The sequence below is a fragment of the Paenibacillus sp. E222 genome, assembly GCF_013401555.1.
In the GTDB taxonomy this organism is placed as follows: Bacteria; Bacillota; Bacilli; order Paenibacillales; family Paenibacillaceae; genus Paenibacillus.
Window position 1 is genome coordinate 1730142 of sequence record NZ_CP058552.1, and the last position, 57671, is coordinate 1787812.

A 57671-nucleotide genomic window follows, 5' to 3' on the forward strand; every position below is an offset into this window, starting at 1 on the left:
GATCGGGCTCTGGTAGAGCTGAATGTAGCTGTGCTTCATTCGTTCAAGAAGGCAGGCGTCAGCATTGTGGATCATCACACGGCGGCAGCGCAATTTGCTCTGTTTGAGCAGCGAGAAGAGAAGGCCGGGCGTGAACTGACAGGTGATTGGGTCTGGCTGATTCCGCCGGTGTCTCCGGCAACGACGCATATTTTCCACAGTTCCTATCGCAATGAGATTGTGAAGCCTAACTTTTTCTATGGAGATCATTCCTACACACTGGATACAGAGAAAACGGAAGCTGAACGGATGGACGGGGGAAAACAACAACCTGAGGGGGATCATCAGCCCCAGCCTGAGAATTCACCAATGAAATGCCCGTTTGCACACTGAGGTGCGAGCGGTTTTTTTTTTTGCTGTTTTTTCATCAAAGCACAGGCTCTAAAATAGGAAATAAAGCTGAATATTCTTTCTCTATATGGAAATTAATTGAACTTCTATAATGAGGGTCATGACTTAGTATAGGAGGGTTAGCTATGGGCTATATTGAATCGCTTCGAGAAATGGTTGGCAATGCACCGGTTATTCTGGTGAGACCGAGTATTTTGATTTTGAATAAATCGGGTAAAATTTTGTTGGTTCGACATGTGGATCATACCTGGGGAGTACCGGGTGGATTTATGGAGTTGGGCGAATCGGTGGAAGAGTCGGCGAGACGAGAGGTCAAAGAAGAAATTGGAATACAGATCAAGAAACTTGAGCTATACGGCGTCTTTTCGGGGAAAGAGTTATATACGAAATTAAGAAACGGACATGAATATTATAATGTGGTCATTGGTTATATTTGCACGGAGTTTGAAGGCGAGCTGAAGCCCGATGGAGTGGAAGTTCTAGAAGCAAAGTTTTACAAGCCGACGGAATTGCCTGAGAACACAGACCCTTATTTGAAAAGTAAAATCGAAGATAATGCACTACATATCGCAGCGCTATTGGGTAAAAAATGATTGGAGGCTGCCCACTGATGTGGGCAGTCTTGTGCGTCTACACTCGTTTCGATCTGTAACGGCTGCGCATCACAGCCTGAACGGCAATGGCAGCAGCAATCAGAAGCAGATTGAACACAAACACGGTATACAGCGATCCACGCTCTACAAGCAGAGCAGCCACCAGAGGGGATACGATGGAACCGATCTCTGCCGCAGAGACAATTTTGCCTATGACGGAGCTCCTACCCTCGTCCGGGATATGATCCCCGATATGAGCAAAGAACGAATCCATGTAACATGCACCGCCTACGCCGCCGATCAGCATGCCCACGTAAACCAGCACATACGAAGATGTGCTCAGAAAAACGACCACTTCGATGCCAATCATCAGCATGCCAAACATGCAGAGCAGCAGACGATCACCCATCCGATCAGACAGGTAACCGGCTACCGGAGCAGCCGCGAGTGTAGAGATACCAACGACGGTAAAGGCAAGACTGATCGCAAACGGGTCCCAGTGCATGATATGAGCCGCATACAACGCAAAATAAGTCAGAAACACGGCATAAGCGCTCATCTCCAGGAAATGAACCGTACCGTAGCCAATCAGTTGCTGCCGCCGGGTAAGTCCGGTGGACGGTTCAGGAGTGATTGGGCTAAGAGTAGTGTTTACTGGAGAAACTGTATAGTCGGCAGGCGTTTGCGTTGGTTTAGCATCCGTTGGAGACTTGCTTAAGTCGTGGCCGTCCGCCACATTTTCAGATACAGGATTGGGCTTTGCTGCTGTCTTCATCCCCATTGCTGCAACCACAGCCATCAGGCAGCACACGGTAACGAGTAAAAAAGGCACCGATAAAGGCCAATGCAATGAGGTCCAACCGCTGATGACTGGACCCAGCACCATGCCCCCGCCTTCACTGCTGCTGATATAACCGTTGTACAGCCCCCGGTTGTCGACGTTCCCCTCATCCCCAATGATGGAACGTACGACGACCGTAAGTCCGGTAGAAGCGAGCCCTTGCAGCAGCCGCAGCAGGCCGAATACTAACGCGGCAGAAGATACCGCGAAACCGCCCATACAAACAGCGAGCAGCAGCAGCATGGCAATAAGTGCCCGCTTGCCCCCAATTTTCCGATAGAGTGCCGCAGCGGGCACCCCGCCAATCACTTTGCCCACATAAAAGAGTGCAAAAATAACCCCCATCATCCAGCCGGACAGGCCGAATTCCTCAATAAACAGAGGGAACAGAGGCAGGATCATGAAACCGCCCATCTGACTCAGAAAACAAATGATCATCAGCAAAGGCAGGTTACGGCGGATATCCACCAACAGGCCTCCTCTCACATGACTTGATCCGAAATCCTCATGAAATCGCTCTACATGGATGCGTAGATATCGACATATACCCGTAATGTATGCTGTATTTGTGAGAATAAGAAGAAATAACACATGGCGTTTACATCAAAACCATTGCGGATATAGCTGAATCATATATAATAGATGGGATTTGTAATGAAGCATGCATGAAAAGAAGTGTACAGGCTCAACGTATACCTCAAGTTTAAAGGGGGCGAAATGAAGCATGTCAGAACAACAACCGATTATCCGGTTCGACCGGGTGACCCAGCAATACGATCAGGATGAAGCCGTATTGAAGGAAGTCAGCTTCGAGATTGAGCGGGGTAAATTTTATACGCTACTCGGCCCGTCAGGCTGCGGGAAAACAACGATATTGCGCCTGATCGCCGGCTTTGCGGAGCCGACACAGGGCAGTATTTATTTTAACGGTGCACTGATTAACCAAGTGCCGGCTCACCAGCGGCAGGTGAATACCGTATTTCAGGATTACGCGTTATTTCCACATTTGAACGTATTTGAGAACGTAGCTTTTGGTTTGCGGATCAAAAAAATGAAAACCGCTGAAATTCGCGGCAAAGTGCTGGAAGCACTCAAGTTCGTCAATCTCTCCGGTTATGAAAACCGTGAAATTGGCGAAATGTCCGGCGGACAACGGCAGCGTGTCGCCATTGCGCGGGCGATTGTGAATGAACCCGAGATTTTGCTACTGGACGAGCCGCTCTCGGCGCTCGATCTGAAGCTGCGGACTGAAATGCAGTATGAGCTGCGTGAGCTGCAACAGCGATTGGGCATTACGTTTATTTTTGTCACGCATGATCAGGAAGAAGCCTTGGCGATGTCGGATGAGATCTTTGTCCTGAACGACGGCGTCATTCAACAGAGCGGAACACCGAATGATATCTATGATGAGCCGATTAACCGTTTTGTGGCCGACTTTATTGGTGAATCGAACATTGTATCCGGCAAAATGAAGCAGGACTTTGTGGTGGAATTCGCTGGTGCAGAGTACGAGTGTGTCGATCAGGGTTTGCAGCGGGACGAGCCTGTGGAGATTGTGATTCGTCCAGAGGATATGGAGATTACAACCGAGGAACAGGGCAAGATGCAGGTCAACGTGGACTCTCAGCTGTTCCGTGGGGTGCACTACGAGATATCGACCTACGATGATGCGGGTAATGAGTGGTTGGTGCATTCCACGAAGAAAGCCGTCGTAGGCGCTCGGATTGGACTGTATTTTGACCCGGAAGCCATTCACGTCATGCGCTTTAACGAGACGGAAGAAGAGTTCGATAAACGTCTGGAAGCCTACCAAGAGGCCGTTCATGCAGACTAAGGCGAGTACACGCAATGCGTATCTGATTCCATATGTATTATGGATGGTGTTGTTTGTAGTTGCTCCGGTTCTGCTGGTGGTGTATTACTCGTTCTTCGATGTGGAGGGCCATTTCACGTTGGGTAACTACGCTCGGTTCTTTACACCTGTGTACATGCAGATGACCCTGAGCTCGTTCTGGTATGCATTTCTGATCACAGTGTTCTCGCTGTTGGTCTCGTATCCGACGGCGTATTTACTGACTCGTACGAAGCACAAGCAGCTGTGGCTGCTGCTTATTATTTTGCCAAGCTGGATCAATCTGTTGTTAAAAGCGTACGCCTTTATCGGCCTGTTCGGCACGTATGGCTTGACCAATTCCCTGCTTGAAGTGGTGGGCATTGGCACACAACAGATTTTGTTCACCGATTTTAGCTTTATCTTTGTCTCGGTGTACATCTTCATTCCGTTTATGATCCTGCCGATCTTCAACGCGCTGGAAGAGATGAATCCGTCGCTGATCTATGCAGCACGGGATCTCGGGGCATCGTCATGGCTGACGTTCCGCCGGGTTATCTTCCCGTTGACGCTCAGCGGAGTGAAATCCGGCTGTCAGGCCGTATTTATTCCGGCGCTATCCTTGTTCATGATTACCCGCCTTATTGCGGGGAACCGGGTAATTACGCTGGGAACAGCGATTGAGCAGCATTTTCTCGTCACCCAGGACTGGGGGATGGGTTCGACCATTGCCGTCTTTTTGATTATTGCGATGGCGATCATTATGTTCCTGACCGGATCAGGCAAGAAGGAGGTGCGTAATGGGAAGAAACGGAAAGCTGTCTAACGTCTATCTGGCCGTTGTATTCGCCATCCTGTACGCACCGATTGCGTATCTGATCTTCTATTCCTTCAACAGTGGCGGTCATATGCGCGGCTTCGAAGGATTTACATTGGAATGGTACAGGGAAGTATTTGCCGATACCCGGCTGCTGATCATTGTACTCAATACGTTTATTATTGCGCTCTTGTCCTCGGCGATCTCGACGATGCTTGGTGTGGCAGGGGCACTGGCGATCTATCATGTGCGGCGCAAACGGACCAAGAATACGCTGTTGTCACTCAATAACGTGCTGATCGTTAGTCCGGATGTCATCATCGGTGCGTCCTTTCTGATTCTGTTCACCATGATTGGCATCAAGCTCGGATTCACTTCGGTATTATTGTCACATATCGCATTCAGCGTGCCGATTGTCGTCATTATGGTACTGCCAAAGCTTCAGGAGATGAGCCCGACCTTAATGGATGCGGCACGTGATCTGGGTGCTGGATCATGGCAGATCCTGACTCGTGTGGTGCTTCCATACGTTAAACCAGGCATTTTTGCCGGATTCTTCATGGCTTTGACGTACTCGCTGGATGACTTCGCGGTAACATTCTTTGTCACGGGTAACGGATACTCCACGCTCTCTGTGGAGATTTACTCTAGAGCAAGGCAGGGCGTGTCACTGTCCATCAATGCGCTGTCGACCCTGCTGTTCCTGCTGACAGTGCTGCTGGTGGTTGGGTATTACTTCATTAACCGCCGTGCCGCGCGTACGCCTGCGGGAAGGGGGCTGCGTCCATGAAGCAACTGGTTCGGACATTTGCAATTGTATTTGTGGCTGCCTTTGCCTTGATGATTCTCGCTTCGTATCTGAACAAGAGTCAGGGATATTCCGGCGGCAACACGCTGACGATCTACAACTGGGGCGATTATATCGAACCCGATTTGCTGAAGGAATTTGAGCAAGAGACTGGCATCAAGGTGATCTACCAGACGTTTGATTCGAACGAAGCGATGTTAACCAAGATTGAGCAGGGCGGAACGACGTTTGATGTAGCGATTCCTTCCGAGTATGCGATTAGCAAAATGAAAGAGGAAAACCTGCTCATTCCGCTGGATCACAGCAAGCTGCCCAATCTGAGCAACATCGACTCCCGGTTCATGGACCTGTCCTTTGATGAGGGCAACAAGTACTCCATCCCTTACTTCTGGGGAACGGTGGGTATTGTGTACAATCCTGAACTGGTCGATGGGTTAACATTTGAGAGCTGGAACGACCTGTGGGACCCACGTTTGAAAAATCAAATCCTGCTGCTCGACGGTGCCCGTGAAGTCATCGGCATGGGGCTGAACAGCCTCGGGTATTCGTTGAACGATACGAACGAAGAGCATCTGCAGGAAGCTTTGAAGAAACTGTCCACCCTGACGCCTAACGTCAGAGCGATTGTCGGAGACGAGATCAAAATGCTGCTGGCAAACGGGGAAGCGGCGGTCGGACTCGTATGGTCCGGTGATGCGTCAGAAATTATGGATGAGAACGACAAGCTGGATTACGTGGTTCCGGAGGAAGGCTCAAACCTTTGGTTCGATAACATGGTTATTCCGAAGACTGCCAGTAATATTGAAGGCGCTCATCAGTTTATCAACTTCATGCTGGACCCGGATCATGCGGCTCGTAATGCTGAATATGTCGGGTACTCTACACCGAACGCCAAGGCATTGAAGCTGCTGCCAGAGGATATTTCCGAGGATGAGCGATTCTATCCAGATGAGACACTGACGGGTAAACTTGAGGTCTACGATAATCTGGGCAAAAAAATGCTCTCGCATTATAACGATTTGTTCCTCGAATTTAAAATGCATAGCAAGTAAGCGGTACGGCAAGGAAGGTGTTTGTCAAAATGCCAGATAGATGGCTATATTTTGAACGGATAGTCTGCCAACAAGTACCTGCAAAGAGTCCCGAAAGGGACTGTTCTTTCGCTCAAAGCGCTAACGAATCTACCGCACCTTATTGGGCTGATTTCCGAGGGTTACGAATGCTAACGAACTTCAGCGAAGCTATTCTTTATAAAAATGGTGTTTAAACGGTAATAAGCCGCGGCTTAGACAGAATAGCGTCTCTCTAATTCGTTAAAACTTCAATCAGCATAAATCACCGCCAATAGCGTGTGTAAAGATCGTTAGAATAAATAGGGGTGCAGCTCGTCATTTCAATTGAATGACGAGCTGCACCCCTATATTTTTACCCTGCCTCAGAGCAAATAGCTCAGGTAGGTTGTCTTATCCTTGTTTGCACGTTAACGGAGGGGACAGAACAAACGAAGGAAGCGAAGCGTTCGCCTAAAAGCTTTCTGAAAGAAAGCTACTTCGAAAGCATACGCTTATCCCCGGATTTTCCCATTCTGGATGGGATTCAAAAAAAATCTGGGGATAACAGCGATCCGAAGTTGTTCTGTCACCGCAGTGATCAAGTGGAACGATTAGAAAATAACTACATGCGCTTTTTGCGACCCACAATGATCCATGCCCCGCCCATAATCAGCACAATGGCCACGAACGGCTGGACAAAGGACAGGCTGTTCAGCATCGTGCCAATCGACATCACGGAGAAGAATAACAATGAGATAACCGTCAGAATGTTGATCGGAATCAGCAACCATTTGTTACGGCCACCGAACCAATACAGTTCAAACAAACCTACTGCTACCGCAAGAATGAAGCCAGGCCACATCGTGCTCCAGTTACCGAAGAGCATGGCGATCTGGCTGACAATACCTGCCGTAAGCAAGATGCCACCGGGCACCAGCAATCCAATCCCTCGTCCAATCATGGAGAAATACAGCCAGTGGAAGAATAGCCCCAGTGGAATTACAAATAGGGTGGGCCAGAACGTGGCGAAGATTGTACCCGGACCAAGTGAACCTCCCTGGTTCAAAATCAGGTACACGCCGAGCAAAATAAGCACAGGCGCAAGGATGGTGCGTTTAGCCATGATATCTCTCCTTTTCAATACAAGATCAATTCCCGAACAATCATGGAGTATGTATTCTCGTTATTCACAGCATACCATGAACCGCAAACGGGTATCCTCGGTCTTTGGAGTTAAAGTGAACCTAGACTTTAGTCTAGGTTCAAAACATGTAATCCATATTCCCCTTAGAAGGATTGAAGTCGTAATTATTCAGCCACGGGCTGCATGGGCTGCTTGAGGCTCAAACGGTATTGCCCGGGCGTCTGTCCGGTCCACTTTTTGAAGGCATTCTGAAACGCGCTTTGCTCCGAAAAATGTAAGGCATACGCAATATCCCCCACGGAATAGGTTCCTTTCTGCAAATATCGCAATGCCATTTCCTTGCGTACCTGAACAGATATCTCATGAAACGTTGTATCTTCTTCACGCAATCTGCTCTGAAGTGTGCGAATGCTCACGCCCAGATACTCTGCGGTGTGTTGTAATGTGGGAAAGAAGGTTGGTAGGCTCTCCATCATCCACCGACTTACTTTGTCAGAGAATGATTGAGATGAATGAAGCTCATCTTTGCTTTCCTGAGCCATGGTTTCAAAGACCTTCAGCATTCTTGCATCCGAATATAATACGGGCTGATCCAGAATGTCTTTGTGCATTCGCAGGAGTGTACGGGTAGCCTCGAATCGCGGCTCTATTCCGAACATGCCAACATAAGGAGACAGATCGCCTGAAGCAGCAGGGGCTTGATGACTAAACTGTACCTCTTTTAACTCCACCCGGCGATTCGCTAGTTTGCTGATCAAATACACCATCGAGACAGACATATCTTCCACACAATGACGGGACATCTGCTTCTCCGAATGTTGCAAAGACAATTGAAGGATCAAATCCGTTCCGGCTACTTCCCAATCGAGATTAAATCCACTATATAGAATGATGTTATATCGTTGATAAGCAGCGAGTGCATCTCCAATCGTCTTGGAATGCATCATGACGTAACCGGGAAGTCCCAGGTCCGCGAAGTCCAGCAGTTGTCCCTGGTTCAATCCAAAATACAGATCATCCGAGTATCTCGCAGCATACTGCATAATACGTTCTAACTCTTCAACTGGAATACGGGCTTCCGGATTCTGCATCATAGCAGGATCTAAGCTGACGTACTCGAAAAACGCTTCGGATTCGTACCCTTTGTTCACCAGCGTCTTCATAATCGGATACAACATGGAAATGGACACACCGTGATTATGGTTGTTCATGCTACCCCCTTTTGCGCGAATCAGCAATGTTTCGGCGCCGTTGATCATTTGTTTATGTATGCGTTCATTCTATGCTTGTGATATGCCAGCTTCTTCAGCCTTCATGAATATGATTATACAGGAGGAACAGATGTATGAAATCAAATATTCTGGTGATTAATGGCCATCCTGATCCGCAAAGTTACTGCAAAGCACTATCGGAAGCCTATGTACAAGGAGCACGGAAATCAGGCAGTTCTGTGGAACTGATCGACCTGAGCCATATTCAGTTTAATCTCAATCTTCAGTACGGCTACCGTCAGCGGACAGAATTGGAACCTGATTTGGTGAGAGCTCAGGAATTGATTCGATGGGCGGACCATCTGGTGTTTGTATATCCGACATGGTGGGGTGTGATGCCCGCTATTTTGAAAGGGTTTATTGATCGGGTATTTTTGCCTGGCTTCGCGATGAAAGATCGGGAGAACTCGCCTCTGTGGGACAAATTGCTGAAAGGAAGGTCTGCCCATATCATTGTGACCATGGACACACCACGCTTGTACAATCGATTCATTTACAGACATGCAGGGCACCGGGTCATGAAATCCAATGTTCTCAAATTCTGCGGGATCTCCCCAGTACGTGTAACTGAGGTTAGTCCAATTAAAGGCTCCACTGAGGCATTCCGTCTGAAATGGCTGAATAAAATGATGGAGATGGGCATGAAGCAGGGTGGCAGAAACATAGCCCGTGATTGTCAGTCAGTGAATTCCAACCAACAAGTTTAGCGCAAGCTTTAGCAGCCATGTAGTTAGTTATGTAAAGAAGCCCACTCCGCGAAGAGTGGGCCTTTTTATATTATAAGAACAGGGCAATCCCTTATTTCACCGCATCCGAATGCTTCTTGCCCCAGCTGTTCACGCCATCATCTTCGATAATCGAGATGACTGCATCGGCGATGTCTGGATCTGTCATTAACTTTTCCTGGATACGGAACTTGATATCATCTGCATCGGCAAGACTCAGTCCTTTGGTCAGTTCAATCAGACCCTCGACGTGGTAATAACGACCTTCCTGAATAATGCGCATCATCTGGATATCTGCAACATGAGTGTCCGCCAGAATGGTCTGGGATACTTTATCCTCAACATCCTGTGGTGCTGCTACACCAATCAGTCCGATCATATTGTCATAACCGACACGGAAAGCGACAGCGATCATCAGGCATCCAATGATCGTCGTCACGATTCCATCGAGCAATGCAAAATTGGTCAGTGCAATGACGACGACAGAGACCAGTGCAAGTGTAGCACCGAGTACCGCTACAATATCTTCGTAAAATACAAGCCGTGTTGGCGGTGCGGCGCGTCCTACATTTTTGATCGCAGCAGGGAACAGGGCCAGGCCTGACGCCTTGGGCGCGCGTGCTTCGTGTAGAATCTCTTTCATCGCTTTGATCAAAATGGCTCCATCGATCACAATGTTAAGCACCAGCACGCCGATGTTAATCCAGATACCGCCAGAATGAGCAGCCGGATGCAGTAGTAGATGAATCCCTTCATGAATCGTTTCATACGCCATAATGGTAACAACGATAACGGCAATCATACAGAAAATGTTGATGACTCGCCCGAATCCGGTCGGAAAGCGGCGTGTAGGTTTTTTCTCGGACAACACACTCCCGACAAAGACAAACCCTTGGTTGATGGCATCGGCCAAAGAGTGCATCGCCGAGGCGAACATGGCGCCACTGCCACTGAATAGAAAGGCTCCTCCTTTGCACAGTGCAAGTACAGCATTTCCTGCCATCGCTACGGCCGAGGATGTGTTTCCCTTTTTGACGAGAGACATTAAGCTCTCAGACTTTGGTTGTTCAGCCACTTCGAATGTTCCTCCCAGAAAGATGTGATAGGTGTAGAAAGAGTATTCCTTAATTACAGCTTGGTCATTTCCACTAAATGTTATTATAGCTTGCTTTACAACTCCCAGCATTATGCAAAAAAGGTCATATCACTAAAAACACCCGTGCGAGTTCGCACGAGTGTCTGGTTATTTTAATATAAGGTGTTATATCAATCGATCAATCAAATTTCCAGCATGACAGGCTCAGGTTACCATACTGATAGGCTTTAAACAGGAGCGATGCCTTCTTGTTCTGATCTCCCGCACCCATGGCGAGCAGCAATGGTACAAAATGCTCTGGCGTAGGCACGGCTGCTTGGGCTGATGGTGCCAGTTTATCATATGCGAAGAGGGACGTCGTATCCCAGCTTACCAGCTTGTCTTGCAGCCAGTTGTCAAACGCCATCGCCCAAGGGTCAACGCCTGCGCTTTCCCAGTTTAACTGACGCAGGTTGTGTACCGTTCCTCCACTGCCAATGACGAGAACATCCTGCTCACGCAAAGTAGCCAGCGCTTGTCCTACCTGATATTGCTGTTCATTGGAAAGATAACGATTCACGGATAAAGCAACGACCGGAACGTCCGCATTCGGATAGAGTAGACGGAGGACGACCCATGCACCGTGGTCCAAACCACGAACGGAGTCACTTTCTACCGGAATACCAGCATCTGCGAACAGGCGCTGGATTTCCGCTGTTGTCTCTTCGCGTCCCTGAGCAGGATATTTGATCTGATACAGCTCGGGCTGGAAGCCGCCGAAATCATAGATGGTCTCGTAATTGGCTACTGAAGAAACCAATTGAGTTGTAGATTCCCAGTGAGCAGAGAACAATACGATCGCTTTGGGTTTCGGCAGTTCCTGTCCAAGTTGTTGCAGAAACTCAGTGTAGGCATTTTCCTCCAGTGCGAGTGATGGTGCACCGTGAGCGATAAACAGGGATGGCATCATTATGAATTCAGTCCTTTCGGGTCTTCGGCAGTCAGCTTGGCATCCGTCCGAAGCCATTGTTGAAATTGTTGATATAAGTCGGGGGTGACTTGGTGTCCACCGTGATATGGAACGTACGTAACGTTAGTGGTCTGTTCACGGAAAAAGCTGGCGTTATCTTCGCCAAGTTGCAGCGGGAAGAGATGATCCTGATCGCCATGCGATATAAATACTGATAACTCCAAGTTGGGCTGTATCTTGTATTCGTCTTTTACAAATTGCGGAATGTAACCACTCATGGCTACAATTCCCTTGATTGCATCACCCATGATCAGCGAAAGCGTCATCGCCATAATGGCTCCTTGACTGAATCCGGCGATGTAACGCCGTGCGGGATCAATGGCATATTTGGCGGAAAGGTCAACCATTAGCTGCTGCAGTCCCTGAACAGAGGCGTCGAACAACTCACGGACGGGATTGCCAATGCTTTTAATTTGAAAATAGGCGTAGCCGCTCCCCTGAACAATAGGCCCACGTACGGCGACGATAATAAAATCGGACTGAAGAGGCTCCATTAAACGAAGCATATCCTGTTCATCCGAACCCATACCATGCAGGGCAAAGATAACGGGATATTGTTGTTCTGTATTGTAATCGGAAGGAAGCCGAACCTCGTAAGTCATTGAATAATTCAATGCAAACACCACCTGATAAGAAATAGGTATAATCAAAATAAAGTTCACTAATATGAAATTAATATTCTTATATATGAACAAAATTTATCATGATTCCATTGTAGGGTCAATATTTTTTTTGTATTATGAAAATATGTTCCGTATACGAATTCTATAATGCTCGATAACGATGTATCAGGCGGATCGCCAAAGGAATCCACATATTACTCCCAAGGACGTGATAATTATGGTCAGCGGAATCGTACCTATTCTGAGGATATTTGATGAAGACAAGGCTAAAGAGTTCTACCTGGAATATCTAGGTTTTCGATTGGATTGGGAACATCGGTTTGAGCCAGATTTGCCGCTATATATGCAGGTATCTCTGGACTCCATTCAATTGCATCTATCCGGACATCATGGCGATTGTACACCTGGAGCGGCTTTACGAATAGAAACGGACGCGCTCGATCCATTATGTGAGGAGCTTAATCGGAAAAAGTACAAGCATTCCAGACCTGGCATTACCGACACGCCGTGGAATCTAAGGGAAATGACAGTGATTGATCCATTTGGCAACCGGATTGTTTTTTATGAACCTAACGCAGAATAAGATGAAGTAATGAATATTCAGTTCGGGATATACAGATCGGATATACAGATCAAAAAGGGGGAGATTGCAGCATGGATATTGGTCTAGCCATTCGTACGATCCGCAAACAAAAACAGATCACCATCATGCAATTGTGTGAGGGTACGGGGCTGTCCAAGGGATTTATCAGCAACGTGGAAAATAATAAAACATCACCGTCCATCGCGACACTCGAAAGTATCGCGGATTATCTGGAAGTGCCACTGCCATACTTGCTGCTGTCACCGGAGCAGCGGATGAACGTGGTGCGCAAGGATGAGCGCAAGGAGACGACTGCCGGAAGTGGGCAGATCAAAGTACAGCATCTAACGGCCAAGGGCGCCATGCGCATGTCCATTGTGGAGCTGCCAGCAGGTGCATCGACTGGAGTTAATAAGCACGCCGGAGAAGAGAGCCATCTGGTTCTGCAAGGCCGAATTCGCGCAGAGCAGTGTGAGGATGTAGAGATTCTGGAAGCGGGGGATTCATTCAGCTGGAATGCCGTCGTTCCCCATGAAGTAACCAATATTGGGGAAGAGCCCGCAGTAGTGCTGATCGCCGTATCCAAGGAGCTGGATTTGGACCATTTGTGGAACGCATAAGCAGAGGATCGTGGAATGGAGAAGTAACGCTGCATTAATCATAAGGGTAGAGAATCAGCATGAAGAATCGTATTCGGACACGATGGCAGCTGCTGAATATGTAAAAGGCCGCCCAGAGGTTTCTCGGGCGGCCGGAAGGCGACGGAGTGCATCATTAGAAATGGTTGCTTCCGTCATTCATTGTTCTCTATATATGGTATGACTGATCCTGCTTACTGTGGATTAGTTGTCCAGATGCCTGCGGCTTTAACAAATACACGGTCCGACAGCTTGAGCGTCGCCAAAGCCAGTTCAGCTACGTCTTCTGCTTGCATCATACGGTCTTCGTCACCAACTTTGAGTCCGGCATTGGTTGCCAGCTCCGTGTTCACTGTACTTGGTGTTAACGCAGTAACCCGGATATTGGATTTGCGCACTTCCTGCATCAGGGATTCGGTCATGCCGAGCAGTGCGAATTTGGAAGCACAGTAGGCTGAGCCTGTCGCAAATCCACGCTCGCCTGCGGTGGAGGCGATGTTGATAATGCTGCCGCTGCTTTCCTTAATCATGCTTGGCAGAACAGCACGAGTTACATAGTATGTACCCATGACATTAACATGCAGGATACGTTCCCACTCTTCCGGGTCCATGTCCAGCAGTGTGCCGAAGCTTGCAATGCCTGCATTGTTGATCAGAATGTCGACTGCGCCAAGCTCCATCTCGATTGCAGCTACGGCTGCTTCAGCCTGCGTACGATCGGAAATGTCCGCTATGGCACTGGTTACTTTTACACCATATTCCTGGCTCAGCGATTGCTGGAGAGCCTCCAGATCGGAGGCCGTCCGAGCGATCAGTCCGAGATGTACACCTTCCTTGGCAAGTGCTTCAGCAATGGCACGGCCAATACCTTTACCGGCGCCAGTGATGACGGCCGTTTTATTTTTAAGTTCCATGTGGGTAACTCCTCCTTAGAATTGGACTAGCATTTAATTATACTATATTACCCACAGTTCGAATATTTGCTTCATCATGATTTATGAAGATTGTTTGATTTTGATGCTGCCTGAGGTAGTGCGAGCTTTGATGACATCCCGGCTTACCATGGGGGAATCAGGTATATTTACATCACCAGAAATGGCCTGTGCATCGTAAATGCCGTCAAAATCAGGCGCCGCCTGTATGGAAATATCTCCTGACTGTCCCGATACATCAATAGGACCGGAAACTTCTTGCTCAATCTTCACACTGCCGGAAGTGAACTTAACATTTGCTGCACCGTTCAATTGCGTAATATTGGTATCTCCCGACTGTACACTTCGGGTCACATCGCCATCAATGCCATTCAGCGTGAAACTTCCGGAAGTTTGTTTGACTTCCATATCTCCCGCAATTGCCGCTGCTTTAATGTCTCCTGAAGTTAGATCGAGTTGAATGGTTGGTACGGTAATATCCTGAAGGTGAATGCTTCCAGACGTATTATTAAGGTCCAAGGTATTGGCATGCAGACCCTTCAGATCCAGATCGCTGGAAGAAGAGGTGATATTAACTTCATCCAGCTGATGTCCTTCAGGTAGCGCAACTGTGATCGTTTGCTGCTGATTATTCCAATAAAGGGTGAAAAATTGCAAACGCAAACGCGCTTCCTGGTTTAACGTAAAGGTTCCATCCTTGATCGAAGCCTGTTTAAAACCTTCAATTACGGCCGGATCCCACTTTCCGTCGACTTCAATGTAGCCATTGGAATCCGGACTGACAACGAATTCAATATCTGCGCTTAAGTTGGCATTCATCATGATATTGTGCAGCTCATCATTTTTGAATTCCCAACGTTTGGAGTAAGGTTCTCTCTTGTCTCCGAACTGAACTCCGTAAATGGAGGTTCCGAGCAAACCGATGCCGATACATAGTATGGCTAAAGCGATCCATTTTTTGGTGCTCATGACTAGACATCATCCCCTTTCATCGTCTTTTGATTCCATCTTATATACTGAAGAGTGATTGACTTAAAGGATTTAAACACCGATTTTGTCGCAATGGCGAATAGAATGCCTATACCGAATACTCCAATCGAAACGAACAATTCAGAATACTCGAAATGGCCGAGATATAAGAAATCCACAGCAGCAGCAACCGGGGCTAATACCAGCAGCGATAAACTGGCAATGGTGAGCCATATCGACCACAGAGTCAATCCTAGCGGAATGGCCAATATGATGTTCAGGAAAAAAAGTCCGATGGCTGTGAAGAAGTTGCGTGCAGCTCGATTTCCCTTCTTTTGCTGTGAACGCATTTCTTCGAATGTTGGCGCATAGAACGGATCGGATCCAGGCGTAAGTGCATCATACCGATCACCTAACGCTTCTTTGGCAATCTCGATCGGATGCCCCAGTTCCCGTGCAATCTCTTCTGCCGGTCTTCCTTCTCTTAATCCCATCTCAAAATGCTGTTCATAATCAGCGAGCAATTCGGCCCGTTCCAGCGGGTCCATCGGTCTTAGATGAATCTCCATGGCCTGCATGAATTGTTGTCTATTCATTGGGGGTACCTTCCTCTATAAGATTTGCGACATTGCGCACAAAACTATTCCATTCATTCGTGAGAGTCTTCATATAGTCCCGTCCGGTATCAGACAGTTTGTAATACTTACGTGGTGGGCCTTCACTGGATTCCTGCAGGTAAGTCGTACAATAGCCGTCATTGACCAACCTTCGCAAAAGGGGATACAGCGCACCTTCCGCCACTTCAATATGCTGGGATACAGCCTGAGCCAGTTCGTAGCCGTAACGATCCTGGCGGTTGATCAGCACGAGGACGCATAGTTCCAGCACCCCTTTTTTGAATTGAATATTAACATTCACTTGGGTTCCTCCTTGTTGCTCCCTATCCAATCACTAGTGTGTATTGTTCAGTAGTCGTGAATTCATCATAGCATCCGGTACTGTTTAATGCAAGGTAGTGATTTTAAAATAGTTCCATATCACGATGTCCCGCTAAGTTGGACTCATTTCGTTGTCTCGCTAATTTACCTATAGATCAGCATACGCAAAACCCGAATCGATTACTTCCGTCTGCAGACGGATTCCGATTCGGGTCTATGGGATGAAGATATACGCTGATGGGGGTATCAGCTTCGTTTATTCTTGTGCTTCCAGCACCTTAAGGTCTTTAACGGCAGGGCCTTCAATGACTTTGCCCGCATAATCGTAGCGTGATCCATGGCATGGGCAATCCCATGAACGTTCCCCGGCATTCCATTCCACTTCACAACCTAAATGGGTGCAGGTAGTATCCACCAGAAAGAGTTTGCCAGTCGGGTCCTTGTAGGCGCCAGCACGTTTGCCGTCATGGCGAACAACAGCCCCTTCATCGTTGCCGAGTTCTCCCGTGTTTTTGTGAATAATGCCGACTTTGCCAGAGATCAGTTCCGCGGCTACATTGACATTCTCTACAAGGAAGTTTTTCACACCAGGGTCTACCTTGAATCGTGCAGGATCGAATACAGCAGCGTAAGCGTTGTCGCGTCCGGTAATCCGGTCCGTAAGGATATGCCCAGCCATCGTTCCTGTGGTCATGCCCCATTTGGCAAAGCCGGTAGCCACATAGACACGTTCATGTCGTCCAGTAATTGGCCCAATGTAAGGGACCTTATCGATGGAGATCAGATCCTGGGCTGACCAGCGGAAAGGGATGCTGCGAATGCCAAATGTATCGGCTGCATAGCGCTCCAAATTTTCATAATGACCGACCGTGCAGATGCCCTGTCCGGTTTTGTGATTTTCCCCTCCAAAGAGGATGTGTTCCTTCTCTTTATGAATGACGGTACGCAGGGATCGATAGGGTTCATCGTCAGAGATGTACATGCCACCTGTGAAAGGTTTCTGAGGTTCAACAACAACAGCATAGGAACGCTCAGCGTGAAGCCGTGAAAAATAAAATCCAGGGTCATAGACCGGGAAATGGGAGGCCACAACGACATGTTCGGCCGTTACGGATGGACCATTCTCATGTGTACGCACATGCAGTGAGGCGTCTTCCTCCACATCGGTTACCGTTGTATGTTCGAAGATGCGGACACCTTGTTTGACTGCGGATTCCAGCAGGTAATGCAAATAACGGAGCGGGTCAAAGCGAGCCTGTCCCGGCATTTTAATCCCTGCCCTGGACGGAACAGGGATGGGAAGGGGATCAACCCATTGACCAGGAATATTCAGCTTGCCATAGGCAGTCAGCTCGATCTCCAGCTTCTTGAGATTCTCCTCGGATTGAATGTAGACATAGGCATCTTCCTCAGCCCACTGGCAATCAATCTGTTTCTCTTTCACCAGATCGCGCATCCACTTGGCAGCTGTTGCATTGCCTTCATAATACATGCGGGCCTGTTCTTCTCCAAAATGGTGAAGCAATTCATCAAATATGACGCCATGCTGCGCCGATACCTTGGCCGTTGTATGGCCGGTTGTGCCATCCAGTACTTTTCCGGCTTCAAGCACAACGACACGCATGCCCTTCTGGGCCAGCAAATAGGCTGTTGTGATACCTGCAATTCCTGCTCCGATAATGGCGACATCGGCGGTTGTATTTTCTGTCAGTTTCGGATATTCATTGAATGTGTTTGTCGCTCTCCACAGGGATTCCGGTATGGAAGGCAAACCTGTCGGGGGCTGTTGATGGTCACTCACTCGATGTTCCTCCTTCAATATTCTTCTTCATTAAGGACTATGCTTAGCTCAATAAGTACGTCATATCTATACTCCTATCCATGATTACCATCCTGTGCCAGAATAAAACGATTGACCGCATACTTTCCTGAGGAAAGTTCACATTTTCCTGTGAAGCCCCCTGTTTTTTTTGCTAAACATGCTATATGATAGATTTACCGAAATCGTTTTAGTAAATCAAAAGAAGAGTTAACGAAGGTTTGTAAAGTGCTTGTTATAAAAGGTTAAATCTTCGAATTGAGAGGTCGGATACATCAAGATTTTATCGTATTAATTTATCGATTATGTATCCGCTATCATTCCAAATAAATCAATGAATGCCCAAAGGAGATTCCATATCATGACCAACCAAACGAAATATCCTTTCCAGGATACAACGCTCGAACTGGATACACGTGTAAAGGACCTCGTGTCCCGTCTGTCGGAAGATGAGAAAATCGAATCCATGCTGCAATACCAACCCGCAGTAGAACGACTGGGAATCGCAGCATACAAACACGGAACAGAAGCAGCACATGGCCTGGCCTGGCTTGGCGAAGCGACTTCCTTCCCGCAGCCGGTAGGGCTGGCGTGTACCTGGGATGCGGACCTGATGAAAGAGATCGGCTCCGTGATCGGAGACGAGGCACGTGTATTTTACAAACGCAATCCCGCAGTAAACGGTCTGACGCTGTGGGCACCTACGGTTGATATGGAGCGTGATCCGCGTTGGGGTCGGAACGAAGAAGCTTATGGTGAAGATCCGGAACTGACTGCTGAGCTGACAACGGCCTTGGTTAAGGGAATTCAGGGCGATCATCCGAAGTATTACAAGGCGGTTGCCACGTTGAAGCATTTCCTGGCTAACAATAATGAAGTGGACCGGGGCAGTGGTTCATCGAGCATTGATCCGCGCAACATGCGTGAATATTATCTGAAGGCGTTCGAGAAACCGTTCAAAGAGGGCGGCGCGCAGTCCATGATGACCGCGTACAACTCTATTAATGGTACACCAGCATTGCTGCATCCGTTTGTAAACGAGATTGTGAAGGGCGAATGGGGCATGGATGGCTTCATCGTCAGTGATGCAGGCGATGTCATGGGGATCAAGAACGATCATAAATACTATGATTCGCACACACCAGGTACAGTGGAGTCCGTCAAAGCCGGAATTGACAGCATTACCGATGATGCGGATCTGTCGAAGCAGGCGCTGCGCGAAGGGTTGGAGCAAGGCACACTCACAATGGAAGATATCGATCTGGCATTGTTCAATACGTTCCGTGTGCGTTTCCGTCTGGGTGAATTCGATCCGGCGGAGGGCAATCCATATGCTTCGATTGGTGAAGAAGCGATGATGACGGAGAAGGCAAAGGCCCTGTCATTGAGAGCAGCGAGAGAACAAGTGGTACTGCTCAAAAATGTTCAAGGCACGCTGCCGCTGGATAAAACAAAATCCGGCAAAGTGGCTGTGATTGGTCAACTGGGCGGAACAGTCTATCGTGACTGGTATGCAGGAACCATGCCATATAGTGTATCCCCGCTTGAAGCGATCAGTGGCAAAGTAGGCGGCGACAAGGTTGCATTCAAGGACGGCAACGACCGCATTACTTTGACTTCCGTGGCAAGTGGCAAAGCTGTCGGATTGGCTGAAGATGAGAAATCATCCATCATTGCTTCTGGGAATGCTGAGACATTTACACTGAGTGACTGGGGCTTTGGCAGTTACACACTGAAGGCAGACCGTAATGGGAAATACCTGACGACAGATGAAGAAACGGTTACGGCATCGGCGGATGAAGTGTATGGCTGGTTTGTGAAGGAAGTATTCCATCTGTTGCCTCAACAGGACGGAAGCGTGGGGCTGACCACTTGGAACGGTAAAACAGTAACAGCACCCAATGGTGGAAACGATGCGTTTGCGGTATCCGAAGAGTTGAAATCTTTCGGTGCTACGGAAACGTTCAAAAAGGATATTGTGGTGAATGGACTAGAGGAAGCGGTAACGGCCGCGAAGGAAGCGGAGACGGCGATTGTATTTGTCGGCAATAATCCGCTTGTGAATGGTAAAGAAGAGATCGACCGTCCAGGTCTGGATCTGGCTGAATCCCAGCAGCGTCTGATTGAAGCCGTCTATGCAGCGAATCCAAATACCGTTGTAGTTATCGTGGGAAGTTACCCGTTCACGTCCAACTGGGTGCAGGAGAACATCCCGGCTGTATTGTATACATCCCATGCTGGACAAGAGTTGGGGAACGCTGTGGCTGACGTATTATATGGCGATTATGCGCCTGCAGGCCGCCTGAATATGACGTGGGTACAATCTGCAGATCAGCTGACCGATATCAGAGACTACGATATCATTCAATCTGGACGTACGTATCAGTACTTTGAAGGTGACGTACTGTATCCATTCGGACATGGATTAACGTATGCAGCGTTTAAATACAGTAATTTGGAACTGAACCCGGCCCAAGCTGGAGTCGACGAAACCATTACTGTGCAAGTGGACGTGACGAATACAGGAAAGATCGCTAGTGATGAGGTCGTGCAGTTGTATGTGCGTGCCGGACAGTCCCGTGTGAAACGTCCACTCAAAACGTTAAAAGGGTTCCGTCGTCTTTATATCGAAGCTGGAGCTACAGTAAAAGTCAGCTTCACACTGCCCGTTCAAGAACTGGCGATCTGGGATGTAACCCGTGATCGTTATGTGGTCGAAAGCGGCACGTACTCCATTATGGTGGCCAAATCTTCTGCTGATGTTCAGCTTGTTGCTGATCTGACAGTACAAGGGGAGACCATTCCTTCACGTAATCTGGGTGTGGCTACACGCGCCGAAAATTACGATGCATACTTCGGTGTGGATCTGGATGAGAGCAAGGAAGGTGGAACTTCTGTCCGTGTGATTGGTGAACAAGGATGGGTTGCCTTCAAGGATGCAGATCTGGGCGGCGGCGCAGCAGCGCTTGAAGCTCGTGTATCATCAGAGCAGGCAGATGCGGTACTGGAAGTTCGACTGGGCGCACCTGATGGTACACTGGCTGGACGCGTGGAACTGGCACAAGGCGAGGCACAGCAGTGGTCCACGGTTAAGGCAGACCTGCAAGGCGCATCAGGTCAACAGGATGTATACCTCGTGTTGTCCGCAGGAGTTCGTGTCAGCCATTTCCAGATTCGTTAAGTCGATAGAATAACATTAGCAAGATGACCAAATTGGAATGATAGTAAATGACAAAGCCTCCGAAGAGATTCGGAGGCTTTTTGTTTGTGCGTTTGGTTGAGTGGGTTAGGAGTTTCGTTTTCGTTTTTACTTTCCGTCAAACGTAATCAGTTTGTGCACAAATTTTTTCAATTGCTGGTTCGTTGCATTCAACTGCTCGATCGTGCTCATAAAATTGTTAACCAGTTCCGCTTGCTCCTGAGAACTCGCGGTGATCTCCCCAAGTTCATTCTCCATCCCCTGAATGGATTGGCGGACGGAGAGGAGAGACTCTTCAATACGCGTAGTCGCTTCCTTTGTATCTACGGACAGCTTGCGGATTTCCTTGGCGACCACGCCAAATCCTGCACCTGCTTCACCGACACGAGCAGCTTCGATGGCGGCATTCAGGCCGAGCAGATTTGTTTGCTCCGAGATTTCACGGATGAAGCTGGCGACCTGAGTCACGTTGCCTGATTTCTGTACAGCTTGTTTGGAGTTGTTGCGAATCTCTTCGGTGGTGGCGCTCAGCTCCTCCGAATGTGCAGCCACGTGCTGAACGCTGTCAATCAACTGGTTGGTCAAATTTTCGGTCACATTCATGAGCTGCTGCAGCTGATCCTGATCATCCATACTGTAGAGCAGGTTGAATATAGCGATGACCTCGCCCTGTTCATTTTTGATCGGAAGGTAGGCGACATCAAACGGTACTCCAAATAACTCCTTCGGGTAATGATCAAATTGTTTGTCCGTACCGCCTTTCAGATCGGCAAAATTTCGATTAGGCTCGAGCAGTGGATCACCTGCTTTGAACTCCAGTTGTTTCAACGACTCTCCTGCGGAAAAATACAGGAATTTCTCCCGGTCAATAATGGAAAGGGTTACATCTTGGCGAATCGTATCCCGAAAAAAGGGCATACATGCGATTAATGATTGAATCATATCCATTGGAAAGTTCCATCTCCTCAATTTTTGATCTGATAAATGATTGTTTTAAATGGTTATTTAATAACTGTCTATATCATATATCGTCATGCAATAGAGAATAAAATAGAGAGAAATGATAATATGTGTACCTTTAGAAGAGTTAGCTGTAGTTTCAACCAGATAAACAAATATAATGATGGTAAATGAAAAGGGGATGTCCCAGAAGTCATGAATATGACAGGGTACATCCCTTGTTCGTCTTATTTTGTTTTAATGAACCAGAAACACGCTATTCGCTCCCATTTGCCCAGACCTGAGATCTAACGAATCACAGAGACGTTATTTCGGCGAATCGGTCCATTTTTCGGGTTTTGACAACGTGTTATGACGAAATAGCGTTACTGAGATTCGTTAAATCTTGCAAGCGTTGATGATCCGCCTGTTAAGGTGCGGTAGGTTCGTTAGCGCTTGGAGCGAGGCGGAATTCCTTTGGGAACAGCCCCATTGTTTGCATTCACAAGCTTCGTTTATATGGAGGACTCTGCCGTTACTCGTTCTCTTGCCGTACGAGCAGCGTCTACCATGATGCTTAATGCATCCACAACTTCCGCTTTACCACGTGTTTTCAGTCCGCAGTCAGGATTCACCCAGAACAGATCTGCTGGCAGCACTTGAAGTGCACGCTCAATCATATTCAACATCTCGTCCTTGCCCGGAACACGCGGACTATGGATATCGTATACACCGAGTCCGATACCTTTGTCATACGTATTCTGCTCGAAGCTGCCTACCAGTTCCCCATGGCTGCGGGATGTCTCGATCGAGATCACATCTGCATCCAGGTCGCTGATCGCTTCAATAATATCATCGAACTCGCAGTAGCACATATGGGTATGCACTTGCGTTGTTGGTTTTACGGTTGCAGTAGCCAAACGGAAGGATTCCACGGCCCATTGCAGGTACTCATCCCACTTGCTTCGTTTGAGTGGAAGTCCTTCGCGCAGAGCTGGCTCATCGACCTGAATCATCTCAATGCCTGCTTGCTCCAGCGCTTCAACCTCGTCCCGAATGGCGCGAGCAATCTGGTAGGATACTTCACTGCGTGGAATATCCGAGCGTACAAAGGACCAGTTCAGGATCGTTACCGGACCTGTGAGCATTCCTTTCACCGGTTTGCTGGTCAGTGTCTGGGCATAGGCTGTTTCTTTCACCGTCATCGGTTCATTGAACAGCACATCTCCGTAAATTACAGGTGGCTTCACGCAGCGTGAGCCGTAGGATTGTACCCAGCCATTTTTGGTGAAGGCGAATCCAGTCAGCTTTTCACCGAAAAACTCAACCATATCGGTACGTTCGAACTCACCGTGTACCAGCACATCCAGACCAATTTCCTCCTGAATGGTAATCCATTCCTGGATCTGTTCACGTACATAGGCGTCATATTGCTCCGCATTCCATTCCCCTTTACGGAAGAGTGCGCGTGCTTTGCGCACGTCCGCCGTTTGCGGGAAGCTGCCAATGGTTGTGGTTGGCAGCAGCGGGAGCGACCATTTTTGCTGCTGCAATTCGCGTCGCTCCTGGAATGACGCGTTTCGGAGCAGCTGCTCATCAGCATGCACCCCTGCAGGCGCACCACTTAGGCGTGTCCGTGATTCGGACTCGCTCAGCAGGCGCACCGCTTCGGTGCTTGCCTGGGCGCGGCGGCGGGCTTCAGCCAAAGCCGCTGCTTGGTCCGCCTGCTTTGCACCGCCGGACAACAACGTGCCGAGCGTCGCTATTTCCTCCAGCTTCTCGTCGGCAAATGCCAGGGCATTGCGCAGTACCGGATCAAGCGCGCTCTCTTGAGCGGCAGTAACCGGTACATGCAACAGGCTGCAGGAAGGCTGAATGATCAGCTTGCCTTCGGCTGCGAATTCAGCTACCTGCTCCAGCAGCTTCGCCGTCTCTGCGAGATCGGCGCGCCAGATGTTGCGCCCGTCGATGACACCGGCGCCCAACCATTTATCCTGCGGGAAGCCATGCTCCCGCAGGCTGGTGAAGTTGCCTTCATAGCCGTGGACCAGGTCCAGGCCGATTCCGGCAACAGGCAGAGCTGTCACGACCGGATAAGCTTCCACCGATTCGAAATACGTTTGAAGCAGCAGCTTCAACTCCGGTGCAGCTTGTGCCAAGGCAGCATACACCTGTTGCAGCAAGGCTTCATCTTCGGAAGAGACAGCCAGCGTCAGAGCAGGCTCGTCGATCTGTACCCACTGTACGCCTTCTGCCTGAAGCTCAGACAGAAGCTGGGCGTACACTGGAACGAGACGTGTGACGATCTCTGCAAAGCGTTCCGCGTCATAGCCTTTGGCGAACCGTACATACGAGTACGGACCGACCACAACCGGTTTACCTTCCAGCCCAAGCTCCTGCTTCGCTTCGCGATAGGCGGCAAGGGGTTTATTTTCAAGCAATGCAAATGCAGTATCATTATGAATCTCAGGTACGATGTAGTGATAGTTGGTGTTCAGCCACTTGGTCATCTCACAGGCGGTTGCCTCATCATTACCCCGGGCCATGGCGTAGTAGGTAGATACGGATACCGGTCCGCCTGCATGGTTAAAGCGCTCAGGAACGACGCCAAACATCGCGGATACGTCAAGCATATGATCATAATAGGAGAAGTCGCCCACAGGAATCAGATCGAGCTGCTGTGCCTGCTGTTTCTTCAGATCCTGCAACCGAAGCGAGGTCAGCTCCTGATGAAGCGTGGATTCATCGATTCGGCCAGCCCAGAAGGACTCCAGTGCTTTTTTCCATTCGCGTCCCGCACCGATGCGGGGGTAACCGAGGTTGCCTGTCCGTACTTGTGGCTGTTGTTGCTGTGATTGCGACATGTAAAATTCCTCCTCATTAATAATGATGATCATCCGGTTGAAGCTATTGTGTTGTGTTTCATTTGAAAGCATCAAAAAAAGGCATTCCTTCCGATTCCATACCCCCGAGAAACAGGCATCATGAATGACGACTGTGCACAAAGATAGAATGGGAAAGAACACCTGCTATAAGTCGTTGTAGCGGCTGCTCTAACACCTCCCTATCTTCCGTAGGTCATGCGATGCTGTCGAAACAGGCAGGTCTCCTGGCTTGCGGATCATGGCCATATGCATTCCTTCCCGGTGTTTACCCCAGTGGATTATATGCATAGACTCCCCGTATACAGTGGCGGGACCGCGACGGATTTGCACCGTGCTTCCCTTTTAAGCCTGACCACGCATGCAGCGCGGTCGGCACCTGTTTCCGTGTGCAGAAATGTGCGTACACATCTCCGGCTATGAAATTGGTGACCAAGCATAGATGATAGTTTGTATCATGCTGCAATCGTCGTATACTTGCTCTTATGCTACCAATCATAGACGATAACCTAAGGGCTTGCAACATATATCATTAATCCGATCGGAAATAAAATAATACTCTATGAATCCTAGATATATTGGTAGATTTGGCATTCTTAAAATGAAGCAAATCATCTCCCACGCTGTGCTTGATTCCCCTCAAATAAAAAAATCGTTACCATGCATCTAACTGCACAGTAACGATGGTCTGGCGAGCCGTTGTTGCCCCAACATCGATGATGCGCTGATTACGACTGCCGCGAAAAGGAAGTGATACATCACGCTCAGCTGCAATATAAGGTCCATCGATAATGACGTCGCATAGCCGGGATAACTCCGTCCGTGACGGGTCTGTTATCAGCTCCTCATACACAAACCCCGTGTAGGCCCATACGGTCAGATCAGGCCGAGCAGCCCGAAGCTGCCGAACCCAGGAGGCACATGCTGCGGCAGAGAAAAAAGGATCACCTCCGCATAACGTAACCCCTTCCAGCAAGGGATGCGAAGACACTTCATGCAAAATCTGCTGCTGCTGCTTCTCCGTAAATGGTTCCCCTGCACGGAAGCTCCATGAGCCGGGGCTGAAACAGCCCGGACAGGCATGGCGGCATCCGCTGATGAACAACACGGCACGCAGGCCAGGCCCCTCATTCACCGATTCCGGGATGTAACCATACAGATTCATTGATGTTTCACCCGGTCTCTCACTTCGGCTTGCTTCGCCGCATTGAAGCGCACTTTATAGTCACCGGTCAGATATCCCGTCACCCGGCGCAGCCGCTGGAAATGTACATGGTTTTCATGAGCCTCACATCCGGGACATACATCTCCAATAACGCCCTCATAGCCACAGGACGGACAGCGGTCAATCGGATGATTAATGGAGAAATACCCGATGTCCTGGGCCAGCGCGAATTGCACGATTCGTTGGAAAGCGGAGGTATTGGCCCTTACATTCCCGTCGAGTTCGACATATGAGATCGCTCCGGCATTACATAGTGAGTGGAAGGGAGCTTCCAGCTCAATCTTGCGATAGGCAGGAAGCGTATGATAGACCGGAATGTGAAATGAATTGGTGTAGTATTCCCGGTCGTTGACCCCCGCAATGACGCCATATCGCTCACGATCGATCTTGGTGAATTTGCCGGATAGACCCTCAGCGGGCGTAGCGAACAAGGTGATATTCAGGTTATGCTGCTCACTCATCCGGTCACAGAACTCTCGCATCGTACGAATGATATTCAAGGCTTCTCGATGTACATGCAGGTCTTGTCCATGGTGACGGCCATATAGAGCGGTCATACATTCCGCAAGCCCGATAAAACCAAGGGATAACGTACCATGCTTCAACAGATCGGCTACCGGTTCATTCGGAGCCAAGTGTTCACCGCCTTCCCATACCCCTTCCCGCATCATGAAGTCCGATGCTTTGGCAGGCTGGTTCGTCTGAATTCGATACCTGTGCAGCAGTCCATCCGTAGCATTGTGCATGACGGATTCCAGCGCCGTATAGAAGCCAGCCCGGTCAGCGATGGCTCTTGCGCCCTGGCAGATTCCATATCGAATGCCGAGCTTGACCAGATTGATAGTGTTAAAGGACAGATTGCCTTTGCCGCTCTGACGATTGCGTCCGAAGCGATCAGCCAGTGTGCGTGTCCGGCATCCCATCGTCGCAATGATCGTATCGGGATCTTCCGGTTGATAATAGGGCAGGTTGAAGGAAGCATCCACATTGACAAAGTTCGGATACATGCGCCGTGAGGAGCAGGTCACAGCAAGCCGGAACAGATCGTAATTCGGATCTCCCTCCGATTGGTTAATTCCTTGCTTGCATTGGAAAATATGCTGAGGGAACACGGGTGTTTCCCCGTTACCAAGTCCACGAATGGTCGCTTCCAGCAACGACCGGGATACGAGTCGACCTTCGGCTGAAGTACAGAGTCCGTAGTTCAGCGAAGTGAACGGAATCTGTCCGCCAGCACGACTGCTCATGGTGTTCAGGTTATGGATCAGGGACTCCGCAGCTTGCCCGGTCTCCAGTTCCGTTTCTTCACAGGCAAAGGCAAAGGCTCGTGCACACTTCTTCTTCGCTTCATCACTATCCAGATGCAGCTGCTCATCCTCAATTCGGTCATTCTCTCCAAACAGACGTTGCCCCTTCCGGTAATGCTTACGGAACGAACGCTTCACATAAGGTGCGAGATCCCAATCGATTTTATTGGCGGATACACCGCCGTACTGGCTGTTCTGCTGGGATTGAAAAATAATGGCGACCAGTGCCATGGCAGACATGATCGTCTGTGGGGTACGAACCGAACCGTTGCCGGTATTGAATCCGGAGGCCAGCAGCCGATCAAACGGAATAAAGATACAGTTAGTCGTTCCAAGAGCATACTGATCCAGATCGTGTACATACAGATCCCCGTTCTCTACAGCTAGCGCGAGTTCCTTAGGCAGTACATGACGCAGAGCATGCCACTTGGCGGTCTCCGAACCGAGCCTGCTCATCTTGCCGCTGAACGAGTCTCCGTTCAGATTGGCATTCTCCCTTAGCGTATCGGCGTCCTCAGCACCTATAATTCGTCTTCCCAGGTCAGATAGCAGGTCGGATGCCGGTGGAGAGGCATACTCAAGCATGTTCATGTCAGTTCCTCCTAAAATAATAAAATTGAAATGTATGGGATAATGTCCATTCATTGAACACTACATGTAGAGTTTCTTTATCCATTTATAAACTATATATTGTTATTTTGGTGTGATAATGATCACATGTGAGTGGCTGATCGTTCGTCATGATTCATCGCTCAGAATGATAGAGGTTTTCAAAGCTGGAGGGTAAGCGTATAATTTCTATTTACCGTGTAATTACAGTTGACGATGCTTAGAAGTAGATAGAAAACTTTATATATGTATAGGTTGTGACCACTTTTTCGCAACTTTTGAACCCTCGTTAATGGATTGAATCATACAGTGCACTATGAATTGAAAATGCAGCTAAGACAAGAGGGGTGAATCATGGGAACGGTAGGTGTTACAAGGGGCTTCTATGAAAATATACAGGAAGCCGCGTCCCATATTGTAGACGTATTAAGCGGCATCTTAAAAGTGAACACCATTTTTGTTGCCACGAACGATGGAGTGACCAATGTTATTATGGAAGCTTTTAACCGCGAGGAAGAGTTGGTCGCCAAAGGTAGTAAACTTCCATTTGAAGCGTCATACTGCAGCCTGGTCTTAAGAGATAAGGGCAGCAGTCTGATCATTACGGATACATGTGAACATCCTCTTACGAAAACCATGGACGTAACAAGCGGACTGGGCAATCGTTACTTTGTGGGGATTCCTATTATGCGGAGGTCAGGGGAAACGTTCGGCACGATCTGCCTCATGGATGATCCCGATTATGTGATTAGTGAAACGGATATGAAAACACTGCAAGCCATGGCCGTTTTTCTCGGGTATGTCGTGGATCTGGAAGATACGCTGCAAGTTCAGGAACAGAAGCTGAGTCATTCGGAGCAACTGCAAGAGCAATTGCAGGCAGAGAAGGAACGTGCGGAGTCTGAGGCGTTGACCAAGACACAGATGCTGTCGCTGATGAGCCACGAAATTCGTAACCCGCTGAACGGCATTCTGGGATTAACGGATCTGATGCGTACACCGGATATGTCGGACGAGCAGATAGAATATGTGAATATGATCGAAACCAGCGGGAACATTCTGCTCTCCCTGCTCAATAACATGATGAGTTTTAACGTCAATGACGCAGGCCAAACGGTTGTGCATGATGATCCATTCGATCTGGTCGCCACGATTGAAAATACCGTTTATCTCTACGCGGGACTGGCGCTGAGCAAGAACATTGAGCTGGGTTTGAACCTTGATCTGAACGTATCTCAGGTTTTCGTCGGGGATGAAATAAAGATCGGACAACTATTGGCCCATGTCATGCAGTATGCCCTAGATTCAACACGGACAGGCTCCGTATTGGTTACGGCAACCGTAGCTGGTGGAGATACAGAAGAGGCGGGTACGCTTCTACTCCATGTGAAGTACACTGGCCGCATGTTGTCTTCGGACAAAAAGCTTAGATCATTTAACAGTTTGGACGGAAATATAAGTACACAGAAGCTGGTAGGGACCAATCTCGGTTTGGCGGTCAGCCAGAATCTTGCCATCCTTATGAATGGGCGTATTCAGGTACATGGTATGGGCGACAAGGAGACAGAATTCGAAATTAGACTGCCGCTCCGCAGACATTGGGAACTGCCTCAGCTTGCCAATATTCAGCATCGACTGAAGGGCAAAAAGGTGCTGCTTGCCAAGGATCCTGACATTCTGCAAGGGGCCTCATCCCTGATGCGCAGATGGGAGATGGATGTGCACATGACCTCGGTTACAACCGAGGCGTACGACTGGATTCAGGGGGGCTTTAAACCGGACGTGGCTGTTGTGGATATGGGACTGCTGGAGGGCGGCGCTGTGGATTTTGTACACAAGCTGAAACGCCTGGTTACAGATTCACCAGTTATTGTTCTGATTCCGTATGGCATGCATATCGATTCGCATGAAGCGGAAGTCTTCGATGCGGTCCTGACCAAGCCGGTGAAGCAGGCTGATTTGTTAAATGCATTAAGCATCATTGTGCATTAAAAACATGAGAACATAGTTTAAATTAGGCGCACCTTTCACGGGTGCGCTTTATGTTGTTATTTTGAAGGACGAGGACCCTCGAACAAGCAGCTCTGAGTCGACTTTAAAGACACGTTTGTCCTGAAATTCATTCGTATTCATCGTGTCAATCATCTTCTCCATAAGAATGGCTCCCATCGTATACTTGGGCTGGTTCACCGAACTTAGCGTAGGATGGATGTATTTGCTGATTCGATTGTTGTCCACACCTACGATAGCCAATTGCTCGGGAATGCGTATTCCGTATTCCGTACATGCCTTGTAAACGCCTAGAGCCATTTCATCATTAGCCGCATATACAGCGGTGAAGGACAGGCCTTTGTTAAACAGTCTTTTGATAGCCTCGTACCCGCCTTCCTCATTAAAGTTCCCATTCTCGATCAATTCGGGACGGAACGGAATCTGGTGATTGCGCAGGGCCTTCAAATAACCTTCAAGTCGTTCATAGCTGTCGATCGCTTCAGGATAACCGTTTAAGAAAACGATATTTCGATGTCCGGCCTCAACGAGATGCTGAACAACTTCCTGGGAGAATTTCACGTTGTCCGTATATATACACGGGATCTGATCATGTTCGATGTATTTGCCAACGATGCCAATGCGATAGCCTTTATCTGCAAGCTGGAATAATTCCTCATCCGCCAGCATGGGCGTGATAATGATAACACCGTCTATGGTCCGATCCAGCAGTAAATTAAGATAATCAACTTCTCGCTCTTTCTGGTTATGGGCATCACATATAATGACCTTGTAGTGTCGGGCGTAGGCGATATTCTCAATGCCTTTGATAATTTCGGCATAATAGGAGTTGTTGATGTCCGGAACGATGACGCCAATCGTCATGGTTCTCTGTGAACGAAGGTTTTTGGCTGCTGCGTTGGGGTGATATCCCAATTGCTCGATGGCGCGCATCACCTTATCTTTGGTTTTGGTGCTAACTTTGCTGTGCTGATTAATGACCCGCGATACGGTTGCCGGGGACACACCTGCAATGGCAGCTACATCAATGATTTTGACATCCATATTCTTCACAACTCCAAATAAGTGATTGACAATTAATTCAAATTCATTATAATTCCAATTGAAAACGATTACAAGTTATAACCGATTGAAACAATAATTGGGATAGTGCAGGAATAAAGGGTTTAACGTTCAACAAAATGTAATCGATTTCACTATCCCTTGGTTGTGATAAATAGCGGGGTCATCTTTGGATCGTACCGCTCGTACCCGCTGTTTCTATAGCATTACGTTACTCGTCGTGAGTGCTGCATCCTGGTTCAGTCATACCTCAAAATATGACCATTTAAGGGAGGCGTCAACATGTTGAAGAAGAGCACCATCATGCTATTGTGCAGCTGTCTGCTGCTTGGACTGCTGGTTTCGGCCGTAGGTTCACCGAAGGCAAGTGCGGCTTTTGGACCAGGGGATTTCCTGAAGGCTAACGGGACAGTTGTCCGTAATAATTCGGGTACAGGCAGCGTGGTAAACCTGCGTGGAACAAATTTGGGTGGGTGGCTGCTGCAGGAAGAATGGATGACGCCATCCGGCGCGGTAGATGAATACACGCTGCGTCGCACGTTGACGAATCGTTTTGGAGAATCGGGTGCACAGAGCCTGATCAATGGATATCAGGACAACTGGATTCAGGCTGGTGATCTGGATAACATCAAGAGCTGGGGCATGAACGTTGTGCGTGTGCCGATCTATTGGGAGGATTTTATGAACACCAGCGGTGTCATGAAGCCTGATTCGGTTACGTTCCGCAAGCTGGATTGGCTGATTGATGAAGCGGGCAAACGGAACCTGTATGTCATTCTCGATCTGCACGGTGCACCGGGAGCAGCCTGTCCATGGCATTCCTGCGGTCAGGAGAATTCTAACCAACTGTGGACCAACTCTACATACCAGAACTGGACGATTCAGATCTGGGAACGGATGGCGACACGTTACAAAGGCAATCCAACCGTTGCCGCGTACGACCTGCTCAATGAACCTCTCGTAACGATGGGAACAGGTGAAAATGCAGCTCAAATCAAACAAAAAATGGATTTCTATGACCGGATGTACAAAGCCGTCCGTGCCAAGGATGCCGATCACATGATCATCATCGCGGCATTCTTCGACTGGTGGGCAGCTTCACCACCAACAACTTATGGCTGGACGAATGTGATGTATCAGACGCATCATTATCAATTCACGGATTATAACAATTGGGATCTGACCAATTCGGAGATGGATCGCTGGCTGAAGGATATGGCGTCCTATCAGAAGAATTGGAACGTTCCGGTGTTAGCGGGCGAGTTCTCGTTTGGTCAGGATGATCTGACCGAGAAGTGGCTGTCTGGTCTGAATGCACTGAATGCTTCATGGACGAACTGGAGTTATAAGGTTAAAGGGGGCGGAACCTGGGGCTATTACAATAATAACAACAATCCGGCACCTAACCTGAATACGGACAGCGCGGCAACGATTGCTTCCAAATGGAGCAAGTTCACAACGGCGAACTTTGCCTCTAATACCTCGTTCCAGAATGTGGTCAAGAAGCATACGGGAACGGCTCCCTTCACAGAGACATGGTCCAGTCTGAAAGCCAACGCCAATGGCACTTTTGTCAGCGCAGAGAATGGCGGTGCAGATGCTCTGGTAGCCAATCGGGACACTGCCGGACATTGGGAACGATTCAAAATCATCCAGAATTCAGATGGAACGGTATCTTTGCTGTCGATGAGCAATATCAAATATGTGCAAGCTGATTTGAATAATGGCGGGCGCTTGATTGCCTCAGCCACGTATCCATCTACATGGGAGAAGTTTACCCGTGAAGAGCTGGGCGGGGGACTGGTTGCCTTTAAATCCGTGGCGAACGGTAAATATGTCAGTGCAGATCTGAATAACGGGGGCGTGCTGTACGCCAATCGTAACGCCGTGGGCGGAGCATGGGAACAATTTATCGTAACAGCTAACTAAGTCAAACTAGCGTGCATTCATTAGAATGTGGTGACTAGGTAATATTTAATGTGCATCGTGGCTCCGCTCATGCAGCGGAGCTTTTCATATGCAACCTTATCTATTTGCCAAATTCTTCACCAAAGCCCTTTTAATCCGAGCCGAATACGATACAATAGAAAGGGAACTTCATCATTAATCAGTTTAGAGGAGGATGTGCATTCAATGGAATACCGTAGATTGGGTGGAAGCGGACTGAAAGTAAGCGAGATCAGCCTGGGTAGCTGGCTGACATACGGAGGATATGTGGAACGTGAAAACGCGGTGAAATCAATTGAAGCCGCATTCGATGAAGGTATCAACTTTTTCGATACAGCCAATGTGTACGAGCGGGGTGCAGCAGAGGAACTGCTGGGGCAGACGTTGAAAGCGTATTCCCGCGATTCATATGTGCTAGCAACCAAGGTTTTTGGCAAAATGGGTGACGGTCCAAATGACCAAGGGTTATCCCGTAAACATATTAAGGAACAATGCGAAGCCAGCTTGCAACGGCTGGGTGTTGATTATGTAGACATATATTATTGCCATCGCTATCATACCGAAACACCGATTGAAGAGACACTGCGAGCACTGGACGATCTGGTGCGTCAAGGCAAGGTGCTCTACGTAGGTGTTAGTCAGTGGACCGCGGCACAGATGGAAGCTGCGTTGGGTACCGCTGATCGCCTGCTGCTGGATCATATCGTGGTGAACCAGCCGGTATACAACATGTTTGACCGTTACATTGAAAGTGAAATCATTCCGCTGGGTGAGCGTAAAGGTATTGGACAAGTCGTCTACTCCCCGCTGGCGCAAGGCTTGTTGACCGGGAAATACACTTCGGTGTCCGATATTCCTGAGAACAGCCGCGCAGCGAAGCTTGGCTGGGATGAAGGGAAAATTAACGCTGATCGGATCGGCAAGGTTCGCCAGTTGATTGAAGTGGCGGACAAGCTGGACCTGAAGGTCGGTCAATTGGCTCTGGCGTGGATTCTGCGCCAGAATAACGTCTCGAGTGCGCTTGTAGGGGCAAGCCGCCCTGAACAGGTGAAAGAGAACGCAGCCGCTTCCGGCGTGAAGCTGGATGCTGCCATCGTTGAAGAAATCGAACAAATCTTAGCTTAAGCAAACTCAGTCAAACTCGGCCGCACAGGTGGCTTTTGTACCCGTAAGCGAGTTGAGTTGAATGATTGCAAAATGGGTGAGAGAAGAAAGGGATGTCCTGGCAAGCCGAACAGGCTGCGGGGACATCCCTTTTTGGGTTTGAGATTAGAATGGGCTTTGGCGGCCGGGGAGTGACCTGGAACGCAGCGGAATGGCACATACCCGGTTTCGGCCTGTATTCTTGGCTTCATATAATGCACGGTCTGCCTGTTCAAAGAAATCGTTATCATCCCGGTCGTCACAGTGATCTGGAAAAACAGCGACTCCGATCGAGATGGTCAGCCGGATTGTATTGCCATCAGGCAGAGCGAAATGGTATTTCTCAACCGATTGTCTGATTGACTCGGCAATGGCCAAGGCCTGATGATGACCACAATCGAGCAATAGTATAGCGAATTCCTCGCCTCCGTTTCGAGAGACGATATCCGCCGAACGGGAATGCTCAATGAGCAATTGTCCGAGCTGTTTCAGGACCGCATCACCTGAAGTATGGCCGAAGGTATCATTTACTTTTTTGAACCGGTCAATGTCGATGACCAATAGCGATAGTTTTTGCTTGTACTCACGTGCCCGTTCCAGTTCAAGCTCAAGTGATTTCTCAAATTGCCTGCGATTACTGAGGTTGGTAAGATGGTCTGTGGTTGCTTTTCGTTCAAGCAGGAACAACATCTCATTGGATTTATTAATGAATTCTGCGATGAAATAGATAAAGATTCCACCGACAAAAGAAATGGTCATCTGTAACGGATATACTTTCATTAATGAGTTCATGCTGGTTGTATTCAGCATCAGGATCACAAAGATCAGCGTCATACCCAGCAGGTTCATGGTAATAATCTTGGTTAATCGGGACCAGGGAGCATAGGCAAAATATACACCGGACAATCCGATGATTGTCATGACAAATGCTGCATCGATGGCAGCAGAGGACATTCCAAACATGACAATACGCAGGATGGAAATGACGAGCCCCGAGATGACAGAAGCCAGTCCTCCTAAATATACGGCTGCTGTGACGATAGCCAAATGACGCAAATCCACAATGGTCGTTTCATTCAAAGGAAAGGAATAGTTCATCAGTACAGTTCCATAGATCCCGAACAGCAGACCACCAATCATCTGAATACGCATTGAGGGAAAGGGAACACGGATACGATAGAATTTGGCTACGATTCCGGACACATACATGAACGTGATCATAACACAGAGATTGACAAAAAACGTGCTTAGCAACCAGCATCCCCCCTTTAGCGCACATTACTATATTTTAGCTGAAAAGCAGTCTAGTAGCGAACCATATTATCCCAAATGGGAGAGGTGGATACGGAGAAGAGCCTTGGTTATCGCTATTCATGAATAAAATAGTCGGATATTGACTTCATTATACAATGAGATTTATACTTAATCTAAATCAAAATTGATTTTGATATTTCCGGGAATCATAGCAATCAGCAGATTGCTGTGTCATCTTATATACTATTGAATGGGTAAATAAAGGAGAATTGCTGGTGAGAACTCTAAATCTGACGATACAGCGTCAAGCTGTTTATGATGTAGTCCGTCATTCGGAAGACCATCCAACGGCAGCAGAAGTGATGAACCGTCTGGTGGAGCAAGGTTATAATTTGGCTTATGGTACAGTATATAATTCGCTCCGATATTTGACAGATAAAGAATTGATTCGAGAGCTCAAGTTGGGCGAGACAGCCAGTCGTTATGACGCCCGCATGGACGAACATCAACATATTATGTGTGAAGTATGCGGCAAGGTGGATGAAGTCATGACGGAAGTTCCTCCGCAATGGATGAAGCAAGTCGCGGAGGAAACCGGATATGCGATTGATCACGCTCATGTGGTCTTTGGAGGTGTCTGCGCGGAATGCAGAAACAAACGGGTCAAGTAAAAATCAACCTGTCCGGTCGTCGTTTGCCGCTCCGGGTCAAGCCTGCCCTGACAGATCCAACTCCTCTTGTGGATAATTGCCCGGTTACAAGACGGGTCATTCTGATCAGTCCGATGCCCGGCCAAGTACATGAGCTGGTTAAGGCACTTACGGATAGCTGCTTCGATGTGCTGGTGTTCCACCGCTGGGAGCCTGATTTGCATGAACGGCTTGTATTTGATCTGTTGATCTATGACCTGTCTGTTGCTGGAACGATTGATGCTTTTGCGGGCATCAGCAGCCGTTTGAATCGTGAAGCGGAACATGCAACACCCTGTCTGTATCTGGTGGGGGAGAAGATGATTGGCAGTGCCAGTGGCCCGATGCTTCAGGAGGAATTACTGGTCTGGCCGGCACGTCCGCAGGAAGCGTTGTATCGTGTGCAACGCATGATCGGTAATAGCCCTGCAGCACCGAAACGCGGATTTCTTCCACAGGAAGGCCAACGCATCGGGTTCAAGGATTTATGGCTGGATCGTGAGCGGATGAGCGTGCACCGGAATAATGACCGCATTCACCTGACCAAGACAGAGTATGATCTGCTGCTGAAGCTGATTGATGCCAAAGGTGCAGTGATTTCCCGTGAGGAGATGCTCAGCGATATTTGGGAGACTGATTTTACGGGTGGAAGCAATGTGGTGGATGTTCATATCAAAAGCTTGCGCAAAAAACTTGGCGATAACGCGGCTTCGCCTCAATATATCGTAACGGTAAGAGGAGTGGGCTACCGCCTGGCGGATTAGTCCGCTTTTTTTTGTGCACACATGATGCTGTTCATGTCACTCCTATGCGGGTATATCCAATAGATAGAGTAGATCAAACCATTCGGAATGGATCAACGCTCATTTTTCTCCAAGCTGATGTTCATGTTTCATTCATGAAACGGGCAAGAAACTCATCTTAATCTCATACGAACCTCATGCAAGAGGCAAGTGGGACATGTTAGAATCAATTTAACAGTTAGATCAAGTCTAAATGTATATTTAAACCGATGGTGAATATGATTTTAATAGAGTATATACAGCAGGCATGAGACCAACATAAGGAGGATAAAGATATGACAGAACGCTTGACAACCAATCAGGGCGCACCCGTAGGTGACAACCAAAACTCCCGTACCGCAGGAAGAAGAGGCCCCACATTACTTGAGGATTATCATCTGCTTGAGAAGATCGCACACTTTGACCGTGAGCGTATTCCGGAACGGGTCGTTCATGCGAGAGGCGCCGGTGCACATGGCGTGTTTACACTGGAGAAGAGCATGAAGGCTTATACAACAGCGGACTTCTTGCAAGAACCAGGCACTGAGACGGATGTACTGGTGCGGTTCTCGACCGTCATTCACGGTACAGGTTCACCGGAGACAGCACGTGATCCACGTGGATTTGCCGTGAAGTTCTACACCCGGGAAGGGAACTATGATATTGTGGGGAACCACTTACCCGTCTTTTTCATCCGTGATGCCATAAAGTTCCCGGATATGGTTCATTCCCTGAAGCCTGCGCCGGATACGAATATCCAGGACCCTGCACGCTACTGGGACTTCATGACACTATCTCCCGAGTCGACTCATATGATGACCTGGTTGTTCTCCGATCTCGGCACACCAGCAAGTTATCGTGAAATGGATGGATTCGGCGTACACGCCTTCAAATGGATTAATGCTCAGGGGCAAGTCCATTATGTGAAATACAAGTGGGAATCGGCTCAAGGCGTACGAGGCTTCTCGCGTCAAGAGGCGGCTGAGGTGCAAGGACAGGATTTCAACCATGCCACCCGGGATTTGCACGAGCATATCAAAAACGGCCAATACCCGCAGTGGAAGCTGCAGGTACAACTGTTGAAGCCGGAGCAGATGGATGATTTCGCCTTCGATCCGCTCGACCCAACCAAGACTTGGCCGGAAGATGTACTGCCATTCCAGACGATTGGAACCATGACGTTGAATCGTAATCCACAGAACTTCTTCGCAGAAGTGGAGCAGGCAGCTTTTTCACCAAGTGCTCTGGTGCCTGGGATTGAGCCTTCTGAGGATAAATTGCTGCAAGGCCGTCTGTTCTCCTATCCGGATACACAGCGCCACCGGCTTGGACCGAACTATTTGCAGATTCCGGTGAACTGCCCTTATGCTCCGGTTCGCAATCATCAGCGTGATGGATTCATGAATGTGAATCAGGACCCGTCTCCGGTAAACTATGAACCGAACAGCTCGGGCAGCAGCCCGGAGGAAGCACCTGAATATCGCGACAGTCAAGCTCCGTTACAGGGTCATGTTACGCGTGAGAAAATTGAGAAGACCGATAACTATACGCAGTCAGGGGAGTTGTTCCGTTCATTCACGGCGGTTGAGCAGGAGCATTTGCTTGATAACCTGATCAATGACCTGAAGGCCGTACCGGAACAGACCCAGCTGCGTGCCTTGTGCCATTTCTTCCAGGCAGACGGACAGCTCGGTGGTCGTTTGGCCCATGGACTGGGTGTGGACATCTCCGCATTTATGCCATCACAGGATCGTAAATAAATAAAGCACTGATTTCATCATTATTTCAGAAATGAATAATCGATTTATGAATGAGGCCGGGTGAGACTGCAGAATAGCAGACCTCCCGGTCTTTAGGCATTTTTTTACTTATAATCAGACCTTGTGCATCCAAATAATATTCTGAAATGGAAAACATATTTACAAATCATTTACAATAAATAGCTGACATAGAGGTTGACTTCTCGTTTGTTGGCACTACAATGGGTAGTGTGAGGGGTGTCTGAACATGAGAATACACAATTTTAAAGTGGGTGAGCGTGGGCTGAACCGGTTTTTCGGTCCGCTGGAGGCGAAGATCATGGACATTTTATGGGCGCGCCCAGGCAGCAGCATTCGCGAAGTGCAAACCGCACTAGAAAAAGATAAAGACGTTAATTTCAATACAGTCATGACGGTGATGAATCGTCTCGTGGACAAGGAGCTGCTCCACAAGTCACAGAAGGGCCGAACGTCACTGTACCATCCGGTGCAGAGCAGGGAGGAATTTATGAACGACCAATCCAAGGAATTGTCACATGAGCTGGTGGATGAATTCGGGGTACTTGCTGTGAATCACATGCTGGATGCGCTGGATGAAGCAGATGCAGGGTTGATTGAGCGTCTGGAGCAGAAGATTAAGCAATGGAAAAAGGATAGCGATTGACATGTGGAAGGCCCGCTCGAAGCTGTTGTTTACCGTTGGGTTTGGCATTCCGTTATTCGTGTTCATGCAGATGTTCATGTACGCGATGTACAAAATATTCGGTTGGGACATTCCGTTTAACTTGCTCTGGCTATGTAATCACTGGATGAGCAGGCTGGGCTGGTTATCCATAGGGCATGTTCTTATGGCACTGGTGCTCCTGACGTTTGCTGGTACAGGCTGGCTGCTGTTTGATCGCATGATCAAGACACGTGCAGCGGTACGGAAGCTTCGGTCAATGGAAGATAGGGCCATGTCTCGGAAACTTGAGGCGAGGTACCGTCATCTGAGACAACCTGGATTCATTGTGGTGGACAAGCCGTCTCCAGTTGCATTTACGATTGGTTTGTGGAAACCCTGTATAGTGCTTTCCACAGGGCTGCTCACGATGCTGGATGCTGAAGAAGAACGAGCGGTTGTGTACCATGAGGTGCATCATCTGTGGCATCGTGATCCACTCAAGACGACATTGCTGTCGGTATTTTCCGTCATGATGCCTTATATTCCGGTGTTGAAGCATACTTCAAAACAATACAGTATCATTAGAGAAATTCTGGCTGACAATGAAGCGATTGAACGTACAGGGAACGCTGCGGGCATCGGTAGTGCACTGCTCAAACTGATCCGGGCTTGCCCTGAACCTTGGAGAATCAGAGAGACAGCTATACAATCATCTTTTGCCGATACTTCGGTGAATGTGCGGATTTCCCGTCTATTAGACCCGGAACAGGATGTTGCGCTGACGCTTCCCCGCTATGCGGTATTTATTTCTGCCACAGTGATTCTGCTGCTGTCTGTCTTGTTTGTTTGGTCAATTGGGTGAAATGTAACGTTGAACTTAAACTCCAAGGAGGAAGATGAATATGAATAGAAGTGTGGAGATTGGTTTGTTTTTCTCAAGGATTATGATTGGTCTCATCTTTGTATTACATGGTTGGAGCAAATTCCAAGGTGGAATTAGCGGTACAGTTGGATTCTTTGAAAGTATCGGCATTCCTGGTTTTCTCGCATCGGTTGTCGCAATCATTGAGCTGGTGGGTGGCGCAGCCATGATTCTGGGATTGGGAACACGTGTATTTGCTGCATTGTTCATCGTCGTGATGGGCGGGGTTCTGCTTACTGCCAAAGTGGGACAGCCGTTCTTGAGTGGTACCGAGTTCGATTACCTGCTGCTGGCGGGTTCATTGACACTACTCTTTACAGGCAGCCGTTTTCTGGCGGTGGATCATTTCTTCTCCAGACAAGGGAACGCTCGGCAGAACGTTAGTGCATAACAGATCTATTATCATCCAATAGGGATGGATAACAAGTTCGTTCAAGCAGGTATATCCTGCATACAAGCCTTTTCTCGCTAGTTCGGGATACGCGTAATTATTCGTGTGAACCGTTCGAACCGGGAAAAGGCTTTTTGATTTTGTTTTGGACGACTAGCCCATCGATTTGGTACAATGAGAATAAGTATGCTACTAAGAAAAAATAAGAGAACATATAGGAGGATGCCTTTATGATTAACGTCATTCCATCCGATTCCCGCTCCAGCTTCGACCGGGGCTGGCTGCGCGGCAATCACAGCTTTTCCTTTGGTGAATATCAGGACCCGGAGAATACTGCGTTTGGACCCATGCGGGTAGCTAACGACGATATAATTGCTCCTGGTCGTGGTTTCGGGGCACACCCGCATAGTGATATGGAGATTGTGTCTATCGTGCTGAACGGGAAGCTGCGTCATGAAGATAACCTGGGCAATGTGGCTGTTACATCATTTGGTGGAATTCAGCGCATGTCAGCAGGCAGTGGCATGATCCATACCGAACACAATGCCTCCGATTCTGAAGAAGTGCGTATACTTCAGCTCTGGTTCATGCCACATACGAAAGGGCTTGAGCCTTCTTATGAGACAACTTCTTTTGATCCAGACGCGCTTGCGGGAGCACTGGTACCTGTGGTATCCCCTGAAGGTGGGGCGCGTATCGCATCCATTCAACAGGATATGACCATCTATCTTGGCCGATTGGCTGCAGGCCAGACATTAACATATGAACAGGCGGAAGATCGCCGCATGTACATTTTTGCTATTGAAGGCAAGCTTGGCTTGAACGGAGAGTATCAGCTAAATGAAGGAGATACGGCTCGTGTGGAACAGACGACATCCATGAATCTGGATGCAAGCGAGGACGCTTTCTATATGTTGATCGATCTGCCCTAGATTACTGAAATGCAATGAAACTCCAAGATCAAAGGAGGATGTACTTTTATGACGCAGCAGGAATGGTTCATGGTTAAGCATGCAGTGACTGGTCTAGGACTGGTGAACAGCAAAACAGATTCGATGTCTTATCGTTATCAAAGAGAAGGCACCGGATTTGTTTTTACCGTTACGGGTCTGGAACAACAAGTGGTAGATAGCATTATGGAGCTTAGACAGGAGCTCAACGTGTTTCGCTTTGTACAGCGCAAAGATCAGCCCTTGGTGAAGCACTGGTATTACGTTCAGGGAGACCGGGTGCAGTATGATGGAGAAAGCCACACATTGACGATATATGCGGATTCTGAAATCCGCTATGTCCCTGAAGATTATTTTGCCGACTAACTAAAATAATGAACAAAAAAATGGCTCTTAAATCCACTAGGGCCATTTTTTTATTCTATTGATTATAATTGATAAAATGTAAAAAAAATCATAGTTCAAGTAAATGGTTGGTTGTAAAATTATAACCAGAAATTGCAATTTCTTTGATTAAATTTACTTATATTAAATAAAATGAGAGGAGTGTTAAGTGTGGCTGTATTATTTTGTCAAGTGAAGTGTGTAGGTACCTGTGCAGCAGCTTGTGCTGCTGACCTAGTATCGCCGGTTGCAGATGTGTTTGGCTTTGCTGCAGGGGAAGCAAGATTTTTTAGCATGTAATATGGAGGCGTAGGAACGTTGTGGGCCCGGCGTTCCTTTTCATGATTGTCTTAAAGGAGGAGCATAGATGATTACATTTCTATCTAAACCGCTACTTTTTAAAACAGAGAGTGCTCATTATTGTTTTGATAACAGTACGAGAATTGTAATACCTTTACAACAAAAAGAACAAGATTTTCTGCAAAGAATGGATTGTGGATCTCAAGTGGAGAATTCGTACTTTCTTCATAATAACCTCAAAAGCCTGCTGGCTAAAATAAAGAAGTACAATCTGTTTCAAACGGATTTTCACATGCCTTACATAGACAAAGCATACATTGAAAACAAACTGGAGACAGAGGGAATTGCCCACTTATGTCTTATAGTTACAGATTCCTGTAATTTAAGATGTAAGTATTGTATCTACTCTGACCATTACCTTTTTACAAAAGGCTATTCAAATAAGTTTATGGACTCTTCTACTGCCTTCAAAGCAGTGGATTATTTTATGCATGTAAATCTAAAGAGTATTCAAAATAACCCCAATCTAAGTATTTCTCTCGGATTCTATGGAGGAGAACCACTGTTAAATTGGGAATTAATGAAAGGAACTGTTGAATATGTGCGAAATAAATATACGGAATTTTTTAAGAATATTAGCTTCTCGTTAACAACAAACGCTTCCTTGCTAACTGAGTCCAAGATACGTTATATGTTGGAGAATAATTTTTCAATATCAGTTAGTTTAGATGGTGATCGTGAAAATCATGATAGGAATAGAGTTACGCTTAACAATAAGGGAACCTTTGATTTGGTCTTCAAAAAATTGAATTTATTAGAGAAAATGTATAGAGAATACTTAGACAAAGGAGATACACCACTTCCTTATGGGATTCTAGTTACTTTTGACAATTTGACTCATTTTAAACAATTGGACGATTTTTTTGAAAAAAACAAAGAAATGGATATCCGCATTCAGAGAGTTAATAGGGTAAGTGATTTAAATACTGAGTACTATAATGGAGTATCCCAGTCAGACCAGAGTCATCTGAAAGAAAGAGAGCGATTCATTAGAGACTTGATTGAAGCTAGTAAGTGTGAAAGGTTTGAATCTGAGGCAACAAATTTTTCAAAAACTATATTGAAAAGTATTATATTTGAACCGATGATGAATCTCGCCTACAACGATAATCTCATGCGAGGAGGTTGTATTCCAGGTATTCATAAACTTGCTGTAGACTCTGATGGGAAGTTTCACATGTGTGAAAAGATTAATCCGCATTATCCTGTTGGAGATGTCAATACAGGATTGGACTTCTCAATGCAGGCTAAATATATGAACCAGTTTTTTGAAAGCCTCAGTGAATGTAATAATTGCAACCTGAAGAACATATGTAATCTGTGCTATGTTACAACGGAAACAGATGGTAATGGCTTTAAACTTAAAGAAAATTTTTGCAGGAAATTTAGAGAGGGCATTCTAAATTCTTTGTCTACTTATTATTCAATCATGGAGACTAATCCAAATCTGTTCATGGAAATAAGAGAGTAGGTGGTGAGTCGATGTACTTTAAATTGAATCCGGAAATTATAATAGTAAAGGAACTGGATCAATACACTTTAACGGATCTCATATCAGGAAAGAAAGCATATTTTAGAGGGAACGACATGATGGCATTCGAAGAATTATTAAGTGATAGAGCAATCGATTTGGATTTACCTGAAGACCATATACTTCATAACTTACTAGAACAGAATTTGGGATCAATATTTGAAGGGAAAGTATTTGTGGAAGAAATAAAGACAACCCGAGTAACAACATTGAAATACGATAAATTGGTACCGTTCCATTTGAATCGAATTGTTATTGAATTAACGGGGGAGTGCAACCTTAACTGTAAATTCTGTACCGAAAGTACTATTGTGTATAGATCTTGTGGCTGTAAAAAATGGCCGAATGAACAGAAAATGAGTTTTGATAAGTGGAGGGATGTACTGAAACAGGCTATTAAACTAGGGATTAAGGAGTGTTTCATTTCAGGAGGAGAACCTCTTGTTGAGAAAGAACTTCTACAAAAAGTAATCTCATTTCTGACTATGCACAGCATTAATATAACTTTGTTTACAAACGCTACAATGCTTGAACAGGATATGATTCACTTTATCAAACGGAATAACGTTTCACTCGCACTTCAGTTGTTTGGAGATGATGCGGAAGTATACACAAGAGTTACCGGAGATGAAGAAGCCTATGGGAAGGTTAAGCGGGCTATGGAGATTATCGTAAAAGAACAGATACCCTATACTACTTCTGTAATTGTATGCTCATTAAATGAGGAGTCTGTAAATAGAATTAATAATAATAGTAATGAAAACTTGCAAAAAATATATATATATCCATCTAATGATTTTTATTCACAGAAATATCTACAGGAAATGTACAGTCCCTTGAGTAGAGAATTTCCAATCAACATTCAGTCAGTACCGTACTTAAAAAAATATAATAACTGTCTATATGGACAAATATTTGTTTCCTCCGAAGGACAGGTCTATCCATGTATGATGATGAGACAATTCAAGTTGGGGGATTTACGCTCTGAGTTATTATGGGAAATATTTTTCCGCAAATCCCATAAACCATTCTGGGAAATGTCTAAAACACAAATTGAAGGTTGTTCAGATTGTCCAAAAAACTTATCTTGTTTTGATTGTAGAGCTTTAGATAGCTTTAAATCCGAAAAATTAAACGGCATGTACTATTGTGAGCGTTTGAATACAGGGGTTAAAACTTGTGAACTGAAGTGAGGTATCTGGGATGGGCGATTATATGAAAGTTCTCTTTGTCTATATGAAGCAATTTAAAGGTAAGCTGATGATAGCTGTTTCATTGCTCATTGTTCTTTCGGCATTGTCTGTTATACCAGCTTTGCTTATAAAAAATATATTTGACAAGGGGATTTCACAGAGTGATTTTGGTTATGTCGTCCGCTTGGGGTTAATTCTAGCCGTCATTTATATTGTTAAAAGCACTTTGAACTATTTATCTAATGTGGTATTTACTAATGTTAGCCAAAATATTCTTCTGAATCTTCGTACAGACATATCTTCGAAACTGCTTAATTCACCAATGGACTTTTTTGGGTTATATTCAAGTGGGTATTTGACATCCAGACTGAATGAAGTTAATGCTATTGGTGGCCTCATTTCAGCAAACACATTTAAAGTCATACTAAGTTTTTTTGAATTGATTGCAACGTTCATTATCCTTATTAACATCAACATAAAATTAACATTAATTCTGTGTCTGCTGATGCCGGTATATTACTTCATATCTAACCGATACCTGTTATCCATACACCGTATTTCTTTAGACGCTGCAGAGAAGAGTTCAATCCTTAATGAAAAGATTCAGCAGTCAGTCCAGGGAATCGAAGAGGTTAAGCATCTTTCAGTAGAAGACAAGGAAACGAAAAAAATCAATACGGCTACTAAGGATTTGGTGAATACAAGTATTAAGCAATCTATTCTTTACTCCGTTGGTATTGAACTAATTGTCCTGTTAGGAACACTATCTTCTGTACTCTTAATTATCCTTGGGGGAAGAGATGTAATTACAAGTGGGATGACACTCGGGGGATATATGGTGTTTATGAATTACTTACCTAAAATGTATGCACCTGTTCAAAGTATATCAACAACTGCTCTGACGATACAGCCAGCATTAGCCAGCCTGAAAAGATTGCATATTTTCTTGGACCAGGTCGGTGAGTATGATGATGATAAGAACAAAGTAGACTCTATTCACAAAGTTGAATTTCGAAATGTGTCATTCCGGTATAATGAGGAACAAGAACATGTTATTAATAACGTTAAATTCAGTCTTAGTTCCGGGGATAAACTTCTCATTAAAGGGGAGAATGGCTCCGGGAAAACAACCGTTTTCAGGCTAGTTACGGGGCTTTATCAGCTCAAAGAGAACAACGGCGATATTCTGATCAATGGTGTGTCTATCCGTACACTTGATAGACGTTCTCTTCGTAAAAAAGTGGCTGTAGTTTCTCAAAAAATATATTTGTTCAATAATACAATCGAGAACAATATAAAATATGGAGCAGAACATATTGAAGTAATGGAGTATGAAAAAGTGCTTCGAATTACGGGGCTGGACAGGATTATGGAGTCGTTCCCGGAGAAGAATAACAAAATGATTGAAGAAAATGGAAAGAATTTATCGGGAGGGCAAATTCAAAGAATTGCTATTGCGAGAGCCTTATTGAAAGGGGCAAGTGTCTTGCTTTTTGACGAAGCAGTCTCTCACATGGATCATGAAGGGAAAAATAGCATCAAGGAATTGATCCAACATCAGTTGTCAGATCACATCTGTCTGATTATAGACCATGGCAAGGAATTTGATGATGTATGTAACAAGGAACTGATGCTGGAGAAACCGACGGCAATTCATTCGGAAGTTTAAAACTGGAAAGATAAAGAGCCCTATTTAAGGGCTCTTTTTGCATACTAGGTCAGCCATAATAGTATTGCTCACTGCTTACTGTACTTTAATAATTCACTTTCCGAGGAGAAATGTGTTCAACAAGATTCGAAAAAAAAGACCACATAATTCCGCATGATCTGGCACAAGCTACCTTGTATAAAAAAACAGGAACGGAGGGGCGGCATATGGCAGACAAAACATCAGGGAAAGATGGTTCCAAGGATTCAGAAAAGAAGAAACACATCCCCTTGGGGCTGCCGTCTCCCCCTATTCTGAGGCAACCGATAGGACTTTCACATGAAAGCCATATGTTGGCACTGGAAGACATTTTCTCAGATTGCTCGGATGTGATCTTCCGCAATGTCAAGATTTCACCTGAAGTGGAAGGTCTGTTGGTGTACATCGAAGGCATCGTGAATTCGACGGATATTCAGGATCATATGCTTCGGCCTTTAATTCGTGGTCTGGTCGAGCAACGTACGGATGAGCCTGCGTCTCCTCTGGATGATACACGTATCGCCCTGACGCAGGTGAAGAAAGTAGATACCTGGGCGGATGCAGCGGATGGGGTGCTGGAATCCTCCGCGCTGCTGTTGATCAACGGAAGTAAGCAGGCTTGGCTATTTAACGTCAAGGGCGGCGTCCGGCGCGGTGTCGAGGAACCCCAGACCGAGTCGGTTATTCGTGGACCACGCGAAGGCTTCACCGAGACATTGCGCGTCAATACGGCTTTGCTTCGTTTTAAGCTGAAAACTCCTGCACTGAAGATGTTAAGCATGACAATTGGAACCGAAACCAAAACCAATGTAGTACTGACCTACATCGACGATATTGCCGATCCCAAACTGATTAAGGATGTCAAAAAACGACTCAATAAAATTAAAATTGATGGCATTCTGGAAACGGGATATATAGAGGAACTTATTGAAGATCATCCATATTCTCCTTTTCCGCAGATGCATTATACCGAACGTCCGGATACGGTGGCGGGCAACCTGTTGGAAGGTCGGTTTGCCATTTTTGTAGATGGCAGTCCGTTTGCCCTTATTGCGCCAGTTACCATGTGGCAGATGCTTCAGGCCAGTGAGGATTATTACGAACGGTTCTTCATCAGTAATCTGGTGCGATGGATTCGATTTCTGTTTGTTGCCATCGCGCTATTTCTACCTGCGCTTTATATCGCGATTACAACGTTCCATCAGGACATGCTGCCCACGACTCTGATCCTGAGCATTGCCGGGGCAAGGGAAGCCATTCCATTCCCTGCACTCGTTGAAGCCCTCATTATGGAGCTGTCATTCGAGGCTTTGCGAGAAGCGGGGGTCAGGTTACCCAAAACGGTAGGTCAGGCCGTCAGTATTCTGGGGGCACTTGTGATTGGACAGGCAGCGGTTCAGGCGGGAATCGTGTCCGCGCCCATGGTTATTATCGTATCCATGACAGGGATTGCGTCATTCACGATCCCACGTTTTAACTTTGCCATTACGGTACGTTTATTGCGTTTCCCGATCATGCTGCTTGCTGGTGCGCTTGGCTTGTATGGCATTGTAATCGGACTGGTGTTGATCTCCGTACATCTAACGCAAATGACCTCTTTTGGGGTGCCTTATCTGTCAGGTCTCAGTCCCTATAGCAAGACGGATACCAAGGATATTGTGATTCGTACACCATGGTGGAAGATGATCCATCGTCCATCAACGGTTCATCGTGACCAGCAGCGGATGAATGAAAAGATTAACGGTTCTCCTGATGCAGAGGAAGGGTGGTAAGCGCATGGTTCTCATCCGTAAACGACGTGCGATAGCCGTACTGCTCCTATGTACTATGTTCATATCGGGATGCTGGGACCGGAAGGAAATTAATGATATCGCTTTTGTGATTGGGATTGCTATCGACAAAGAAAAGGACAATTACAGGTCCAGCCTTCAAATTGCTCTTCCAGGCCAATCTGGTTCTTCTGGAAGTGAAGGAGGCGGCGGAGGCACAAGCGGGGATAAATCGTGGTTCATGTTATCTAATACAGCCAAAACCTTGCGCGGAACATCCGTTGAAGGCCAAAAGTCACTCTCTCGTGAACTGTATTATGCCCATCGGCGCACCATGCTGATTGGTGAGGAACTCGCACGAGATGGTGTGGCCCCCATGCTTGATTTACTAACACGTTATCCGCTTAACCGGCTTTCAGCGTTACCCATTGTGACTAAAGGATATGCATACAAAGTGCTGGATACTGACGCGCCAATCGAAAAATTCCCTTCCGAAATGGTACGCGAACTGTGCTTTCTGAATATGCGCAAACCGCGTTCACTCAAGACATTCACGGATGCGATTCTTTCCGAAGGAGTAGATCCATTTCTTCCGGTTGCTTCGACTGCTGACAATGTACCGGGCAACTGGAAGGACGTCAAGACGAACATCAAGTTGGATGGAATCGCCATCTTTAAGAAGGACAAACTGATAGGCATGATTGAAAAAGAACCTGCTGGTGCACTTATACTGGCAATGGGTGAAGCCAACGAACCAGAAGTGATGGTCAAGGCTCCGCGTGGAAAAGGTGATATTTTCATCAAATTGAACGAAAATAACTCTTCATTGCATCCTCATGTTGAAAACGGAAAAGTCACGGTGACGATCGAGCTGTATGCGAAGGGTGTCTTGGTAGATAACGAATCCAATTATGGTGATTTGCGAGACCAAGAAATGAAGAGCCTTACTCAGGCCCTTCATAAGAAAATCGAAGAGGACATTAAGGAAGGGGTCAGACTGATTCAAAAACAATATCCTGCGGATATTTTGGGTCTGGGCCGTTCCATTCATCAGCAACTCCCCCAGGAATGGAAAAAAATAAAGGATCGCTGGGATGATATTTATCCAGATGTAAAGGTAATCGTAGTGCCACATATCCTTATTGAAAATGTAGGGGTTATCAATAAACCGATTGGATTACAAGAGGAGGATATTGTCCATGATTAAGCCGCTGCTCTTCACTTATTTGGGTATGGTTATTGCCGTAATCATCATGGACTTCAAACATGTGAAGCAGGCAGCGGCCATTAATCGCTGGTTATCCTACGGACTGATCGCTGTCAGCGCCGGAATTTGGTTTTATGTAACCACCTTGAGCAAAACCGTCTTTGTCTCCACATGGATTACCCAATTGGTTCAACGTTGGCTACCGTTACCGTAAGGTTATCTAACGAATTTTGAAGCATAAATGATCAGACAGAAAGGAGGTATTCCATGAATCAAAATGTGACCAATCGTCAGTTGGTGCTGCTCATCATGCTGCTCAGCATTACAGGTACGTTGATGCAGCCCCATGCACAAGCCATTTTTTATGCTGAACAGCACGCTTACTTATCTTATATACCTGTGTTTCTTGTCATGGTGGCATCCCTATGGATGTTAAGCCGTGTTCAGCGACGGTTCCCCGATCAGGATCTGTTTGAATCTCTGGTGGAGCGATTCCCTTTTTTCGGTCGTATGACAGGTATAATGTATATCCTGTTTTTCCTCTTTATATTTGCCCGCGATATCCGGCTAATTGGTGACTATATAAGCATTACCTTGCTGGAGACGACCCCGATTTCCATCATTGTATTGACCCTCTTGGTCATGGCTGTCTTTATCGTGAGGGGAGGGTTGGGATCCCTAATAGGAATGTCCGAGCTGTATGTTACATTGTTTGTGCTGAATTCATTAATTTTGCCATTTATGCTCATTAAGCAAATTAACATGGACAATCTCATGCCGTATTTTGACATCGATGTTGCTGGTGTTGGCAAGGGAAGCTGGTACATATTTTCCTTTTTTGGTGAGATGATTGCCATCCCATTTGTAGTTAAAGGCAGTGATTTTCGATTCAAGTCAGTCATGGGAGGGATTACGTTCGCAGCCCTGTTAATGATGCTGATTATCATCGAAACTATCTTGGCGGTGGGGGTACCCATCGCATCCAGACTGGTATATCCCTCCTATGAGCTTGCAAGACAACTGCAAATCAGTGATTTCCTTGATCGGTTTGACCTTGCATTAGCAGCGGTAACGCTACCTACGTTAATTACAAAGATTGCATTTGACCTGTATTTTGTATGTTGGGGCCTGAAACGAATGATTCCGAAGGTCTCAGGAAAAGTCATGACAGGGCCGGTTGCGTTGATCGGGTTTGTCTGCGCCTTCTGGTTTTGCAAAAACGCCGTTCAGCTCTTCCGCTTTACACGGGAATGGACTTGGATTGGGATTCTGTTCGAGGTGCTGTTACCCATCATCATTTTCATATTCCTTCGTCCCCGCAAAAAGGGGATGAACGACCGGAAGGCAACGGATGGCACAAAGCCGAAGCAGCACTCCAACGAGGAGAAATCAAACAAAACATCACAGGAACGAGATGAATCTGACAAAGGGAAACGGGAAGGACATCAGGGTGGAGAACTACAGCCTTCCTGATATATTCCATCAAAAATCGTTATAGATGAACCGCCGAAAAGAGGGGAAACTCGGTTTCCCTCCATAGAAGTACCCTGTATACTGTAGTCAGACTGATGACATTCGGCTGAATAAACGGGGGGAACATGGATGGCTCAACATTTGGCAGGTATACGCGTAGCATTGACAGGACCACGAAAATCCAAAGAGATGTCCTTGCTGGTTGAGAAATTGGGCGGGATTCCACTAGTCCGGCCTGCACAGGGAACTGTTTTTCTGGACGATCGTAACATTCGGGATGGTCTGGTATCCTGGATATCCGATCCACCAGACTGGACGGTATTAACCACAGGTATGGGATTGGATGCTATTTTTGATATGGCTGAGGATATGGAAATTGCTGATCAATTGCTGGACGTATTATCGGCATCCTTGATTGCTGCAAGAGGGTACAAAACGGTTAATGCACTCCGAAAACGTAAACTGACCCCGCTGGTGCGGGATGATGATGGCAGTACAGACGGGCTGATTCGTGAATTCGCGCCTCATGAACTTGCGGGACAGAAGGTCATGTTGCAACTGCACGGGGAAACTGCGCCCAAGCTGGTCGGGTGGCTGGAGGAACAAGGGGCTCAAGTACGTCAGGTGCTTCCATATCGTCACGTTCCGCCCGAAGAGGGCGAGCTGGAACAGTTGTTGAATGAAATTTTGCTGCATGAGGTCGATGCTGTCGCGTTTACAAGCGGACCCCAAGTGCGGTTTTTGGTTGAATATGCGGCGTCAAAGGGCAAGCTCGAAGCCATGCAGGAAGCCTTCCGGCAAGGGGTGGTGCCTGCTTCGGTGGGCAGGGTTACGGCAAACGCGATGCGTGAAGAAGGTATTGAGGCACTCGTGGTCCCGGAGGATGAGAAGATGGGGGCACTAATCGTAGAACTGGGGCGTTATTACGCTGCCCAATCTGCGGACAAGGCCCATCATATGCAATAAGATGTGATGCCGCCTGTACTCCTATCGAAGTGTTAAATGAAACGCATGTAAGATGCCAAATGGTTCCCGGTTCTGGTCTGATATATGGATCAGAACTTTTTTATATTTTCTATAAGCTGAACGACTCTGATTCATGGTAATTCACCTGAGACTTTGGTCGTGAAGTTAGTTGTACCCATTCATAATTAAAGGTTTTTGGATAATAATGTGGAATGAATTAAAGACAGATTAAGCTTGTGAGGGAGGGACAGCATGATGAAAACCGTATGTGTTACCGGGGCGGCACGTGGACTGGGACTGGCTCTGACGGCACAAATGCTGAAGAGAGGTTATATCGTTTATGCGGCAGGGTTGGACATGGAAAAGTCCGAAGGGATTCGTCTTCTGACGGATGCCTATCCTAAACATTTGCGCGCCATCGAACTCGACATTGCGGATGATCTGTCCGTAGCTTTGTTCACGGAAACACTGAAGCTGGATACAGAGCATTTGGATATGCTTATTAATAATGCGGCTATACTAGGAAGTATTACGGATCATATCCGCGGACCGTTAAACATGGCGGAGATGGCAGAAGTATTTAACGTCAATACTTTGGGAACATTGCGCGTGACTCATGCCCTGCTGCCCCTCCTGCTTCAAGGGGAAAACAAGCTGATCGTCGATATCTCTTCGGAGGCAGGTAGTATTGAGCAGTGCAGCCGGGATGGATGGTTTGCCTATTGTATGTCCAAATCAGCGTTAAACATGCAGGCTCGCCTTGTGCATAATGGTCTGAAGAACGAGGGTGGACAAGTGATGCTGATTCATCCCGGGTGGGTACAGAGTTATATGAGCGGGGAATTGAATACCGCTGCAGACCTTACGCCAGATCAATCGGCTCAGCATATCACAGCACTCATTGATCGCCATAAGGAGTTCATGGGAGATCAGCCCGCGTATGTAGATTACAAGGGGGAAGCCCTTCCTTGGTAATTCTGTTCTAGGTAATTTGAAAGGAGTTTTTATTGATGGATCATCGTAAAAAAGCGTTGTTACTTGGTGATTATACTCATCCGGACTGGCATCCGCTGCAAGGAGTGGATGCGGAGATCAGTCGGATTTTTCACGATACTATGACTGTGCAGTGCAGTGAGAATCGCAACATGCTGCTGCAAGAAAATATAACCGGATTTGACGTGTGTATCTCTTACATGGACGATTGGAAGGGGAAAGTCTCTCCACAGCAGACAGCGGGCTTATTGTCCTATGTTAGTAATGGAGGTGGACTGGTCATCATACATAACGGGATTTCGCTCCAGAATCGTTATGAGCTGAAACAGATGATCGGTGCCAAATTCCTGCATCATCCACCTTATGCACCACTGGAGTTCACAGTAACGACAGAGAGTCATCCAGTGACGGAAGGCATATCGGGATTTACGATGGAGGAAGAGCCTTATCAGTTCGAGTTTGGTTCATTTGCCGAAACGAAAGTTCTGCTGGAGTATCAATCCGAAGAAGGGCCAAAGCCCGCAGCTTGGGCGCATAGATACGGCATTGGACGCATTGTTTACCTTATGCCAGGACATCATGTACCTTCGTTTGCACATGAAACCTATCGTCAGTTGATTTTGCAGGCAGGAAAATGGGCTGCACGTTACGTATAGCGGGACCGTTTCTTTTGTGTGCGGATGAATTAAGGGTATACTATAGAGATCAACGAAGAGGAGGATGACAAGAATGAGCGATTTGTTCAAAAAGGCAATCTCGTTAGGGCTCGGTCTTACTGTTGTAAGCAAGGAGAAAATTGAGAAAACCGTGGATGATCTGGTCAAGCGTGGGGAACTGGCGCCTGGTGAATCCAAAGCGTTGGTCGAACGCCTGATGGAACGGGGCGATGAAGAACAGGGCCAGTTCAAAAGAATGATTCATGAACAGGTTAAGCGCGTCCTTCAGGAAGTGGGCGTTCCATCCGAGAGTGATGTAACCAGATTGGAACAGCGTGTTGCCGTCCTTGAGAAAAAGCTTGCAGAACTGGGTCACACACCACAGCTTCAACCTGATGTATCCCCAGCTCCACTTGAAGTTCCTCCTCTCAAAGGAAACGAGATCGAGTAGATGGCTGTGCGAATCAAACATGTCGGCAGATACCGGGAAATTGCCATGGCGCTGGTGCGTCATGGCTTCGGTTATATGGTCGAGGAGCTGGGTTTGTTCCAGTTGCTGGCCTTACCCCGGCGGTGGATGTCGCGTGAAGCCCACACCACCAAGACGCTGAGTGAACGCATACGACTTGTGCTGCAGGAGCTGGGGCCGGCTTTCGTCAAGCTGGGGCAACTGGCAAGCACAAGGGCAGATTTGTTGCCCGAGTCTGTGATCCGGGAATTGGTGAAGCTGCAGGATCAGGTCCCGCCGTTTTCCTCGGAGACGGCACGGGGTATTTTGGAACAGGAATTGGATACACCGCTGGAGGACATCTTTTCCCGGTTCGAGGATACCCCTGTGGCTGCGGCTAGTATTGGACAGGTGCATCTGGGCAAACTTCGAAGCGGTGAGGCCGTAGCTATTAAAATCCAGCGGCCCGGCATATCGCGTATTGTTCAGCGCGATCTGGATATTTTACGAGAATTGACTGCGATGGCGGAGAAACGCTGGGATTGGGTGAAGCAATATCAGATCCCGCAAATGGTAGAAGAGTACGCCCAGGCACTAATGGCCGAGCTGGATTATACAGTCGAGGGCCGTAATACGGAGAAGATTGCACAGCAATATCAGCAGGATAACAAAGTGAAAATACCAGTGATCTACTGGGATCAAACTTCCTCTCGTGTGCTCACCATGGAGTACATCGAAGGCATCAAGCTGAATGACCGTGACGAGTTGATTAAACGTGGGCATGATCTCAATAACATTGCTCAGCGACTGGTAGATTCATTGTTGAATCAGATTTTCATTCATGGATTCTTTCATGCCGATCCACATCCGGGCAACCTGATGGTGTTGAAGGATGGCAGGCTGGCCTTTATCGATTTCGGCATGGTGGGCAGTCTGAGTGATGAGATGAAGCAGCATCTGGCTTCGCTCATTATCGGATTGATGCGCAAAGATACGGACAGCATGATCCGGGCAATTGAGAAGCTGGGCATGATGCCGGATGATATGGATCTGCGAGGGCTTCATAGCGATCTGGACAAGCTGCGCAGCAAATACTACGATATTCCCTTTTCCAAAATAAGCGTGGGTCAAGCACTGAATGATCTGTTCGGTGTGGCCCAGCGACATCGGGTCGTGATGCCTGCCGACATTCTTCTGCTAGGGAAATCGCTGCTCACCATGGAAGGTGTCATCGAACATCTCGATCCTTCCTTAAGTATCGTGGACATGGCCGAGCCATTTGGTCGAAAGCTGATCAAGGAACGTTTCAATCCTGGGAGGATCAAGAATCGTCTGTTCCGCAGTGCGGCGGATATGGCCGAGAGTGTCATGGGTCTTCCGGGACAGTTAAGACAGATTTCATCAATCATCAGCAAAGGAAAGCTGCGGTTGGAGGTCAGCGTACCTGAATTGGAAACACTCCTGCGCAGGCTGGACCAGATTAGTAATCGGCTGTCTTTCAGTATTGTACTGCTGGCATTTTGTATCATTATGGTCGGGTTGATTATCGGTTCTTCGATCAGTCACCAGTCCACCATGCTATGGGATATTCCGGTCATTGAGATTGGTTTTCTGGTAGCCATTCTGATGGTGGCCTTCCTGCTATATTCTATATTTAAATCGGGGAGATTTTAGATTAGTAACAAGACCCGTAAAGAGACTTTTAAAAAGGATCTTTGCGGGTTATTTTTATTTGTGAAAGGGAGAGGTTTGTTTGTCTAGCAATTACAGGAATCTTGGCTATGTTTTATCTGGTAAGCTATTTATTAAACAAAAACCGTCGGGCTAAAGGATAGAGTCGCAACCAATTTTTATGAGAATAGTTTGTTTAAGAACAGAGTATTTCCGAGTTAAATAACGCAAGATTAAGATAATACGAGATATGCTCCTGTTTTTTCAGTTCAATTGTATTAGTACATATCGCTTCCTATGACTATAATAATAGGTCAGTACATTAACGGACCCGGTTTTTCTGAGAGGGGAAAACCTAGAGAAATTGTGATTGGCTCACAACGTCTCGAAAGCAAGACACCTGAATGCTGTAGTGGAAATAAGAGGTGCACACTGGAACGGATGAGACATGTTCAGACATGATATCGGATAACATATTCGGATCATGTTCAATGCAACATGTAATTCAACTTATATAGACGGATTTTTGCGGGAGGGTATGCCGCTGTTTTATGTTGTCTGTTGTAAGTTGGTCAGTGACGAACCGTTCTCTTGCCGTTCAGGCGATAAGACAAATTTGATTTTAAATACGTAGGAGGACCGGCAAAGGAAGATATGAATACTTTAAAACAACAATGGTTTGGTAACATTCGCGGAGATGTGCTGGCAGGTATTACGGTAGCCTTGGCGCTGATTCCGGAAGCCATTGCCTTCTCGATCATTGCGGGTGTCGATCCGATGGTCGGATTATACGCTTCGATTACGATTGCCATCGTGATTTCAATTGCGGGCGGAAGACCGGGCATGATCTCGGCAGCAACGGGCGCAATGGCGGTACTGATGGTGGGACTCGTCAAAGATTATGGCGTGGAATACCTGTTTGCTGCTACGATTTTGACAGGCATCATTCAGTTTATTTTGGGGATTTTCAAGGTTGGGCGGTTTATTACGTTTGTGCCGCATTCGGTGTTGACCGGATTTGTGAACGCACTGGCGATTCTCATCTTTATGGCTCAGCTTACCCATTTCACGGGCGCTAACTGGATCATGTATGCGATGGTAGCAGGTACGCTGGCGATCATTTATATTTTGCCACGTTTTTTCAAAAGCGTTCCGGCTCCACTGATTGCTATTGTAATCATGACGATCATTACGGCGCTATTACATCTGGATGTCAAAACGGTAGGTGATATGGGGAATCTCACGAGTACCCTGCCTATGTTTCATCTGCCGAATATCGACTGGTCCCTCAATACGCTGATGATTCTGCTGCCGTATTCGTTCACGATGGCTCTGGTAGGTCTGCTGGAATCCTTGCTGACTGCAACGATTGTGGATGAAATGACCGAGACCAAGAGCAGCAAAAACCGTGAAGTACGTGGTCAGGGGATTGCCAACTTTGTTAATGGCCTTTTCGGCGGCATGGGTGGCTGCGCGATGATTGGACAGTCGGTTATTAACGTGAAATCTGGCGGTCGAG

General features: G+C 47.1%; 52 protein-coding genes and 1 riboswitch (2 of these 53 cut by a window edge). Of the genes, 35 read left to right on the forward strand and 17 right to left on the reverse strand.

Going from position 1 to position 57671, the window contains the following annotated elements; translation table 11 throughout:
* Both HW560_RS07700 and HW560_RS07705 read left to right on the forward strand, forming a co-directional pair.
* Positions 1-372, forward strand: partial view of a nitric oxide synthase oxygenase gene (locus HW560_RS07700; protein ID WP_090903377.1) — the end only. 834 nt of this gene lie to the left of the window's left edge; only the last 372 of its 1206 coding nucleotides appear in the window; its start codon lies off the left edge, out of view; its stop codon occupies positions 370-372.
* Positions 373-515: 143 nt separating this feature from the next.
* On the forward strand, positions 516-983 hold the full coding sequence (locus tag HW560_RS07705; protein WP_090903379.1) for an NUDIX hydrolase: 468 nt from the start codon (positions 516-518) through the stop codon (positions 981-983).
* Positions 984-1020: 37 nt separating this feature from the next.
* Here HW560_RS07705 and HW560_RS07710 read toward each other — a convergent pair whose 3' ends face one another.
* On the reverse strand, positions 1021-2292 hold the full coding sequence (locus tag HW560_RS07710) for an MFS transporter (RefSeq protein ID WP_179262640.1): 1272 nt from the start codon (positions 2290-2292) through the stop codon (positions 1021-1023).
* 256 nt (positions 2293-2548) lie between these two features.
* Here HW560_RS07710 and HW560_RS07715 point away from each other — a divergent pair, with 256 nt between their 5' ends.
* Genes HW560_RS07715 through HW560_RS07730 form a run of 4 tightly spaced genes read left to right on the forward strand, consistent with a single transcriptional unit; the run spans position 2549 to position 6332 of the window.
* Positions 2549-3658 (forward strand): ABC transporter ATP-binding protein, encoded by a 1110-nt coding sequence (locus tag HW560_RS07715; RefSeq protein WP_179262642.1) that lies wholly within the window; start codon positions 2549-2551, stop codon positions 3656-3658.
* Positions 3648-4481: an ABC transporter permease gene (locus HW560_RS07720; protein ID WP_090903382.1), complete on the forward strand. Its 834-nt coding sequence runs from the start codon at positions 3648-3650 to the stop codon at positions 4479-4481. Before HW560_RS07715 ends, HW560_RS07720 begins: the two co-directional genes overlap by 11 nt.
* Positions 4456-5262, forward strand: coding sequence for an ABC transporter permease (locus tag HW560_RS07725; protein WP_064641797.1), 807 nt, complete (start codon positions 4456-4458; stop codon positions 5260-5262). Before HW560_RS07720 ends, HW560_RS07725 begins: the two co-directional genes overlap by 26 nt.
* The gene (locus HW560_RS07730) at positions 5259-6332 is read left to right on the forward strand and encodes an ABC transporter substrate-binding protein (protein WP_179262644.1); all 1074 of its coding nucleotides are present in this window, start codon (positions 5259-5261) and stop codon (positions 6330-6332) included. The genes HW560_RS07725 and HW560_RS07730 overlap by 4 nt, the downstream gene beginning before the upstream one ends.
* Before the next feature lie 622 nt (positions 6333-6954).
* Here the strand turns inward: HW560_RS07730 and HW560_RS07735 are convergent.
* Positions 6955-7455 (reverse strand): NfeD family protein, encoded by a 501-nt coding sequence (locus HW560_RS07735; protein WP_076287481.1) that lies wholly within the window; start codon positions 7453-7455, stop codon positions 6955-6957.
* A gap of 185 nt (positions 7456-7640) precedes the next feature.
* Complete coding sequence (locus tag HW560_RS07740) at positions 7641-8687, reverse strand: AraC family transcriptional regulator (RefSeq protein ID WP_179262646.1); 1047 nt, start codon at positions 8685-8687, stop codon at positions 7641-7643.
* Positions 8688-8821: 134 nt separating this feature from the next.
* Here HW560_RS07740 and HW560_RS07745 point away from each other — a divergent pair, with 134 nt between their 5' ends.
* The gene (locus HW560_RS07745; RefSeq protein ID WP_179262648.1) at positions 8822-9454 is read left to right on the forward strand and encodes an NAD(P)H-dependent oxidoreductase; all 633 of its coding nucleotides are present in this window, start codon (positions 8822-8824) and stop codon (positions 9452-9454) included.
* 91 nt (positions 9455-9545) lie between these two features.
* Here HW560_RS07745 and HW560_RS07750 read toward each other — a convergent pair whose 3' ends face one another.
* The 3 genes from HW560_RS07750 to HW560_RS07760 form a co-directional block, all read right to left on the reverse strand.
* The gene (locus HW560_RS07750) at positions 9546-10547 is read right to left on the reverse strand and encodes a cation diffusion facilitator family transporter (protein ID WP_179262650.1); all 1002 of its coding nucleotides are present in this window, start codon (positions 10545-10547) and stop codon (positions 9546-9548) included.
* Between the two features lie 199 nt (positions 10548-10746).
* Positions 10747-11517, reverse strand: a complete 771-nt coding sequence (locus HW560_RS07755) for a DODA-type extradiol aromatic ring-opening family dioxygenase (protein ID WP_090903389.1) — start codon at positions 11515-11517, stop codon at positions 10747-10749.
* Positions 11517-12191, reverse strand: coding sequence for an alpha/beta hydrolase (locus tag HW560_RS07760; protein ID WP_256222248.1), 675 nt, complete (start codon positions 12189-12191; stop codon positions 11517-11519). Before HW560_RS07760 ends, HW560_RS07755 begins: the two co-directional genes overlap by 1 nt.
* Before the next feature lie 226 nt (positions 12192-12417).
* Between HW560_RS07760 and HW560_RS07765 the strand changes: the two genes are divergently transcribed.
* Together HW560_RS07765 and HW560_RS07770 are read left to right on the forward strand one after the other, a co-directional pair.
* Positions 12418-12783: a glyoxalase superfamily protein gene (locus HW560_RS07765; protein WP_090903391.1), complete on the forward strand. Its 366-nt coding sequence runs from the start codon at positions 12418-12420 to the stop codon at positions 12781-12783.
* A 71-nt stretch (positions 12784-12854) separates the two neighbouring features.
* Positions 12855-13403 carry a helix-turn-helix domain-containing protein gene (locus HW560_RS07770; RefSeq protein WP_179262653.1) on the forward strand — a complete coding sequence of 183 codons (549 nt, stop codon included), beginning with the start codon at positions 12855-12857 and terminating at the stop codon, positions 13401-13403.
* Between the two features lie 212 nt (positions 13404-13615).
* Here HW560_RS07770 and HW560_RS07775 read toward each other — a convergent pair whose 3' ends face one another.
* From HW560_RS07775 to HW560_RS07795, 5 genes are all read right to left on the reverse strand, one after another.
* Entirely contained in the window at positions 13616-14335 is a 720-nt protein-coding gene (locus HW560_RS07775; protein ID WP_090903393.1) for a 3-ketoacyl-ACP reductase, read from the reverse strand.
* Between the two features lie 81 nt (positions 14336-14416).
* Positions 14417-15322, reverse strand: coding sequence for a DUF4097 family beta strand repeat-containing protein (locus tag HW560_RS07780; protein ID WP_090903394.1), 906 nt, complete (start codon positions 15320-15322; stop codon positions 14417-14419).
* A 2-nt stretch (positions 15323-15324) separates the two neighbouring features.
* Positions 15325-15918 carry an HAAS signaling domain-containing protein gene (locus HW560_RS07785; RefSeq protein WP_179262655.1) on the reverse strand — a complete coding sequence of 198 codons (594 nt, stop codon included), beginning with the start codon at positions 15916-15918 and terminating at the stop codon, positions 15325-15327.
* On the reverse strand, positions 15911-16240 hold the full coding sequence (locus HW560_RS07790; RefSeq protein ID WP_076287486.1) for a PadR family transcriptional regulator: 330 nt from the start codon (positions 16238-16240) through the stop codon (positions 15911-15913). The genes HW560_RS07785 and HW560_RS07790 overlap by 8 nt, the downstream gene beginning before the upstream one ends.
* A 276-nt stretch (positions 16241-16516) precedes the next feature.
* Positions 16517-18061: an FAD-dependent oxidoreductase gene (locus tag HW560_RS07795; protein WP_179262657.1), complete on the reverse strand. Its 1545-nt coding sequence runs from the start codon at positions 18059-18061 to the stop codon at positions 16517-16519.
* 379 nt (positions 18062-18440) lie between these two features.
* Between HW560_RS07795 and HW560_RS07800 the strand changes: the two genes are divergently transcribed.
* On the forward strand, positions 18441-21260 hold the full coding sequence (locus HW560_RS07800; protein WP_090903397.1) for a glycoside hydrolase family 3 C-terminal domain-containing protein: 2820 nt from the start codon (positions 18441-18443) through the stop codon (positions 21258-21260).
* Between the two features lie 126 nt (positions 21261-21386).
* Here the strand turns inward: HW560_RS07800 and HW560_RS34215 are convergent, their stop codons facing one another.
* The 4 genes from HW560_RS34215 to HW560_RS07820 form a co-directional block, all read right to left on the reverse strand.
* Positions 21387-22226, reverse strand: a complete 840-nt coding sequence (locus HW560_RS34215; protein WP_090903398.1) for a methyl-accepting chemotaxis protein — start codon at positions 22224-22226, stop codon at positions 21387-21389.
* Positions 22227-22732: 506 nt separating this feature from the next.
* Positions 22733-25081, reverse strand: a complete 2349-nt coding sequence (metE, locus tag HW560_RS07810) for a 5-methyltetrahydropteroyltriglutamate--homocysteine S-methyltransferase (protein WP_179262659.1) — start codon at positions 25079-25081, stop codon at positions 22733-22735.
* Between the two features lie 217 nt (positions 25082-25298).
* A riboswitch (cobalamin riboswitch) is annotated at positions 25299-25497 on the reverse strand.
* A gap of 257 nt (positions 25498-25754) precedes the next feature.
* The gene (gene nrdG, locus HW560_RS07815) at positions 25755-26264 is read right to left on the reverse strand and encodes an anaerobic ribonucleoside-triphosphate reductase activating protein (RefSeq protein WP_179262661.1); all 510 of its coding nucleotides are present in this window, start codon (positions 26262-26264) and stop codon (positions 25755-25757) included.
* The gene (locus tag HW560_RS07820) at positions 26261-28222 is read right to left on the reverse strand and encodes an anaerobic ribonucleoside triphosphate reductase (protein ID WP_179262663.1); all 1962 of its coding nucleotides are present in this window, start codon (positions 28220-28222) and stop codon (positions 26261-26263) included. Before HW560_RS07820 ends, nrdG begins: the two co-directional genes overlap by 4 nt.
* 372 nt (positions 28223-28594) lie before the next feature.
* Between HW560_RS07820 and HW560_RS07825 the strand changes: the two genes are divergently transcribed.
* The gene (locus tag HW560_RS07825) at positions 28595-30232 is read left to right on the forward strand and encodes a histidine kinase dimerization/phospho-acceptor domain-containing protein (protein WP_090903401.1); all 1638 of its coding nucleotides are present in this window, start codon (positions 28595-28597) and stop codon (positions 30230-30232) included.
* A 48-nt stretch (positions 30233-30280) separates the two neighbouring features.
* Here the strand turns inward: HW560_RS07825 and HW560_RS07830 are convergent, their stop codons facing one another.
* Positions 30281-31294: a LacI family DNA-binding transcriptional regulator gene (locus HW560_RS07830; RefSeq protein WP_090903402.1), complete on the reverse strand. Its 1014-nt coding sequence runs from the start codon at positions 31292-31294 to the stop codon at positions 30281-30283.
* 300 nt (positions 31295-31594) lie between these two features.
* Here HW560_RS07830 and HW560_RS07835 point away from each other — a divergent pair, with 300 nt between their 5' ends.
* Positions 31595-33241, forward strand: a complete 1647-nt coding sequence (locus HW560_RS07835; RefSeq protein WP_179262665.1) for a cellulase family glycosylhydrolase — start codon at positions 31595-31597, stop codon at positions 33239-33241.
* Positions 33242-33445: 204 nt separating this feature from the next.
* On the forward strand, positions 33446-34384 hold the full coding sequence (locus HW560_RS07840) for an aldo/keto reductase family protein (RefSeq protein WP_063567219.1): 939 nt from the start codon (positions 33446-33448) through the stop codon (positions 34382-34384).
* 144 nt (positions 34385-34528) lie between these two features.
* On the opposite strand, the gene HW560_RS07845 is transcribed toward HW560_RS07840, so the two are convergent.
* The gene (locus HW560_RS07845; RefSeq protein WP_179262667.1) at positions 34529-35656 is read right to left on the reverse strand and encodes a GGDEF domain-containing protein; all 1128 of its coding nucleotides are present in this window, start codon (positions 35654-35656) and stop codon (positions 34529-34531) included.
* 275 nt (positions 35657-35931) lie between these two features.
* Here HW560_RS07845 and HW560_RS07850 point away from each other — a divergent pair, with 275 nt between their 5' ends.
* From HW560_RS07850 to HW560_RS07955, 22 genes are all read left to right on the forward strand, one after another.
* Positions 35932-36327: a Fur family transcriptional regulator gene (locus HW560_RS07850; RefSeq protein ID WP_076287495.1), complete on the forward strand. Its 396-nt coding sequence runs from the start codon at positions 35932-35934 to the stop codon at positions 36325-36327.
* On the forward strand, positions 36303-37109 hold the full coding sequence (locus tag HW560_RS07855) for a winged helix-turn-helix transcriptional regulator (protein ID WP_090903405.1): 807 nt from the start codon (positions 36303-36305) through the stop codon (positions 37107-37109). Before HW560_RS07850 ends, HW560_RS07855 begins: the two co-directional genes overlap by 25 nt.
* A gap of 314 nt (positions 37110-37423) precedes the next feature.
* Positions 37424-38887 (forward strand): catalase, encoded by a 1464-nt coding sequence (locus tag HW560_RS07860; RefSeq protein WP_179262669.1) that lies wholly within the window; start codon positions 37424-37426, stop codon positions 38885-38887.
* Between the two features lie 247 nt (positions 38888-39134).
* Positions 39135-39551 carry a BlaI/MecI/CopY family transcriptional regulator gene (locus tag HW560_RS07865; protein ID WP_076287498.1) on the forward strand — a complete coding sequence of 139 codons (417 nt, stop codon included), beginning with the start codon at positions 39135-39137 and terminating at the stop codon, positions 39549-39551.
* Between the two features lies 1 nt (position 39552).
* A complete protein-coding gene (locus HW560_RS07870; protein WP_179262671.1) occupies positions 39553-40413 on the forward strand; it encodes a M56 family metallopeptidase in 861 nt (286 codons plus the stop codon).
* Between the two features lie 40 nt (positions 40414-40453).
* Positions 40454-40864 carry a DoxX family protein gene (locus HW560_RS07875; protein ID WP_179262673.1) on the forward strand — a complete coding sequence of 137 codons (411 nt, stop codon included), beginning with the start codon at positions 40454-40456 and terminating at the stop codon, positions 40862-40864.
* Positions 40865-41094: 230 nt separating this feature from the next.
* Entirely contained in the window at positions 41095-41796 is a 702-nt protein-coding gene (locus tag HW560_RS07880; protein ID WP_179262675.1) for a pirin family protein, read from the forward strand.
* A 48-nt stretch (positions 41797-41844) separates the two neighbouring features.
* Positions 41845-42180: a hypothetical protein gene (locus HW560_RS07885; RefSeq protein ID WP_179262677.1), complete on the forward strand. Its 336-nt coding sequence runs from the start codon at positions 41845-41847 to the stop codon at positions 42178-42180.
* A gap of 171 nt (positions 42181-42351) precedes the next feature.
* Positions 42352-42498 (forward strand): huazacin family RiPP peptide, encoded by a 147-nt coding sequence (locus HW560_RS07890; protein WP_177185831.1) that lies wholly within the window; start codon positions 42352-42354, stop codon positions 42496-42498.
* A gap of 67 nt (positions 42499-42565) precedes the next feature.
* Complete coding sequence (locus HW560_RS07895; RefSeq protein WP_090903411.1) at positions 42566-44029, forward strand: radical SAM protein; 1464 nt, start codon at positions 42566-42568, stop codon at positions 44027-44029.
* Between the two features lie 11 nt (positions 44030-44040).
* A complete protein-coding gene (locus HW560_RS07900; protein ID WP_090903412.1) occupies positions 44041-45282 on the forward strand; it encodes a radical SAM/SPASM domain-containing protein in 1242 nt (413 codons plus the stop codon).
* A 10-nt stretch (positions 45283-45292) separates the two neighbouring features.
* Positions 45293-46951 (forward strand): ABC transporter ATP-binding protein, encoded by a 1659-nt coding sequence (locus HW560_RS07905; RefSeq protein WP_090903413.1) that lies wholly within the window; start codon positions 45293-45295, stop codon positions 46949-46951.
* A gap of 329 nt (positions 46952-47280) precedes the next feature.
* Positions 47281-48741: a spore germination protein gene (locus HW560_RS07910; RefSeq protein ID WP_257031992.1), complete on the forward strand. Its 1461-nt coding sequence runs from the start codon at positions 47281-47283 to the stop codon at positions 48739-48741.
* Positions 48742-48745: 4 nt separating this feature from the next.
* Positions 48746-49945, forward strand: coding sequence for a Ger(x)C family spore germination protein (locus HW560_RS07915; RefSeq protein ID WP_177185832.1), 1200 nt, complete (start codon positions 48746-48748; stop codon positions 49943-49945).
* Positions 49938-50159 carry a hypothetical protein gene (locus HW560_RS07920; protein ID WP_090903416.1) on the forward strand — a complete coding sequence of 74 codons (222 nt, stop codon included), beginning with the start codon at positions 49938-49940 and terminating at the stop codon, positions 50157-50159. The genes HW560_RS07915 and HW560_RS07920 overlap by 8 nt, the downstream gene beginning before the upstream one ends.
* A 53-nt stretch (positions 50160-50212) precedes the next feature.
* The gene (locus HW560_RS07925; RefSeq protein WP_179262681.1) at positions 50213-51418 is read left to right on the forward strand and encodes a GerAB/ArcD/ProY family transporter; all 1206 of its coding nucleotides are present in this window, start codon (positions 50213-50215) and stop codon (positions 51416-51418) included.
* A 129-nt stretch (positions 51419-51547) separates the two neighbouring features.
* A complete protein-coding gene (locus tag HW560_RS07930) occupies positions 51548-52384 on the forward strand; it encodes a uroporphyrinogen-III synthase (RefSeq protein ID WP_179262683.1) in 837 nt (278 codons plus the stop codon).
* 252 nt (positions 52385-52636) lie between these two features.
* Positions 52637-53359: an SDR family oxidoreductase gene (locus HW560_RS07935; protein ID WP_256222253.1), complete on the forward strand. Its 723-nt coding sequence runs from the start codon at positions 52637-52639 to the stop codon at positions 53357-53359.
* Positions 53360-53394: 35 nt separating this feature from the next.
* On the forward strand, positions 53395-54033 hold the full coding sequence (locus HW560_RS07940; RefSeq protein ID WP_090903419.1) for a ThuA domain-containing protein: 639 nt from the start codon (positions 53395-53397) through the stop codon (positions 54031-54033).
* A 73-nt stretch (positions 54034-54106) separates the two neighbouring features.
* On the forward strand, positions 54107-54484 hold the full coding sequence (locus tag HW560_RS07945; RefSeq protein WP_090903420.1) for a phasin family protein: 378 nt from the start codon (positions 54107-54109) through the stop codon (positions 54482-54484).
* The gene (locus HW560_RS07950) at positions 54485-56155 is read left to right on the forward strand and encodes an ABC1 kinase family protein (RefSeq protein WP_179262685.1); all 1671 of its coding nucleotides are present in this window, start codon (positions 54485-54487) and stop codon (positions 56153-56155) included.
* 651 nt (positions 56156-56806) lie between these two features.
* A protein-coding gene (locus HW560_RS07955; protein WP_179262687.1) for a SulP family inorganic anion transporter crosses the window boundary here: on the forward strand, positions 56807-57671 show its 5' portion. The gene runs 587 nt beyond the window's last position; 865 of the gene's 1452 nt are visible here — the first part of the coding sequence; its start codon is at positions 56807-56809; the stop codon falls past the right edge of the window.

Bases quoted from the DNA above. Each gene is read 5' to 3' on its own strand.
- HW560_RS07705 (WP_090903379.1), top strand. From the start codon at position 516: ATGGGCTATATTGAATCGCTTCGAGAAATGGTTGGCAATGCACCGGTT.
- HW560_RS07715 (WP_179262642.1), top strand. From the start codon at position 2,549: ATGTCAGAACAACAACCGATTATCCGGTTCGACCGGGTGACCCAGCAA.
- HW560_RS07720 (WP_090903382.1), top strand. From the start codon at position 3,648: ATGCAGACTAAGGCGAGTACACGCAATGCGTATCTGATTCCATATGTA.
- HW560_RS07725 (WP_064641797.1), top strand. From the start codon at position 4,456: ATGGGAAGAAACGGAAAGCTGTCTAACGTCTATCTGGCCGTTGTATTC.
- HW560_RS07730 (WP_179262644.1), top strand. From the start codon at position 5,259: ATGAAGCAACTGGTTCGGACATTTGCAATTGTATTTGTGGCTGCCTTT.
- HW560_RS07735 (WP_076287481.1), bottom strand. From the start codon at position 7,455: ATGGCTAAACGCACCATCCTTGCGCCTGTGCTTATTTTGCTCGGCGTG.
- HW560_RS07740 (WP_179262646.1), bottom strand. From the start codon at position 8,687: ATGAACAACCATAATCACGGTGTGTCCATTTCCATGTTGTATCCGATT.
- HW560_RS07745 (WP_179262648.1), top strand. From the start codon at position 8,822: ATGAAATCAAATATTCTGGTGATTAATGGCCATCCTGATCCGCAAAGT.
- HW560_RS07755 (WP_090903389.1), bottom strand. From the start codon at position 11,517: ATGATGCCATCCCTGTTTATCGCTCACGGTGCACCATCACTCGCACTG.
- HW560_RS07765 (WP_090903391.1), top strand. From the start codon at position 12,418: ATGGTCAGCGGAATCGTACCTATTCTGAGGATATTTGATGAAGACAAG.
- HW560_RS07770 (WP_179262653.1), top strand. From the start codon at position 12,855: ATGGATATTGGTCTAGCCATTCGTACGATCCGCAAACAAAAACAGATC.
- HW560_RS07775 (WP_090903393.1), bottom strand. From the start codon at position 14,335: ATGGAACTTAAAAATAAAACGGCCGTCATCACTGGCGCCGGTAAAGGT.
- HW560_RS07780 (WP_090903394.1), bottom strand. From the start codon at position 15,322: ATGAGCACCAAAAAATGGATCGCTTTAGCCATACTATGTATCGGCATC.
- HW560_RS07785 (WP_179262655.1), bottom strand. From the start codon at position 15,918: ATGAATAGACAACAATTCATGCAGGCCATGGAGATTCATCTAAGACCG.
- HW560_RS07800 (WP_090903397.1), top strand. From the start codon at position 18,441: ATGACCAACCAAACGAAATATCCTTTCCAGGATACAACGCTCGAACTG.
- HW560_RS34215 (WP_090903398.1), bottom strand. From the start codon at position 22,226: ATGGATATGATTCAATCATTAATCGCATGTATGCCCTTTTTTCGGGAT.
- metE (WP_179262659.1), bottom strand. From the start codon at position 25,081: ATGTCGCAATCACAGCAACAACAGCCACAAGTACGGACAGGCAACCTC.
- nrdG (WP_179262661.1), bottom strand. From the start codon at position 26,264: ATGAATCTGTATGGTTACATCCCGGAATCGGTGAATGAGGGGCCTGGC.
- HW560_RS07820 (WP_179262663.1), bottom strand. From the start codon at position 28,222: ATGAACATGCTTGAGTATGCCTCTCCACCGGCATCCGACCTGCTATCT.
- HW560_RS07825 (WP_090903401.1), top strand. From the start codon at position 28,595: ATGGGAACGGTAGGTGTTACAAGGGGCTTCTATGAAAATATACAGGAA.
- HW560_RS07830 (WP_090903402.1), bottom strand. From the start codon at position 31,294: ATGGATGTCAAAATCATTGATGTAGCTGCCATTGCAGGTGTGTCCCCG.
- HW560_RS07835 (WP_179262665.1), top strand. From the start codon at position 31,595: ATGTTGAAGAAGAGCACCATCATGCTATTGTGCAGCTGTCTGCTGCTT.
- HW560_RS07840 (WP_063567219.1), top strand. From the start codon at position 33,446: ATGGAATACCGTAGATTGGGTGGAAGCGGACTGAAAGTAAGCGAGATC.
- HW560_RS07855 (WP_090903405.1), top strand. From the start codon at position 36,303: ATGCAGAAACAAACGGGTCAAGTAAAAATCAACCTGTCCGGTCGTCGT.
- HW560_RS07860 (WP_179262669.1), top strand. From the start codon at position 37,424: ATGACAGAACGCTTGACAACCAATCAGGGCGCACCCGTAGGTGACAAC.
- HW560_RS07865 (WP_076287498.1), top strand. From the start codon at position 39,135: ATGAGAATACACAATTTTAAAGTGGGTGAGCGTGGGCTGAACCGGTTT.
- HW560_RS07870 (WP_179262671.1), top strand. From the start codon at position 39,553: ATGTGGAAGGCCCGCTCGAAGCTGTTGTTTACCGTTGGGTTTGGCATT.
- HW560_RS07875 (WP_179262673.1), top strand. From the start codon at position 40,454: ATGAATAGAAGTGTGGAGATTGGTTTGTTTTTCTCAAGGATTATGATT.
- HW560_RS07880 (WP_179262675.1), top strand. From the start codon at position 41,095: ATGATTAACGTCATTCCATCCGATTCCCGCTCCAGCTTCGACCGGGGC.
- HW560_RS07885 (WP_179262677.1), top strand. From the start codon at position 41,845: ATGACGCAGCAGGAATGGTTCATGGTTAAGCATGCAGTGACTGGTCTA.
- HW560_RS07890 (WP_177185831.1), top strand. From the start codon at position 42,352: ATGAGAGGAGTGTTAAGTGTGGCTGTATTATTTTGTCAAGTGAAGTGT.
- HW560_RS07895 (WP_090903411.1), top strand. From the start codon at position 42,566: ATGATTACATTTCTATCTAAACCGCTACTTTTTAAAACAGAGAGTGCT.
- HW560_RS07900 (WP_090903412.1), top strand. From the start codon at position 44,041: ATGTACTTTAAATTGAATCCGGAAATTATAATAGTAAAGGAACTGGAT.
- HW560_RS07905 (WP_090903413.1), top strand. From the start codon at position 45,293: ATGGGCGATTATATGAAAGTTCTCTTTGTCTATATGAAGCAATTTAAA.
- HW560_RS07910 (WP_257031992.1), top strand. From the start codon at position 47,281: ATGTTGGCACTGGAAGACATTTTCTCAGATTGCTCGGATGTGATCTTC.
- HW560_RS07915 (WP_177185832.1), top strand. From the start codon at position 48,746: ATGGTTCTCATCCGTAAACGACGTGCGATAGCCGTACTGCTCCTATGT.
- HW560_RS07920 (WP_090903416.1), top strand. From the start codon at position 49,938: ATGATTAAGCCGCTGCTCTTCACTTATTTGGGTATGGTTATTGCCGTA.
- HW560_RS07925 (WP_179262681.1), top strand. From the start codon at position 50,213: ATGAATCAAAATGTGACCAATCGTCAGTTGGTGCTGCTCATCATGCTG.
- HW560_RS07930 (WP_179262683.1), top strand. From the start codon at position 51,548: ATGGCTCAACATTTGGCAGGTATACGCGTAGCATTGACAGGACCACGA.
- HW560_RS07935 (WP_256222253.1), top strand. From the start codon at position 52,637: ATGATGAAAACCGTATGTGTTACCGGGGCGGCACGTGGACTGGGACTG.
- HW560_RS07940 (WP_090903419.1), top strand. From the start codon at position 53,395: ATGGATCATCGTAAAAAAGCGTTGTTACTTGGTGATTATACTCATCCG.
- HW560_RS07945 (WP_090903420.1), top strand. From the start codon at position 54,107: ATGAGCGATTTGTTCAAAAAGGCAATCTCGTTAGGGCTCGGTCTTACT.
- HW560_RS07950 (WP_179262685.1), top strand. From the start codon at position 54,485: ATGGCTGTGCGAATCAAACATGTCGGCAGATACCGGGAAATTGCCATG.